The organism is Amycolatopsis sp. H20-H5 (assembly GCF_035828755.1).
Classification (GTDB): Bacteria; Actinomycetota; Actinomycetes; order Mycobacteriales; family Pseudonocardiaceae; genus Amycolatopsis.
This window is the reverse complement of sequence record NZ_JAYMZS010000067.1, coordinates 1-49154: the sequence shown is the minus strand read 5'-3', so window position 1 is coordinate 49154 and position 49154 is coordinate 1. Positions and strand designations below refer to the sequence as shown.

Sequence of the window (49154 nt, the reverse complement as noted above, 5' to 3'; positions counted from 1 at the left end):
GAAAGAAGCTGAAGGTCGCCCTTGGTGCGGTGAACGCAGTGAAGGTCGCCTTTGGTGCGGTGAACGCACCTAAGGCGACCTTCAGCGGTTGTAGAGGTCAGACCACTGTGAGGCGGTTTTCGAACGTCTCGACCAGCTTGCGCCAGGCGCCCTGCTCGGCGTCGAACGGCGCGCTCGGCTCGAGGCGCGTCGGGTCCGGGCGCAGGACGAACGAGACCAGCCAGCCGAGGCTTTCGTTGGCGGCCAGCGCGGACTCGACGCTGTCGTCCTCGGCCCAGTCGGCGGCGTCGGTGATCAGCTCGACGGCCAGCTCCAGCTGCGTCGGGTCGATCGACTCGGGACCGGCGGCGATGTCGTCGTCGAGGCCGCTGAGCACGTAGGTGTTCTCGGCGTCGACCTCGATCTCGAGCTCGCCCGCGGTGGCCTTCGTCAGGACCTCTTCCCAGGTGGACACCTCGGAGAGGTCCGTGTCGACGAGCTCCTTGCCGTCCGCGATCGCTTTGAGGAGCGCCTTCTCGGAGTTGAAGACGTCGATCTCGCCTTCGCTGCCGAGGAAGACGGCCTTGTCGTCGAGGTAGCAGCGCAGCGTGTAGTACTCGGCGCCGGCGGTGATGATCTTGATCGGGTCGATGCCGACCTCGCCCCAGAAACCGACCGGGACGTCTTCTTCCTCTTCTTCGTCGTCGTCTTCGTCCCCGGCCGTGCCGAGGGCTTCGGCCTGCGCCACCTCGGCCGCCGCGGACTCCTCGTGGAACGCCGCGAGCTCTTCGGCGGTCTGCTCCAGCAGGCCAGCGTCGACGTCGGGAACGGTCACCAGGCCGTCGATCGCGTCCAGCACGATGTCCCACTTCTCGGACACCGCCTTGGACAGGTCGTTCCAGAGCGCTTCGCCCTCGCGACCAGTGAACGGCAGGCGCCCCTGCTCAAGCAGCGAGAAGCCCTCGCACGCGTCGAGGACCTCGTGGACGTCGTCCAGCTCGCAGACGTCGGCCAGCGAGCGCACGATGCCGACGATCTCGGCCAGCTCGGCGATCGTCCAGGAGTCCGGCTCCTCGGCGACCAGCTCGGGCACCCCGACCAGGTCGTAAGAGTGATCGTCGTCCGGGATCAGCTCGGGCACGTTCAGCGCCGGGACCGAGTCCCACGCCGGGTGATCGAGCAGGTCGTGCTGCTCCGACGTGCGCACGAACGCGGCTAGGTGCGCCGCGTCCGGGAAGGCGTACAGGTCGTCCTCATCGCCGAGGAACGCTTCCCACTCCTCGCCGTCTTCCCGCCAGCGCGGGGCCCACAGGGTGACCACGTCGCCCTGCGGCAGCCCGAGTTCGATCGGGATGATGTCCTGTGCCATTCCTTGCCCTCCGGAATTACCGCCCGTGTGCACGCCCGCCCGAAGGTGCCTTCAGCCGGTGCGCGGTACGCGAAGCCTACGGGTTTCCGCTGAGTGATGCGATCGCCCCTCACGAACTCCAGACCAAGGTCTCTTCGGCCTGGTCCGAGCCTCGTAGGAACCGGCTCCGCCGCTTTGCGGGAGAGGGGATGGAAGGATGGTCCTCCTGATGACTCTCACAGACCTTCTGCCTGCGGTTCCTGACGCCGATTCCCTCTTCGAAGCCTTCTCCAGCTGGACGGCCGAGCAGGGGCTCGAGCTGTACCCGGCGCAGGAAGAGGCCGTGATCGAGGTCGTCTCCGGGGCCAACGTGATCCTCTCGACGCCGACCGGCTCCGGCAAGAGCCTGGTCGCCGTCGGCGCCCACTTCACCGCGCTCGCCCACGGCAAGCGGAGCTACTACACCGCGCCGATCAAGGCGCTGGTCTCGGAAAAATTCTTCCAGCTCGTGGAGATCTTCGGGCCGGAGAACGTCGGCATGACCACCGGGGACTCCAGCGTCAACGGGGACGCGCCGATCATCTGCTGCACGGCGGAAATCCTGGCGAACATCGCGTTGCGGTTCGGTGCCGAGGCCGACGTCGGCCAGGTCGTCGCCGACGAGTTCCACTTCTACTCCGAGCCCGACCGCGGCTGGGCCTGGCAGGTGCCGATCCTGGAGCTGCCGAACGCCCAGTTCGTGCTGATGTCGGCCACCCTGGGCGACGTGTCCTTCTTCGAGAAGGACCTCACCCGGCGCACCGGGCGGCCGACGGCCGTGGTGACCTCGGCGCAGCGGCCGGTCCCGCTGACCTTCAGCTACGTGCTGACCCCGCTGCACGAGACGATGTCCGAGCTGCTGAACGGCGGCCAGGCGCCGGTCTACGTCGTGCACTTCTCGCAGGCCGCCGCGATCGAGCGCGCGCAGGCGCTGATGAGCATCAACGTCACCTCGAAGGCCGAGAAGGAGGCGATCGCCGAGGTGATCGGCGAGTTCCGGTTCTCCGCGGGCTTCGGCAAGTCGCTCTCGCGCCTGGTGCGCCACGGCATCGGCGTGCACCACGCGGGCATGCTGCCGAAGTACCGGCGGCTCGTCGAGCAGCTCGCGCAGGCGGGGCTGCTCAAGGTGATCTGCGGGACGGACACGCTCGGCGTCGGCATCAACGTGCCCATCCGGACGGTCGTGTTCTCGGCGCTGACGAAGTACGACGGGATCCGCCAGCGCCACCTCAAGGCGCGCGAGTTCCACCAGATCGCGGGCCGGGCCGGGCGCGCGGGCTACGACACCGACGGCTACGTCGTCGTCGAGGCGCCCGATCACGTGATCGAGAACGCCAAGGCCCTCGAAAAGGCGGGCGACGACCCGAAGAAGAAGCGGAAGATCACCCGGAAGAAGGCGCCCGACGGGTTCGTCAACTGGACCGACAGCACGTTCGAGCGCCTTGTCGCGGCCGAGCCCGAGCCGCTGACGTCGAGTTTCCGGGTCAGCCACTCGATGCTGCTCAACGTGATCTCCCGGCCGGGCAACGCCTTCGACTCCATGCGGCACCTGCTGGAAGACAACCACGAGGACCGCGCGTCGCAGCGCAAGCTGATCCTGCGGGCCATCGCGATCTACCGCGCGCTGCTCGCCGCGGGCATCGTCGAGCGGCTGCCGGAGCCCGACGAGCAGGGCCGGATCGTCCGCCTGACCGTGGACCTGCAGTTCGACTTCGCTTTGAACCAGCCGCTTTCGCCGTTCGCGCTGGCCGCGATCGAGCTGCTCGACGTCGAGTCCCCGAGCTATCCGCTCGACATGGTGTCCATTGTGGAATCCACTGTGGAGAATCCGCGGCCGGTGCTTTCGCAGCAGCAGTTCAAGGCGCGCGGCGAGGCCGTGCAGTCGATGAAGGCCGACGGCATCGAGTACGACGAGCGGATGGCACTGCTGGACAACGTCACCTACCCGAAGCCGCTCGACGAGCTGCTGCAGGCGGCGTTCTCCAGCTACCGCCAGGGACATCCGTGGGTCGACGACTACGAGCTCTCCCCGAAGTCCGTCGTGCGGGACATGTACGAGCGGGCGATGAACTTCGTGGAGTACGTGGGGTTCTACGCGCTTTCCCGCTCCGAGGGGATCGTGCTCCGCTACCTCGGCGACACCTACAACGCGCTGCGGCACACCGTGCCCGACGAGGCCAAGACCGAGGGGTTGCAGGACCTGATCGAGTGGCTGGGCGAGCTCGTCCGGCAGGTGGACTCCAGCCTGCTCGACGAGTGGGAAGCGCTGCGGAACCCCGGGGACGAAGAGGACCCGCACGCCCCGCCGAAGCTGCCGGAGGGGCCGCCGCCGGTCACCGCGAACGAGCGCGCTTTCCGTGTCCTGGTGCGCAACCAGCTGTTCCGCCGGGTCGAGCTGGCGTCGCGACGCGCCTACTACGCGCTGGCCGAGCTCGACGGCTCGGACGGCTGGGACGCCGACGCGTGGGAAGACGCGCTGGAGGGCTACTTCGAGGAGCACGACACGCTCGGCATCGGCCCGGACGCGCGCGGTCCGGCGTTGCTGATGATCGACCAGGAGCCCGGCGTCTGGCACGTCCGCCAGATCTTCGACGACCCGGCGGGTGACCACGACTGGGGGATCAGTGCCGACGTCGACCTCGCCGCCTCCGACGAGGCGGGCGCCGCGGTGATGACCATCGCGCGCGTCGACCAGCTCTAGCGGTGGCCTTCAGGGGCACTAGCGAGCTTTTGGTGGGCGCTTCTCGGCCAGCGCCAGCGCCAGCCGTGCCGCGCCGGAGTCGGTGATCAGGGTCGAGACCGTGCCGGAGCGCAGGACCGCGTCGATCGCCTCCGCCTTGGGCTCGGTGTACCCCAGTGCGATCACCTCGGGCACGCGCTGCAGCTCCTCCGCGCTGATCGCCAGCACGTGGTGGGCCAGCCCGGTGGACAGCGCGTTGCCGTCGGCGTCGAACAGCCTCGCCGTCACCTCGGCCTTCGCGCCGCGGTTCGCGATCGCCTCCCGCTCCGCCGGGGCCAGCGCGTCGTACACCGTGGACTCGCCGGGCAGCCAGGCGCCGATGCTCACGACCGCCTTCGTCAGGTTGCGGAACTGCCCGAAAGTCTCCGCGATTCCTGGTTGTTTGCGCAGAATGTCCATGGTCCGCCGGTCGGGGAGCACCAGCGGGCCGAAAATCGGGTAAGAGTCACCCCCGGAGATCGCGGTCACCCGGCTCACCGTCTCGACGGACCGGTCGCGCATGTCCATCCCGGCCTGCACGCCGCACAGCTGCACGACCGGGACCTTCGGCAGGGTGCGGACGGCCTCGGTCATCGCGTTGACCGACCGGGCCCAGGACAGGCCGATGACGTCGTCCTTCGTGACGATCTCGGCCAGCAGGTCGGCGGCCAGCACGCCGATCCGGCGGCGCATCTCCGTCCGGGTCTCCTTCGCCGACGCTCTTTCGAGCACCAAGGCCCGGCGGATGCCGTACGCCGAACGGAGCTCGTCCGACAGCGCCAGGTCGATCGGCGCAGGCAGGTCGAACTCGACGCGGACCAAGCCGTTCTCCCTGGCCAGATCCACCATCCGGGCCACCTTGAACCGGCTGACGCCGATCGCCTCCGCGATGTCCAGCTTCGACTGGCCGAGGACGTAGAAGCGGCGTGCGACCGAAGCCAGCATGACCGCTTCGTCGGGGCCGAGGGTGCGATGTGCGACGCTCATTTGAGCACTATAGCGCGAAATCTCCACGAAAGGTTGACGTAACACCAGGGAAAAGCTTTCAATATTCAGCCATATACTGTGGTGCATGAATCCACGCCGCTCAAACGAGCGACGAGAGAAGGTGAGGCGGTATGCGCGCCGCGATCGTTGACCAGCCCGGCTCGATCAGGGTTGGTGAAGTACCCGATCCGAAGCCACTGGAGCGTCAGGTCGTCATCGAGGTCGGCGCCTGCGGGATCTGCGGGACGGACCTCCACATCGCCGACGGCCACTTCCCCCCGACCCCGTACCCGATCGTTCCCGGGCACGAGTTCGCCGGGAAGATCGTCGAGCTCGGCGCGGACGTGCCGGGCGAATGGAAGGTCGGCGACCGCGTCGCCGTCGACCCTTCGCTCTACTGCGGCTACTGCACCCCCTGCCGCTCCGGCCACGGCAACCTCTGCGCGAACTGGGGCGCGACCGGTGACACGGTCAACGGCGCCTTCGCCGAGTACGTCGCCGTGCCCGCCGTCAACTGCCACCGGATGCCCGACTCGATGACCTGGGAGCAAGGCGCGCTGGTCGAGCCCGTCTCCTGCGCGGTGCACGGGGTCCGCCGGATCGGGGTCGAGGCGGGAGAGCGCTTCCTCGTCGTCGGCGCCGGCACGATGGGCCTGATCATGCAGCAGCTGCTGCAGCGGGCGGGCGCGCTCGTCACGGTCGTCGACCGCAACACCTCGCGGCTCGGCCGGGCCACCGAGCTCGGCGCCGTCGCCGTCGCGAGCGACGTCAAGGAGCTGGACGACGAGAAGTTCGATGCCGCCGCGGACTGCACCGGCGCGGCACCCGCCATCGAAGCGGCTTTCGACGCGCTTCGCCGCGGAGGCCGTCTGCTGGTCTTCGGGGTCGCCCCGGCCGAAGCCCGTGTCTCGCTTTCGCCGTTCCGCATCTACAACGACGAGATCACCGTCGTCGGCTCCATGGCGGTGCTGAACAGTTTCGGCACCGCGCTCGACCTCGTCGCGGGTGGCGCCGTCGACACCGCGTCGCTGCTCACCGACACCCTGCCGCTCGAGCAGTACCCCGACGCTCTCGCCCTGATGCGCAGCGGCGCCGGTCTCAAGGTCCAGGTCCTACCGGGAGGCAGCCGTGCGTAAACTTCCCTACCTGCTGCTCACCGTCGCGCTGCTGGTCTCGGGATGCGCCGGCGCCGGGGCCCTCGGCTCCGGCGGCCGCACGCTCGTCATCGCGATCGTGTCGAATCCGCAGATGAAAGACGCCATCTCGCTGTCCGGCGAGTTCGAGAAGGAAAACCCCGGCGTCAAGCTCAAGTTCGTCTCGCTGCCGGAAAACCAGGCGCGAGCGAAGATCACCGCCTCGACGGCCACCGAGGGTGGCGAGTTCGACGTGGTGATGATCAGCAACTACGAGGCGCCCCAATGGGCGGCCAACGGCTGGCTCGAGAACCTCGACCCCCACATCGCCGCCACCCCCGGCTACGACGAGGCCGACTTCATCCCGAGTATCAAGGAGTCCTTGTCCTACAAGAACTCCCTGTACGCGGTGCCGTTCTACGGCGAGTCGTCCTTCCTGGCCTACCGCAAGGACCTGTTCGAAAAGGCGGGCCTCGTGATGCCCGCGAAGCCGACCTGGACACAGATCGCGGACTTCGCCGCGAAATTGGACGACAAGGCCAAGGGCGTCGCCGGGATCTGCCTGCGCGGCAAGCCAGGCTGGGGCGAGAGCCTCGCGCCGTTCACCACGGTCGCCAACACCTTCGGCGCCCCGTGGTTCGACAAGGACTGGAACGCCCAGCTCGAAAGCCCGGCGTTCAAGGCCGCGGCCAACTTCTACGTCAACCTCGTGCGTGACCACGGCGAGGTCGGCTCGTCCAGCGCCGGGTTCTCCGAGTGCGGCACGCGCTACACCCAGGGCAACGCCGCGATGTGGTACGACGCCACCGTCATGGCCGGCACCAACGAGGACCCGGCCAGCAGCAAGATCGTCGGCAAGTCCGGCTACGCCCCGGCCCCGGTCGAGAAGACGCAGTCCAGCGGCTGGCTCTACACCTGGTCGCTGGCGATTCCCAAGGTGGCCAAGGACAAGGACACCGCGTGGAAGTTCATGGCGTGGATGACCGACAAGGCCTACCAGCAGAAGGTCGGCGAGACCTACGGCTGGAACCGGGTGCCGCCGGGCACCCGGCAGTCCACCTACGCCAACCCCGCCTACCGTGACGCGGCGAAGGCCTACGCGCAGCCGACGCTTGACGGGATCGCGGACGCGAACCAGCAGAAGGGCATGGTCGGACCGGTGCCGTATCCGGGGATCCAGTTCGTCGGCATCCCCGAGTTCCAGGACCTCGGCACGCGCGTGAGTCAGCGGCTCTCGGCGGCGATCGCCGGGCAGGAGTCGGTCGACGAAGCGCTGAAACAGTCCCAGGAATACGCCGCCACCGTCGGCAAGTCCTACCAGGAGGCGAAGTGATGTCCACGCTCTCCGTCCCCACCAAGCAAACCGCGGCGGCGCACTCCCGCCCGGCCACGGAAAAGAAGCAGACGAGCTCGGCGTTCAAGCGGCGGCTCCCGCTGCTGCCCGCGCTGATCTTCGTCCTCGCGGTCACGCAGCTGCCGTTCCTGCTGACGGTGTTCTACTCGTTCCAGTCCTACAACCTGGTCCGTCCCGGCTCGCAGCACTTCGTCGGGCTGGACAACTACATCGACGTCTTCACCGACACGACCTTCCTCGGCGCGCTGCTCAACACCGTGGTGCTGACCGTGGTCTGCGTGTTGTTCTCACTGCTGATCGGACTCGGCCTGGCGATCCTGCTGGACCGCAAATTCCTCGGCCGCGGGATTGTGCGGACACTGCTCATCACGCCGTTCCTGATCCTGCCCGCGGCGGGCGCGCTGCTGTGGAAGACGACGATGTTCGACCCGACGTACGGGTTGCTGCACTTCGTCTTCGGCACGGACGTCGACTGGCTGTCGAAGTTCCCGCTGGCTTCGGTGATGGCACAGGTCATCTGGCAGTGGACGCCGTTCATGACGCTGCTGATCCTGGCCGGGCTGCAGAGCCAGTCCAAGGAGGTCCTGGAGGCCGCGTCGGTCGACGGCGCGAGCCGCTGGCGGACCTTCGCGTCGATCACGCTGCCGCACCTGAGCCGGTTCCTGCAGCTGGCGACGCTGCTGGGCGCGATCTACATCGTGAACAGCTTCGACGCGATCTTCCTGATGACGCAGGGCGGGCCGGGCACGGCCAGCACCAACCTGCCGTACTACATCTACCAGCGCGCGTTCGAAGGTTTCGACATCGGCCAGTCGTCCGCGATGGGCGTCGTCACGGTGATACTGACGATGATCGTCGCGACCTTCGCCCTGCGCTTGATGTTCCGCACCTTCTCGGTGGACGGAGGCGTGAAATGACCACCCTCGCGACACGGCCGGAAACGACCGAAACCCCGCAACGCCGCAAGCGTAAGCGCGGAGTGGGTCCGGGCGCGCTCACCTTCGTCACCTGGGTCATCGCGATCCTGTTCGTCTTCCCGCTGCTGTGGATGATCCTCACGTCGTTCAAGCAGGAAGCCGACGCCTACACCGACCCGCCCTCGCTGTTCTTCACCCCGACGCTCGACCAGTTCAAGGGTGTCTTCGACAGCGGTTTCCTGCCCTACCTGGGAAACTCCGCCTTCGTGACGGTGATCTCGACGATCTTCGTGCTGCTTCTCGGCGTCCCGGCGGCGTACGCCCTCTCGCTGGCGCCGGTGAAGAAGACGAGCAACGCGCTCGGTTTCTTCCTGTCGACGAAGATGCTGCCGATCGTCGCCGCGATCATCCCGCTTTACGTGATCTCGCAGAAGGTCCAGCTGCTGGACAACGTGTGGATGCTGGTCATCCTCTACACCTCGATGAACCTGCCGCTGGCGATCTGGATGATGCGGTCGTTCTTCCTGGAAGTGCCCACGGAGATGATCGAGGCCGGGCGCATCGACGGCGCGAACCTGCCGACGCTGCTGCGTAAGGTGATCATGCCGGTGGTCGCGCCGGGCATCGCCGCGACCGCGCTGATTTGCGTCATCTTCTCCTGGACCGAGTTCTTCTACTCGGTCAACCTGACCGCCGCCCGCGCCGGGACGGTGCCGGTGTTCCTGGTCGGGTTCATCACCAGTGAGGGCCTGTACTGGGCCCAGCTCTCCGCGGCCGCGCTGCTCGCGTCGCTGCCGGTGATGATCGTCGGCTGGATCGCCCAGAACCACCTCGTGCGCGGCCTGTCCATGGGCGCCGTCAAGTAAGGCTAGGAGTTGTCATGTCTGCAGAAGTTCTCTACGACGACGCTTCACGCGTCTACCCGGGCAACCCTGGCGTGCGCGCGGTCGACAAGCTCAGCCTGAGCGTGCCGGACGGCGAGTTCCTGGTGCTGGTCGGCCCGTCCGGTTCGGGCAAGTCGACGGCGTTGCGGATGCTCGCGGGCCTCGAAGACGTCAACGAAGGCGCGATCCACATCGGCAACCGGGACGTGTCGGACCTGCCGCCGAAGGACCGCGACATCGCGATGGTGTTCCAGTCCTACGCGCTGTACCCGCACATGACCGTGGCCGACAACATGGGCTTCGCGCTCAAGCTGCGCGGACTGTCCAAAGAGGATATCTCGGCCAAGGTCGGCGAGGCCGCCGCGTTGCTGGACTTGACGAAGTACCTCGACCGCAAGCCGAAGGCGCTCTCGGGCGGGCAGCGGCAGCGGGTGGCGATGGGCCGCGCGATCGTGCGTGAGCCCAGCGTGTTCCTGATGGACGAGCCACTGTCCAACCTGGACGCGAAGCTGCGGGTCGAGACCCGGGCGAACATCGCCGCGCTGCAGCGGCGGCTCGGCACGACGACCATCTACGTCACGCACGACCAGGTCGAGGCGATGACGATGGGCGACCGCGTGGCCGTGCTCAAGGACGGCGTGCTGCAGCAGTGCGACACACCGCGCGAGCTGTACGACCGGCCGGTGAACGCGTTCGTCGCCGGGTTCATCGGCTCGCCCGCGATGAACCTGGCCACGGCGCCGCTGGTCGACGGCGGCGTCAAGCTCGGCGGCGTCACCGTGCCGCTGGCGCGTTCCGTCGTCGACGCGGCGAGGGGGCTTTCGGAGGTCACGTTCGGCGTGCGGCCGGAGTCGCTGCGCCTGGTCGGCGAGTCCGAGGAGGGCTTCGACCTGGCGGTGGAGCTCGTCGAGGAACTCGGCGCGGACGCCTATCTGCACGGCCGCGTCGGCACTGACCGGTTCGTCGTGCGCGTCGACGGCCGGACCCCGCCGCGCATGGGCTCGACGGTCCGCGTCGCACTGCGCGGCGAGTCCGAGGTCCACGCGTTCCACCCCGAGACCACCCTGCGCCTCGGCTAGTTTTGCTTGCCTCTGAAGGCCACCATCACGGCGTTAGACGCCGTGATGGTGGCCTTCAGGGGCTTTCGGGGCCCGCTCAGCTCACTCGGCCAGCGAAAGTGCCTGGCTGGGACAGATGTGGACGGCCTGCCTGGCCTTCTCGACGAGTTCGCCCTCGGGCTCGGTGACCAGCACGATGACCGTGCCGTCGTCCTCGCTCTGGTCGAACACCTCGGGTTCGGTGAGCACGCACTGTCCGGCGCCGACGCACTTGCCGGTGTCCGCGATGATCTTCATGGTTATCTCCTACCAGGTGACCGGAAGCTCGTGCAGGCCGAAGATCGACGCGTCGTTCTTGAACGGCAGGTCGTCGACGGCCTTGGCGAGCCGGAGTCCGGGAATGCGACGGAACAGCGTGTCGTAGACGACCTGCAGTTCCATCCGTGCCAGGTTCTGGCCGAGGCACTGGTGTGCGCCGAAGCCGAAGGCGACATGGTGCCGCGCGCCGCGCTCGATGTCCAGCTCGTCCGGGTTCTCGAACGCTTCCGGGTCACGGTTCGCGGACGCGCCCAGCGCGAAGATCCCCTCGCCCGCCTTGATAGTCACGCCACCGATCTCGACGTCCTCCTTCGCCAGCCGCGCGGTCACGGTGTCGGTGATGGTGAAGTAGCGCAGCAGCTCCTCGACGGCTTCGAGGGTCTTGCCGGGATCGTTCGTGATCGTGGCGAGCTGGCCCGGGTTCTCCAGCAGCGCGAGGGTGCCGAGCGAGATCATGTTCGCGGTGGTCTCGTGCCCGGCGAGCAGTAGCAGGAACGCGAGGCCGACCAGCGCCTCGTGGTTGAACGTGCCGTCCTCGCGGGTCTTCACGATCTGACGGCCCAGCAGGTCGTCGGTCGATACGGCTTCTTTGGCGGTGACCAGGTCGTCGAGGTACTTGCGGAAGCTCTGGAACGACTCCTCCCGCTCAGCCGGGCCGACCGCCCTGCTGAGCATTTTCGACGTGCAGGACTGGAAGAAGTCATGGTCGGCGTAGGGCACTCCGAGCAGCTCGCAGATCACCAGTGACGGCACCGGCAGCGAGAACATCTCCACCAGGTCGACGGTGCCGCCGGCGGCCAGCATCGCGTCGATCCGCTCGTCGACGATCTCCTGGACGCGCGGGCGCAGCGCTTCCATCCGGCGCACGGTGAACTCGCCGACGACCGCGCGCCGGGCCGGGCCGTGCTCCGGCGCGTCCATGCCGAGCAGGGACGGAGTGAAGGGGTTGTCCTCCCTCCGCTGGATGCGTTCGACCAGCTGCGGGAAGACCGGGTTGGTGCGGTTGGCGCTGAACCGCTGGTCGTTGAGGACCGCGCGGACGTCCTCGTGCCGCGTCAGCACCCAGGCCTGTTCGCCGTTGGCGATGTCCACCTTGGCGGCCGGTGCGGTCTCGCGGAGCTGGGCGTACTCGGCTGGCGGCGCGAACGGGCACTTGCGGTCCATCGGCATCGTCAGTGCCGGTTGATCGAGCATTTCGGTCATGGGAGCTCCCCTTACCAGGTCACAGGCATGCGGTAGAGGCCGAAGATGGCCGAATCGTGCTTGAAGGGCAGGTCGTCGACGTCCACCGCGAGCTTGAGGCCGGGCAGCCTGCGGAACAGGGTGTCGAAGACGATCTGCAGTTCCATCCGGGCCAGGTTCTGGCCGAGGCACTGGTGCGCGCCGAAGCCGAAGGCGACGTGGTGGCGCGCGCCGCGGGCGATGTCGAACTCGTCCGGGTTGTCGAACGCTTCGGCGTCCCGGTTCGCCGCGTAGCCGAGGCCGAGGACCCCTTCACCGGCGCGGATCAGCTGGCCGCCGATCTCGGCGTCCTCGATCGCGACGCGGGAGGCCGCGAGGTCGGCGATGGTGAAGAAGCGCAGCAGCTCTTCGACGGCTTCGAGGGTCTTGCCGGGGTCGGCCTTGATCGCGGCGAGCTGCTCGGGGTTCTGGAGCAGGTTGAGCGTGCCGAGCGAGATCATGTTCGCGGTGGTCTCGTGCCCGGCGATGAGCAGCAGGAACGACAGCGAGACGAGCGATTCGTGGTCGTACGTGCCCTCTTCGCGGGTCTTGACGATCTGGCGGCCGATCAGGTCGTCGGTCGGCTCGGCCTCCTTGCCGGTGACCAGGTCGCTCAGGTACTGCTGCAGCTCGTCGACGGCGTGCAAGCGGTCTTCCGGGGCGGTGTCCCGGTTCAGCAACGCCGAGCTGTGGGCCTGGAAGAAGTCGTGGTCCGCGTAGGGCACCCCCAGCTGCTCGCAGATGACCAGCGACGGCACGGGCAGCGACAGCAGCTCGACCAGGTCGACAGTGCCACCGGCGGCGAGCATCGCGTCGATGCGCTCGTCGACGATCTCCTGGATGCGGGGCTGGAGCGCCTTCATCCGCTTGACCGTGAACTCACCGACCACCTCGCGACGGGCGGGACCGTGCTCGGGCGCGTCCATGCTGATCAGGGACGGCTTGAGCTTCCCGAACGGCCGTCCGCCCTTGACCAGCAATGGGAAACCCGGGTGCTGCCGGTCCGAGCTGAAGCGCGGGTCGGTGAGCATCTGGCGAATGTCGGCCAGCTTGGTGAGCACCCACGCGCTGGCGCCGGTGGGCAGCTCGACGCGGCTGATCGGGGTCTCTTCGCGGAGGGTCTTGTACTTCGGTGGTGGGGAGAACGGGCAGGTCCGCGTCATCGGGAAGGTGGTCACGCCAGGTTCGGCGACTTCAGTCATTTCGGGCCCCAATCCGGACAAAGCGTATGTGGACGATCAGATTCCGGTTCTCACTCCACCGTACTCAAGTGGAAGGTTTTCGTCCACGCGCGAAAGGGTGACGAACTGTGCAGGCCGGAGGTGGCCGGGTAACCATGCGAGAATCGGCGCGCCGGAGCTAGCGAGAGGCCAATGGCATGACAGCCGACCCTGAGACCACCCTGCGCGCCGACGCGCGTCGTAACAGGGAGCAGATCATCGCCGCGGCGCGTGTCATCTTCGTCGAGCAGGGCGCCGAGGTGCCCATGGAGGAGATCGCCCGCGCCGCCGGAGTCGGCGTCGGCACCCTCTACCGGCGGTTCCCGGACCGCGACGCGCTGATCCGCGCCGTCGCGGTGGACAATTTCGACCGTGTGCTGGTGGACGCGAAAGCGGCCGCCGACGAGGAGCCGACCTCGTGGGCCGCGCTGGTCCGGCTGATCCACCAGTCGGTCGAGCTGCAGCTGAGCGTCCAGTTGGCGATGGTGTCGGCCAGGGCGCTGACGATCCTCAAGGAGGACCCCGCCGTCGGCTCGTTGCGCGACGAGCTGCTTGAGGTGCTCGAGGTGCTCGTCCAGGGCGCGCAACGGGAGAAGATCCTGCGCGCCGACGTCGGCACCGGGGACGTCGCGATGCTCTTCGCCCTGCTGTTGCGTCAGCTGAGCGCGAAGACGCCGGAAGTGGCGAAGATGGCCACGGCGCGCTGCATCGGCATCATGATCGACGGCCTGCAGGCGCACCCCGGGACGCCGCTGCCGGGCAGGCCGATGCTGAACACCGACCTGAACCGCTGAGGCGGGCCGTTACCTGACCGGGTAACGGCCCACCTCAGCCAGGTTTTCAGACGCCGAGCGGATGCCAGACGGTCTTGGCCTCAAGGTAGCGCCGCAGCCGTGAGATGTCCGGGGCCTCGGTCCAGTCGGGTTCGGCTTCGGGCACGGTCAGGACGCGCTTGACCGTGCCTGCCGCGTCACGGGCCAGGTCGGCGCGGGCTTCGGGGTTCGCGCCGGTCGGGTCGATCGCGTTGACGTCACCGTGGGTGGCCAGCCAGCCGCCCAGCTCCCACGCCTGGCCGGTGAGGAGATTCGCCACCCCGCCCGGCAGGTCGGCGGTCGCGAGCACCTCGGACAGGGTGATCGCGGGCAGCGGCCGGTCGGCGCTGGACACGACGACGGCCGTCGAGCCCGTCGCGAGGACCGGCGCGAGCACGCTCACCAGGCCCAGCAGCGAGGACTGCTGGGGCGCGAGCACGCCGACGACCCCGGTCGGCTCCGGCACGGTGAACGAGAAGTACGGCCCGGACACCGGGTTCGTGCTGCCCAGCACGCTCGCGATCTTGTCCGTCCAGCCCGCGTACCAGACCCAGCGGTCGATCGAAGCGTCCACAAGGGACTGTGCCTTCCTGGCCGGCACGCCTTCGGAAGCGATTACCTCGGTGACGAACTGCTCGCGGCGGCCTTCGAGCATTTCGGCCACGCGGTACAGCACCTGCCCGCGGTTGTAGGCCGTCGCGGCCGACCAGCCGCCGAACGCCTTGCGTGCCGCGACGACCGCGTCCCGCACGTCCTTGCGGGACGCGTGGGAGGCGTTGGCCAGGAACTTGCCCTTGGCGTCGGTGACCGGGTAGACCCGGCCGGACTCGGAACGGGGGAACTTGCCGCCGAGGTAGAGCTTGTACGTCTTGGCGACGGCGATGCGGTTCTCAGACATTGAGGTAGGCCTCCAGCCCGGTGCGGCCGCCTTCGCGGCCGAAACCCGATTCCTGGTAGCCGCCGAACGGCGCGGCGGGGTCGAAGCGGTTGAACGTGTTGGCCCAGATGACGCCTGCCCGCAGCTGGTTCGCCAGCCAGAGGATGCGCGAGCCCTTCTCGGTCCAGATCCCGGCGGACAGGCCGTACGGGGTGTTGTTCGCCTTGGCGACGGCCTCGTCCGGGGTGCGGAAGGTCAGCACGGACAGCACCGGGCCGAAGATCTCCTCGCGGGCGATGCGCATCGACTGGTGCACGTCGGAGAACACCGTGGGGGCGAAGAAGAAACCCTTCTCCGGCACCGGGCACGGGCTGGTCCAGCGCTGCGCGCCCTCGGCGTCGCCGGTCTCGACGAGGCCCTTGATCTTCGCCAGCTGCTCGGCCGAGTTGATCGCGCCGATGTCGGTGTTCTTGTCCAGCGGGTCGCCGAGGCGCAGCGTGGAGACGCGGTACCGCAGCTTCTCCAGCACCTCTTCCGCGATGGACTCCTGGACCAGCAGCCGCGAACCCGCGCAGCAGACGTGACCCTGGTTGAAGAAGATGCCGTTGACGATGCCTTCGACGGCTTGGTCGAGCGGCGCGTCGTCGAACACGATGTTCGCGGCCTTGCCGCCGAGCTCCAGCGTCAGCTTCTTGGCCGTCCCGGCGACCTGGCGCTGGATCAGCTTGCCGACGTCGGTCGACCCGGTGAACGCGATCTTGTTGACGTCGCCGTGCCCGACCAGCGAAGCGCCGACGTCGCCCGCTCCTGGCAGGATGTTGACCACGCCCGGCGGCAGCTCCGCCTGCTGGCAGATCTCGGCGAAGACCAGCGCGGTGAGTGGGGTCGTCTCCGCGGGCTTGAGCACCACCGTGTTGCCGGTGGCCAGCGCGGGCGCGATTTTCCACGCCAGCATCAGCAGCGGGAAGTTCCACGGGATGATCTGGCCCGCGACGCCGAGGGGGCGGGGGTTCGGGCCGTACCCGGCGTAGTCGAGCTTGTCGGCCCAGCCCGCGTGATAGAAGAAATGCGCGGCGGCCGTCGGGATGTCGGAGTCGCGGGACTCCTTGATCGGCTTGCCGTTGTCGAGGCTTTCCAGCACCGCGAGCTCGCGGCCACGTTCCTGGATCAGCCGCGCGATGCGGAACAGGTACTTGGCGCGCTCGGCGCCGGGCATCTTCGACCAGACGGTGTCGTAGGCCTTGCGCGCGGCCTTGACCGCTGTGTCCACATCGGACACCGAGGCGGTGCCGACCTCGGCGAGCACCTCTTCGGTGGCCGGGTTCAGCGTCTTGAGCGGCTCACCGGACCCGTCGACGAACTTGCCGTTGATGAACGGCCGGTAGAACGGCTTGAGGTTCGCGATGGCGCGCGACTCCGGCGCCGGAGCGTATTCGAACAGAGGCATTTCTAGTCCGTATCTATCGGGTCAGTCGACTGTGACGTAGTCGGGGCCGCTGTAGTGGCCGTCGGCCTGAGTGCGGCGCTGCAGCACCAGGTCGTTGAGCAGGCTGGAGGCGCCGAACCGGAACAGGTGCGGCGTCAGCCACTGCCCGCCCGCGACCTCGTGCACCGCGACCAGGTACTTGATGGCGTCCTTCGTGGTCCGGATGCCGCCGGCGGGCTTGACCCCGCGCAGCTCGCCGGTCTGGTGGTGCCAGTCGTGGACGGCCTGCAGCATCACGTGGGTGACCGGCAGCGTCGCGGCGGGGGACACCTTGCCGGTGGACGTCTTGATGAAGTCGCCACCCGCCAGCAGTGCCAGCCAGGACGCGCGCCGCACGTTGTCGTACGTCGCGAGTTCGCCCGTCTCCAGGATGACCTTGAGGTGCGTTTCGCCACAGGCGGCCTTGATCGCCTGGATCTCCTCGAAGACCTGCGCGTAGCGCCCTTCGAGGAAGGCGCCGCGGTCGATCACCATGTCGATCTCGTCGGCTCCGGCGTCCACGGCGATCTTCACGTCGGCGAGCTTGATCTCGCGGCTGGTGCGCCCGGACGGGAAGCCGGTCGCCACGCTCGCCACGCTGATACCGGTGCCCTGGAGCGCTTCGACCGCCGTCGCCACCATGTCCGGATACACGCACACGGCCGCGACCTGGGGAGTGTCCGGGTGGTCGGGGTCGGGGCGCTTCGCCTTCGCGCAGAGCGCACGCACCTTCCCGTGGGTGTCGGCACCTTCGAGTGTGGTCAGGTCGACCATCGAGATGGCGGTGTCGATCGCCCAGAGCTTGGCGGCCTTCTTGATACTGCGGGTCCCGAGGCCCGCCGCGCGCTGCTCGACGCCGACCTGGTCGACGCCGGGCAGCCCGTGGAGGAACCGGCGCAGGCTCGCCTCGTCGCGAGTCACTTCTGTGATGGATGACGGGGTCGCCCTCGGCGGCGGGGTGGCCGTCACCTTCGGCGCGCTGGTCGTAGCTGTCATAGCGGTGAGTGTAGGCGGCGGTGCCGGATTAGCGAACGCACACGATCGGCGTCCACTGTCCGTGCGAGTCCGGTTTCAGCGGGTGGCAGCAAAGGTCCCTTGCTCACGCTCGGGGTAGCCGCCGGGGGCCAGGAACTCCAGGAGGTCGGCCGCCAGGGCGTCCTTCGTGGCGCCCGCCTCCAGCCAGGTGGTGACCGAGCCAGCTCCGTTCCCGAGACGAGGTTGGTCACGCCCTCCAGCCGCGCCTGTTGCGCGGGCGCCTGTGCCTGGACGAGGAAGAACATCCTGCCGTCCAGCGGGTCGACGGCGAGACGACGTTGCGCTCGCACCGGATGACGACCTCGAGCTCGTCGAGGCGGCTCGGCTCGGTCTCGGGTTCACTCATGGATGGTGAGCAGGCCGTCGGGGAGGCCCGCCAGCTGGACGTCGAGCCACATCGGGCGCCAGTCTTCGATCTCGTGGAAGCGCCGCAGCTCGACGAACCCGCTGAGCCAGCCCAGCCAAGAGTCGTACGAGGGGCGGCCGTCGTCGAAGCCGCTCTGGACGAAGGTGAGCCGGGTCTTGCCGTCCGACTCCGCCAGCTCCCAGGAGGCGGTCATCCCGTTGTCCCAGCCGAGCGACAGCTGGTGATCGGGTTCGAGTTCGAGGATCTTGGCCGGCGTCTCGTCCATGTCGAAGCCGCCCATGGCCCAGCGGCCGCCGACGTGCGGTTCCACCTCGATCCGCGCGCCGAACCACTGCGCGAACGCTTCGGGGTCGATGAGTGAGCTGTACACCGCTTCCGGGGTCGCGCCGATGATCAGCTGCTCGCGCGTCTCGGGTGTGGTGAAGTCGCATTTCAGGGTGGGTTCGCGGCCCTCGGCGTGCTCCGCCAGGTTCGCGATCGCCAGCGCCCAGAAGGTGTGCACCAAGCTGAGCGTGCCCACTCCGGCCACTGTTTCGGCGTAGCCGGGCAGTCCGGTTTGGGACAGGGTAAGGAAAGTGGCCGACGCCGACTCCTCGGCGAGGCGGATCTCGACGATCGTCTCCGTGTCGGCGAGGGTCCAGGCGAAGCGCAGCGTGTGGTCTTCGGCCTGGAGCAGGCGCTGCCGGGGCACGTCGCCCTCGGGCGTGTAGCGGCCCCAGAACTGATAGCGGGCGGGCAGGTCCACCTCGGCGTGCTCGGCCAGCCAGACCCGTAGCGCCGCGGGGTCGGTCAAGGCGTGCCAGACGTCGGCGATCGGTGCTCGCACGCGGACGCGGACGCTCATCGGCTCAGTCATCGGACTTCTCCTTCGGGTAGCAGGCGATGGCGAGCTTGAAGGCATCACCTTCGGCGCCGCCGTAACGGGTGAACAGGTCCTGCAACGTCTGCTTGAGGTCGGCCATGAACTCTTCGCGCAGCTCCGGCCGGACGTGGATCTCGCCGGAGACACCGAGCGACGGCAGCTCCGGTGCCGCCTTGTCGAGCACTGCCCTGTCCAGTGCCGCGACGTCCTGCTGGACCTCCTCCATCAGGTCCAGCAGGTAGCCGAGGCTCAGCTCGTCCCGGTGCTTGCGTGGGCCGATCCGGCCGACCAGGCGCGGGGACAGCCAGTACGAGCGGGCGCTGGCCTGGTAGACGCCTTCGTGGATGCCGCGCACCTTGCGCTCGGTCACCTGTGTCACGAAACCGGCGTCCGCCAGCCTTTTCACGTGGTAGTAGACCCGCTGGGGGGTCTGGTCGAGCCGGGCGGCGACCTCGGTGCAGGACCGGGGCTCGGCTAGCTGCCGCAGCACCTCGATGCGCTGCGGCTTGAGCAGGGTCTCGGCCAGTTCGATCTGGTCCAGGTACATGACGTCTCTCATCGCGAAAACCATCTTGAACATAAAAATAAGTTTTGTCAATGGGGCATGTTCGTGGCGGTCCGGCCTCGTGCTCGGATCAGGACTCGAGCTCGCCCTGGGCCCTCTTGCGCGGGCGGCGATAGACGGTGACGCCTGCCCAGAAGGCCAGGCCGGTGATCTTCACCGTGGGCGCGGTCGCCGGGGCGGGCGGCGCGCCGGAGCGGTCCTGGAGCTCGAACGCGCCCATGAACCCGATGCCGGTCACGTCGACGTTGATGTCGTCCGGCACGACGATGTCGATGCCGCCCATGATCGCGACGGCGGTGATCGTCGAGTTCTTCTCGGTGAACCGGGCCTGGCGGAGGTCGATCTCGACGCCGCCCCAGAAGGCGAAACTGTTGTGGTTGGGCGGAAGTACCCAGCTGCCCTTGCGAGTGGCGCCGGACATCACCGCGATCGACGAGGCCGAGCCGGGGTGCCCGCCGATCCGCTCGTCGGGAAATCCGAGCACCTGGCTGGACGCGGGCTGGAGCACGCCGGACGACGAGCCCGCGGGCAGCGGAAGGTCCGCGGTCACCGGCCTCAGCTCGCCGAGGGTCTTCGCCGCGTAGACGGTCGTGAGCCGCTCCTCGAGTTCGTCGACCGTGATGCGGCCTTCGGACAGGGCGGCGTGCAAGACCTGCGCGACCCGTTCGCGGTCACTGTCGGACGCGCGCATCTGGTCTGGACAGGGGAGGGTTGGCTCTTCGCTCACTCTGGCGAGCCTAGCCCTGCGGCGGTCCCTCGTGGTCCATCGTTCGGCGGACACGACGGCCTGGTTTTGTGATGATGTCGTGATGAAGTCATCGCTGGTGGGCGCGCTCGAGCTGCCGGACGGGGTCTCGCTGCGGGGCCGAGGCCTCGGTCGGCCCGCTCCGGGCGGCCCCAACCCGGAATTCGGGCTGTACCTGGGCGGCGCGAAGCTGCGCCGGAAGTACGACGGCGACCTCGCCTGGGAGCACGGGTGGGTCCGCTGGCCCGACTTCCTGCTCCCGCTGGACTGGGCGGGCGCGCACCGCGACATCGTGGCGCTGCACGCGCGGGCGCGGGACGGCCACGACGTCGAAGTCGCCTGCTACGGCGGAGTCGGCCGGACCGGCACCGTGCTTTCCTGCCTGGCGACGCTGTCCGGGCTCACCGCCGACGAAGCCATTGCCTGGACACGGGAACACCACCACGAGCGAGCCGTCGAGACCCCGTGGCAACGCCGCTGGGTCGCCTGGTTCGCGCGGCGGTCCCGCTGAGGAGGGCGTCTCCGGCCGGGCTTTTGGTTCTGGCGCTGGCTGGTCAGGTTTTGGTCCGTTGGAAGGTGATGCCGTGGTTGGGGGTCGGGTAGGCGGCGAGTGTGCGCAGGCTTCAGGGGGTGAAGGGCTGATCCAGTGTCTCCAACCCGGCCAACGTTCAAGGACACAGCACCAGTGCTGGAAAAAAAGGTCGCGGTTCTTGCCTGACTAGTGGCGATTCGAACATTTGTTCGGGTAAAATAGGGATATGACCCACACATCTCCTCGTGTCAATCACGTCGCCGCCGCCGGTGAGATCCAGGCCGCGATCTCACGACTGCAAGCCGACAAGGTCACCTCCATCGCCCTCGCCGCGGCCGGTGACGGATCCCGGCGATCCGTCACCGCCGACCTCGCCCTCGAGCTGTCCATCTCTCTCTATCAAGCCGGAGCCGAGATCTCCCAGGCCATCGCGCTGACCACCCGGTTGCCAGGCGCCTTCGCCGCTCTGCGACGCGGGGACATTGACCTCTACAAAGCGTCCAAAGTGGTGGATCCGACCTCGATCCTGTCCGACGATCTCGCTCGGCGCGTCGACGAGATCATGGCCACTCGCCTGGCAGGTAAAGACCCCAGCTCGATTCGCGCCGCGGTGAACCGGGTGATCCAGCAGCTCGATCCTGAGGGGTACCGGGAAAGATCGCGGGCTCGAAGACGGGAACGACACATCGCATTGACCCACCAGGACCACACGATGGCCACGCTCACCGCGGATCTGCCGGTGGAGAAGGCCAGTGCTGTCTACACTTCTGTGGATCGCGCCGCCCGCGCGTTGCGCCGGATCGACAAGACCCGCACCCTCGACCAGTTGCGCGCCGACGTGTTCGCTGACCGGCTCTTGTCCGATCGCGACGGTGACTCCTCGGTGAAGGCCGATATCCATGTCTACGTGGATCTGCTGACCCTTGCCGGGGTGAAGGAAGATCCCGCTGAGCTGGCCGGGTATGGTGCGATTCCCGCGTGGCTGGCCCGCGACATCGCCACCTCAACCGGCTCGACCTGGAATCGGTTGATCACTGATCCCGATACCGGGCAACTGTTGAGCGTCGGCCGTGACAAATACCGGCCTCCGGCAAACCTCGCCGCGTTCATCCGGGTCCGTGATCGAGAGTGCCGCACCAATGGCTGCCACCGCCCGTCGCACTTCTGCGACCTCGACCACGCGATCTCCCGCGCCGCGGGCGGAGAAACCGCAGACACCAACCTCACCGGCGAATGCCGGAGTCATAACCTCGTCAAGGAAGAACCCGGCTGGACCTATGACATGACCCCGGACGGCACGTTGACGATCACCACGCCCTCCGGCGGGGTCCACGTAAGCCCACCTCCGGTGCTCCACGAACCCCGGACGGAGCCGCCGCCCTTTTGAACACGCCTGCCAGCCAACACGAAACTCCGCTGTGCGGCCGTGTTCGCCGCCGGGAGTCGCCGCCGCCACCCCGGTACCGGCGCCGCGCTGTGGCCAGGCAACGGGCCCGATCGCCCGGCCCGATCCCGCCAAGCTGGGCGCAGGGTGGCGCGATGGTGCTGTTCGCGTTGCGGCAGGAGGTCGGCGCGCAGACGTTCGAGCGCGTGCGGGTCGCCGAGCACCACGATTCCCTCGGCGACACCGAACAGTACGTTGCCCCGGCGTCCCGGGCCGCGACCTCGCCGCGTTCTTCGGGGCACCCGGACGGGAAGCCAGCCCCGGCCGCCTGAGCTGGGGCATTTACAGTGGTGGGGTAGCAACGTAGGCATCGGCGATGGAATGGCAGTGGCATGACGGCGTGTGAAGGACCCCAGGTCGAGGAGCTCGTCGAAGTCGACGCGGCGGACATGGAGGTCTGCCTCCGGGTGCTGGCCCAGGTCGACAAGCTGCCCGTCGAGCATCCGTACGCCGTCCAGGTCCGCCGGGCGACGGCCAGGATCTTCAAGTCCGTGAAGCAGCGAAGGCGCGTCGAGAAGCGTGAGTCCGTCCTCGCGGCCGACAGGGCGGTGACGGCCGCCACCGCGACGGGCTCCCCGCAGCGGATCGACGACGAGACCCAGGGCATCCCGCTCGTTTCGAATGCCGAAGGCGCCACCGCGGGGACGTTGATCCAGTCCCGCGCCTGCTACATCTGCAAGCAGCGGTACCACCTGGTCGACGCCTTCTACCACCAGCTCTGCCCCGACTGCGCGAAGCTCAACCACGCGCGCCGCGACGCCAGGACCGACCTCACCGGCAAACGGGCGCTGCTCACCGGCGGCCGGGCGAAGATCGGCATGTACATCGCGCTGCGGCTGCTGCGGGACGGCGCGCACACGACGATCACCACCCGCTTCCCGAACGACGCGATCCGCCGGTTCGCCTCGATGCCGGACAGCGCGGAGTGGCTGGACAGGCTGCGCATCATCGGGATCGACCTGCGCGACCCGGCGCAGGTCGTCGGCCTCGCGGACACCGTGAGCGCGCAGGGCCACCTCGACATCCTGATCAACAACGCCGCCCAGACCGTCCGGCGCTCACCCGGCTCCTACGCGCTGCTTGCCGAGGCCGAGTCGGCGCCGCTGCCCGCCGGGCCGCTGCCGGAGATGATCACCTTCGACCACATCAGCGACGCGCATCCGGCGGCGTTGACCAGTTCGCTGTCCGAGCACCAGCTGCCGCACCAGGCGAGCGAGCTCACCGCGCTGGCGCTCACGGCCGGTTCGGCGACGCTGGAGCGGATCACCGCCGAGACCGCCATCGACGCCGGTGGCCTCGTGCCCGACCTGCACTCGTCGAACAGCTGGGTCCAGCGCGTCGAGGAGGTCGACGCGACCGAGCTGCTGGAAGTGCAGCTGTGCAACATGACCGCGCCGTTCATCCTGGTCAGCAGGCTGCGTCCGGCGATGGTCGCGTCGAAGGCGCGGCGGAAGTACATCGTCAACGTGTCGGCGATGGAGGGCCAGTTCGGCCGCGGCTACAAGGGCCCCGGCCACCCGCACACGAACATGGCGAAGGCCGCGCTGAACATGCTGACCCGCACCAGCGCGCAGGAGATGCTGGAGACCGACGGCATCCTGATGACCAGCGTCGACACCGGCTGGATCACCGACGAGCGCCCGCACCCGACCAAGATGCGGCTGGCGGACGAGGGTTTCCACGCGCCGCTCGACCTGGTCGACGGCGCGGCGCGCGTGTACGACCCCATCGTCCGCGGCGAGCTGGGCGAGGACATCCACGGGCGCTTCATGAAGGACTACGCGCCCGCCGACTGGTAGGACTCCACGAAAGCCGACCACGCGGGGCCGGACCACGCCAGGGTGCCCCCGTCGCGGTCCTTGGTGTCGCGGACGCCGACGACGGGTGCGGTGAGCGCGATCTCCACACAGTTCGCGTCGTCGGAGCTGTGACTGCTCTTGCGCCAGGCGCCTACCTCGACGCAGTTCGCGTCGCTGCTGCTGTAACTGCTCTTGCGCCAAGCGGCTTGGGAGAAGTCGTGGGCGATCATGGTTCGCGCTCCTCGCGTGTCGTCAGGTCGCCGAGCACGTCGGCAATCAGCCGGGCCGATTCGTCGGGTGACAGTGCAATGGCACGAATACCCAGCCAAGCGACCCTAACACGATCAATGTGGGCCTCTTCCTCAAGAAAACTGCTCGTACCTCGGCTGTCCATGTACGCGACAGGTGGTTCGGCAGCGAAGTCGAGGATTACAAACGGTCCTTCCAGTCCGGGGTTCGCAGCAGCTGTGAACGGCACGATCTGGACGACAACATTCGAGCGTTTGCCTACTGCCAGTAGCCGCCGAAGTTGGTCTTCCATGATGCGTGGATCGCACACTGGGCGGCGCAACACGCTCTCGTCGAGCATGAGATGCACGTTCGGAGCAGTTCGCCTGCCGAGGATCACCTGTCGCGTCATGCGCACGGTGACCAGTGACTCTACGTCCATTTCAGAAAGCTTCGGGTTCGCGCCTCGCATGATTGCGCGGGAGTACTCGGGGATCTGGGCCAGCCCAGGAATAAGCATCGGCTCGTAGTTGCGGATGGCCACGGCTTCCTTCTCGAACCGTATGAGCTCCTTCCAGTTCGTCGGGAGTTTGCCGTGGATCTCGTGCCAGTTTTTCTCCTCGCCCGCCCGGAGCAGCCCCAGCAACTCGTGCCGGTGCACGGCCGGGACCCGCAGGAAACCCAGCACCGCCGCGACGTCGTCCGCGTAGAGGCCGCGTTCGCCGGTCTCCATGCGGCTGATCTTCGTCTCCGAGCAGTCCAGGGCCTCTGCGACGTCCTTGCAGCTCATGCCCCTCGCGAGCCGCCAGGATCGCAGGTCCGCCGACACCCGTCGCTGGCGGACCGAGATCCCTTTGCGCTTCACCATTGCGCTCCCCTTTCACCTGCGCACACCCTCCGGTCGTGCCAGGTGGTCAGGAAAGGGCGCTCACCTGAAGGAAGGTTTGCGTGACCGCATGGCAGCCCCCGACGCTGACGCGATGATTCCTTGGTACCGAAGGAGAAAACGGATGAAGCAGAGCTGGACCGTCAGCGGAACCTATGCGAACTGGACCATGACGGTGGATATTTCACCCACCGGGGACCGCGGCGATTTCGCCGTGCCGGACTGGCCGGGGGAGAAGCTGGGCCCGGTCGTCGGGCACTTCTTCGAGGCGGTCAACTTCTACGAGGTCAGCCGCGACGCCCAGGAGGTCTACGGGTTAGGTTAGGCGGTATGGACGTGCACGTCGTTGATCATCCGCTGGCCAAGGCCCGGCTCTCCACCATGCGTGACGCGCGCACGGACAGCGCCGCCTTCCGCGCCGCGCTGCACGAGTTGACCGTCATGCTCGTGTACGAAGCCATGCGTGCGGCGCCCGTGCGCACCGAGCGGATCCACACGCCGGTCGCGCGCACCGAGGGTTACCGGCTGGCCAGTCCGCCGCTGCTGGTGCCGGTCCTGCGGGCCGGGCTCGGCATGGCCGACGAGGCGCACCGGCTGATCCCGGACGCGCAGATGGGCTTCGTCGGGCTCGCGCGCGACGAGGCGACGCTCAAGCCGACGCCGTACCTCGAATCGCTGCCCGAGTCGCTCGCCGACCGGCCGGTGCTGGTGCTCGACCCGATGCTCGCGACCGGCGGCTCGATGGAGTACACGATCCGGCTGCTGACCGATCGCGGCGCCACCGACGTGACGGCGATCTGCGCGCTGGCCGCGCCCGAGGGCATCGCGCACCTGGAGAAGACCGGGCTGCCGGTGCGGATCGTCACCGCGAGTATCGACGAGCGGCTCAACGATTCCGGGTTCATCGTGCCCGGTCTCGGCGACGCGGGTGACCGGCAGTACGGCGCCGTCTGAACCGGTCGAAATCACCACCGTTTCCGCTGACGATCTTCGCTAGGGTCTGGGGCATGCTGCTGCTGAAGGCGACCCCGGACGGTGCGGAATGACGGAAACTCCAGTGGTGAACCACGAGGTGCCCGGCGGCGGCGCCTGGTCCGTGCGGGTGCGGGCGGGCCGGGAGCTGCGGCTGACCGCGCTGGGGGACGGTGCGAACTGTTCGACGCTGATCTTCGCCGACCGCCACCCGGTGGACCGGCTGAACATCCCGGACACGCTCAAGGCACAGATGAGTGCCCGCGTGCACCCGCCGATGGTGCTGATGTCGGACCTCGGCGCGGCGCTGTGCTCGGTCACGGGCTCGTCGCTGGACTGGCACGACTGCCTGTGCGGCCATTCGGTCGACGCGCAGGTCGCGCGGTTCGGCCCGTCGAGCTACTCCAGCGACCGCAACGGCTGGCGGCACTCCGCGCGGTCCGGGCTGCTCAGCGAGCTGCGCAAGCACGGCCGGGGCGCGGCGGATCTGCACGGGTGCGTCAACTTTTTCGCCAAGGTAGCCACTTCCACCGACCAGGTGGGTTCGCTGACCTTCGTTCCGGAGTACGCGAAGACGGGTGACTGGGTGACGCTGCGAGCCGAACTGGACGTGCTGGTCGTGCTCTCGACCGCGCCACATCCGCTGGACACCCGCTGGGCGCCGCAGGGGGTGCGCGCCGAGGTCGGCCCGGCCGAGGCGCCCGGCCCGGACGACTCATCGTGGACTTTCCGGCCGGAGAGCGCGCGGGCGCTGCAGGCCGCGCGGGAGGTGCTCGCATGAGCGAGACGACTTCGCCCCTCGTGGCCGGGGTACTCGACCCGGCCAGCGCGGCACTGGACGTGACGGTCGCCGACGGCGACGGGTTCGTCGGCACGGTGCCCGCCGGTGGTTCGCTGCGCATCGTCGACCTGCACGGCAACCAGGCCGTGGACACGTTGTTCTTCGACGCCGCGGACCTGGACAACCGGTACAGCCCGATGGACACGGTCCGTGCACAGGGCGCCGCGTACTTGGGGACCGGCTCGCAGTTGCTTTCGGTGAACCTCGACGTGCTGGCCACCGTCACCGCCGACACCTGCGGACGGCACGACACCGTGGCCGGGGCGTGCGCGCAGGAGTCCAACGTGGTGCGGTACGGCGAGCACACGCGGCACCAGCACGCCTGCCGCGAGACCTTCCTGCGCTACGGCGCGCGGGCGGGCATCGACGCCCGGCGGCTCGGGCACAACATCAACTTCTTCATGAACGTGCCGCTGACCGCGGAGGGCGACCTGACCTTCGCCGACGGGCTTTCGGCGCCGGGCAAGCATGTCGAGGTCCGCGCCGAGCGGGACATCGTCGTGCTGATCAGCGTCTGCCCGCAGCTCAACAACCCTTGCAACGGCTGGAATCCCACGCCGATCCGGCTGCTGGGCTGGTGGCCGGTATGACCTCGGGCACCGCGCTGCTGGCTGGCACCGTCAGCGTGCTGAGACCGGGAATGCAGACCACCGTGCAGGATCTGGCCGGGCGTGGCGGGATGTGGGACGTCGGGGTGCCGCCGTCGGGCGCCTGGGACGACCTGTCCTTCGCGCTGGCCAACCTCGCGGTCGGCAACCCGCCGGGCGCGGCCGGGCTCGAAGCGGTGATGACCGGGCCGGTGCTGCGGTTCGCCCGGCGCACCACCGTTTGCCTGACCGGCGCGGCGAGCGCCGCCACGCTCGACGGGCGGCCGTTGCGCCTCGGCGTGGTGACGACGGTCGCCGCCGGGTCCACAGTGGACATAGGTCCGTGCGCGGGCCCCGGGATGCGCGCGTACCTCGCGGTCGGCGGGGGCGTCCGGGTGCCGGAGGTGTTCGGCAGCCGGGCCACGTTCCTGCTCGGCGGGTTCGGCGGCCTCGGCGGCCGCGCGCTGGCCGAGGGTGACGAGCTGCCGGTCGGGCGGGCGGAGAACCTGGCCGCGCCCCTCGACGTCGCCCCGTTGCTGCCGCCGCTGGGACCCGAGTGGACGGTGCGGGTGCTGGCCGGGCCGCACGGCGCGCCCGAGCACCTGACCGAGGCCGGGGTCGGGGAGCTGCTGGCCGCGGCCTGGACCGTCGACCACCGCGCCGATCGCACCGGCGTGCGGCTGACCGGGCCCGCGCCCCGATGGGCGAGGGTGGACGGCGGTGAGGCCGGGCTGCACCCGTCCAACATCCATGACAGCGCTTACCCGGTCGGCGGCATCATGCTGGCCGGGGACACCCCGGTGATCGTCGGGCCGGACGGGCCGAGCCTCGGCGGGTTCGTGGTGCCGTTCACCGTCGTCCGCGCGGACCGGTGGAAACTCGCGCAGGCGCGCCCCGGCGACCGGATGCGCCTGGAGCTGGTGAGCCCGGCGGAAGCGGGCGCGCTCAACGCCGCGCGGGCCGCGCTGCTGGCCGACCCGCGTGCCGCGGTGGCCGCCGAGTTCGAGCGCACGCTCGACGGCGAGCGTGCGCCGGTACTCGTGCCAGTGCCAGTGCCAGTGCCAGTGCCGGTGTCGCCGGACGGGCACGGCACCCTCGCGGAACTCCCGGCGACCGGGTATCGCCCCGCGCTGGCGTTGCGCCGGGCCGGTGATCACCACCTGCTGGCCGAGGCCGGGCCCGCGGTGCTCGACCTGCACGTGCGGCTGTGGATCCACCTGCTGGCCGAAGCGCTGCGCGGGTCCGGGACCGCCGGGGTCCGGGAGATCGTCGAAGGCGTCCGGTCGCTGCTGGTGCAGGTCGACGAGGAGCTGCTGCCGCTGAGCACGCTGGCCGGGTTGCTGGCGGAACTCGCCGAGTCCGTGCCGGACCCGGCGGCGGTCACCCTGGACGTGCGCGAGGTGACGCTACCGATCGCGTTCGACCACCCGGCCGCGCACGAGGCGATGGCGCGGTACGCGCGTTCGGTGCGCCCGGACGCGCCGTGGTGCCCGGACAACGTGGAGTTCATCCGGCGGATCAACGACCTGCCGGAGCGCGCGGACGTTTTCCGGATCGTGCGGGAGGCGACGTACCTGGTCGTCGGGCTCGGTGACGTCTACCTCGGCGCCCCGGTCGCGCTGCCGATCGACCCGCGCCACCGGCTGGTGACGACCAAGTACGACCCGGCGCGCACCTGGACGCCGCAGAACGCGGTCGGCATCGGCGGGGTCTACCTGTGCGTGTACGGAATGGAGGGTCCCGGCGGCTACCAGCTCGTCGGGCGGACCGTGCCGGTGTGGCGGCACGTGCCGGGGTCGGCGGAGCCGCCATGGCTGCTGCGTCACTTCGACCGGCTGCGGTTCCGGCCGGTCGACGCGGCCGAGCTCGCCGATCTGCGTGCTGACGTAAAGGCGGGCCGATCGGCCTTGGAAACCAGGGCGGCGAAGTTCAGCCTGTCCGAAGTGGACGATCTGGAAGCCCAGCACCGCGCCGAGATAGCCGAGTTCCGGGAGCGCAGGCAGGCCGCATTCGTCGCGGAGCGGCTGAGGTGGGAGACCTGACGAAAAGCGGGGATCGGCCGCCGCCGAGGCTACTGGTCGGTGACAATTTCGTGAACACCGCGGTCGGCTCGTGCCACGAGACCGGTCATGGCCAACGATCTTGGAGTAACGCGTGTACCGCTGACCGGTCTAACCGATCGTCACTCCTCCGAGCGTATTAGAGAGGGCGTTGTAGAGGTCTTGTGCTAGTCGCTAGGCTCTCGCGGGGAGGCAACGAGTGGCCCGGTATCCGCACAGGTTGTCAGGTTCACACGGTGTGGGGTGACCCCTTCGGTAAATCTCCTTCCGATGATCCTTGCAGGTGGCTGGGGGCGAGCAGTGATGACCGTGCGCGGTGCCGGTGACATCGCCCTCCTCTTGCCATCCGGTGATTTGTCTCCGCCGGGTAAGCACGCCTCGGTGGAACTCCTTCTCAGCTTCCCCTGGAGCGCGTTGTGACTTCCCGTCCCCCTTCCCGCTTGCTGACCGCCCTGCTGTGTGTGCTGACGCTCACCGGCGTCACCGCACTGGCGGGCTGCTCCGACAGCTCGTCCGCGTCCGGCGGCAAGATCACCCTCGGTTTCAGTGCGTGGCCGGGCTGGTTCCCCTGGCAGGTCGCCCAGGAGGAGGGCCTGTTCGCCAAGAACGGCGTCGACGTCGAGCTGAAGTGGTTCGGCAACTACACCGACAGCATCAACGCGCTGTCCAGCGGCGCGATCGACGCGAACAGCCAGACGCTCAACGACACGCTGGGTTCGCTCAGCGGTGGCGCGAAGCTCTCGGTCGTGCTGGTGAACGACAACTCGACCGGCAACGACAAGATCATCGCGCGGGAGGGAATCACCAGCGTCTCCGACCTGAAGGGCAAGACGGTCGCGGTCGAGCAGGGCCTGGTCGACCACTACCTGCTGCTGCTCGCGCTCCAGGAAGCCCACCTGACCGAGAAGGACATCCACCTCACCAACCTGCCGACCGACGCCGCCGCGGCCGCGTTCGTGGCGGGCAAGGTGGACGCCGTCGCCGCCTTCGCGCCGTTCACCTCGAAGGCGCTGGAGCGGCCGGGCAGCAAGGCGGTCTCGACCTCGGCGGAGTTCCCCGGCGCCATCCCCGACCACCTGACGACCTCGGCCAAGCTGACCAAGGACCGGCCGAAGGACGTCCAGGCGCTGGTGAACACCTGGTTCGACACGCTCAAGTGGATCAAGGACAACAAGGACAAGGCCATCGAGATCATGGCCAAGCGCGGTGACGTGACCCCGGCGGACTACAAGACCTACGACTCGGGCACCACGATCTTCACCCGCCAGCAGAACATCGACGCGTTCACCCCCGGTGTCACTTCGGCGCACCTGGACTTCTCGGCGAACAAGATCATCGACTTCATCGTGAACACCGGGCTGGCGCAGCAGCGCCCGTCGATCGACGGGCTCTTCGACGACCGGTTCGTCAAGGCCGTACCGCAGTGACCGGTGACCAGCGGACCACCCGGGCGGGCACCACCAGCCCGGTCGACGAGCGCGCGGCAGAGGAGCTGGAGGCCGAGCGTCGCCTCGCCGATGCCCAGGAAGCGCGGCGAGGCAAGGAAACGGCTCCGTCGGGGCGGGCGGCCTGGAAGCCGCTTCCCCGCCGGACAGGGCTGAAGCCCGCCCCGGCGCTGGTGTCCATCCGCACCCCGATCTCGACGCGTGCGCGGTGGACGCTGATGGTGCTGTCGTTCGTGATCCCGTTCGTCGCCTGGGCGGCGCTGAGCGCGAGTGCCGTGGTGGACCCGACCTTCCTGCCGTCGCCGGGCTCGGTGCTCGACGCCGGGCTGGGGATGGCGTCGTCCGGTGAGCTGTTCAGCGATCTGGGCGCGACCACCGGGCGGGTGCTGTACGGGTTCGGGCTCGCCGTACTCGTCTCGGTGCCGCTCGGCATCGTGATGGGCACGTTCGCCGCGGGACAGGCGTTGTTCGAGCCGGTGATCGGGCTGGTGCGCTACCTCCCGGTGCCCGCGCTGGTCCCGCTGCTGATCATCTGGCTCGGGATCGGCGAGGAGTCGAAGATCGCCCTGCTGTTCATCGGCTCGGTCTTCTTCAACACGCTGATGACCGCCGACGTCGTGCGCGGGGTGCCGCGGTTGCTCATCGACGCCTCGTACACCCTCGGCGCGCGCCGGGGCGAGGTGCTGCGCAAGATCGTGGTCCCGCACTCGCTGCCCGGCATGATCGACGCCGTCCGCGTCAACATGGCCGCCGCCTGGGGCTTCGTCGTGGTGGCCGAACTGGTCGCCGCCGAGTCCGGGCTCGGCTACCGGATCATCCGGCTTCAGCGGTTCCTGCAGACGGACAAGATCTTCGCGGTGCTCATCGTGATCGGCCTGGTCGGGCTGCTGATCGACGTCCTGCTGCGGCTGTTGCGGACCAAGGTCGGGAGGTGGGCGGCATGACGCTGCGGCTTCGGGGCGTGGCCAAGGACTACACCGTGCGGGACAAGACCACGCGCGCGCTCGACGGCGTCGACCTCGACATCGCGCGCGGCGACTTCGTCTGCGTCGTCGGCGCGAGCGGTTCCGGCAAGTCGACGCTGCTCTCGCTCGTCGCGGGGCTGCTCCTGCCGACCGAGGGCGAGGTCCTGCTGGACGGCGCGCCGGTGAGCGGGCCGGGGCCGGACCGCGGGCTGGTCTTCCAAGCCGGGGCGCTCTTCCCGTGGCGGACGGTCGAGCGCAATGTCGCGTTCGGACTCGAACTGCTGGGGCTGGGCGCCGCCGAGCGGGCCGCCCGTGTCGAGTGGTACCTGAAGGAGACCGGGCTCGCCGATGTCCGGCATTCGTTGCCACGGCAGCTTTCCGGCGGCCAGCGGCAGCGGGTGGCGATCGCCCGCGCGCTGGCCGGTGAGCCCGCCGTGCTGCTGCTCGACGAGCCGTTCGGCGCGCTCGACGTGCAGACCAAAGAGGACATGCAGGTGCTGATCCGCCAGATCTGGGCGGACACCGGCACCACGGTGCTGATGGTGACCCACGACGTCGAGGAAGCGGTGTTCCTCGGCGCGAGGGTGGTGGTGCTCGCCAGCGACCCCGGCCGGATCGCCGCGGACGTCGACGTGGCGCTGCCGCCGGGCCGGGGGCTGCCGGTGAAACGGGAGCCGGAGTTCCTGGCGCTGCGGGCGAGGATCGAGGACCTGGTCCGCGAGCAGCATCGCGGCCATCTGGACCGGCTCGCCGGGGTCGAGTGAGTGCCGGGCAAGCGAAGGACGAACGGGAAGGCAGCGGGGATGAGGCACGGCAGGAAACCGCCGGAGCGCAAGCCGGGCCGGCGCAATCGCGTCCTCGCCCGGCTCGGCATCCGCGGGAAGCTGAACCTGCTCCTGCTGCCGCCGCTGATCGCGGTGGTGCTGGTGTCGGTGCCGTTCGTGCTGACCCAGGTGACCAGCGCGACTTCGGCCGGGCAAACGGCGGAAGTCGCGCGGCAGGCCCAGAAACTCGGCGAGCTGGTCACGCAACTGCAGCGGGAGCGCCTGCTCACCGGCGCGTTCGTCGCGACGCCGTCGAAGGCCGACACCGACATGGTGACCCAGCGGCGTGCGGTCGACAACGCGGTCAGCGAGGTGCGCGCCTCGCTGGGCCCGGACGCGCCGGACGAGCTGGCCGCGGCGCTGGTGCGGACCGGTTCGCTGCAGGAGCTGCGGCTGAACGCGTTGACCCGTGGCGTTTCGCTGGACGGTGTCGCCAGGACCTACCACGCCGTCATCGGCGCGGTGATCGACGCGCTGCGGCTGGTGCCGCAGACGACCAGTGACGCCGAGGGCACCCGCCAGCTCACCGCGCTGGAAGCGCTGTTGCGCGCGAACGAGGAGAACTCGTTGCGCGGCATGGCCTTGATCGTCGCCGCCGTGTCGCCGGAGGCCGGTCAGTCCGCGCTCGCCGACGCGACGCAGACGGCGCCGATCTTCACCGAGCGGTTCGTCCAGCAGGCCGACCCCGACCAGGCCGCGCGCGTGGTCAGGGTCGACCAGGGCGACGCCGCCCGCAAGATCGACGAGCTCGCCGCCCAGGTGCCGGCACTGCGCCCTGGTTCGGCGCAGGCGACGGCGTTCGTCGCCGAGGTGCTGGCCACCGCGGATTCGCAGGCAGGGCAGCGTCGACTCGTCCAGGGCGAGGTCACCGGCCAGATCACCGAAGCCGCGTCGAGCCGGGCGAGTGGCGCCACCCAGCTGGCCTGGACGGTCGGCGCCGGCGCCGCGCTGATGTTCGCGCTGGTGCTGTTCCTCGCCATCGCGGTCAGCCGGTCGATCGTGGAACCGCTGCGGCGGCTGACCGCCGCGGCCACCTCCGTCGCCGACCTCGCGGGCACCGAACTGGTCCGCGTCACCGACACCGAGGCGGTCGAGGAGCAGGTGGCCAGGCTCGCCACCATCGAGGTGTCCTCCAGCGACGAGCTTGGCAGCCTGGCGACCGCGTTCAACCGCGTCCAGTCGACCGCGTCCGAGCTGGTGGAACGCCAAGCCGTCACCCGGCGCAACGTCAGCCTGATGTTCGCCAACGTCGCGAAGCGCACGCAGAACCTCGTCGGCCGCCAGCTCGCGCTGGTCGACGAACTCGAACGCAACGAGCAGGACACCCGGCTGCTGGCCAGCCTGTACCGGCTCGACCACCTCTCCACCCGCCTGCGGCGCAACGCGGACAACCTGCTGGTCGTTTCCGGCACCCGCGACGAAGCGCGGATCTCCGGGCCGATCGAGCTGTCCACCGCGCTGCGCTCGGCGCTCGCGGAGATCGAGGACTACCAACGGGTCCGGCTCGGCGTGATCGGCGACATCGTGCTCTCGTCCTCGCTCGGCGCCGACCTGGTGCTGGTGTTTGCCGAACTGATGGAGAACGCGACCTCGTTCTCCCCGCCCGGCGCCGGCGTCGAGGTCGACACGATGTTCCTGGCCGAGGGCGGTTGCCTGGTCAGCATCGTCGACCACGGCATCGGGATGAACGACACCCGGCTGGCCGAGGAGAACCGGCGGCTCGTCGAGCGCGAGCGGCTCGAGGTCGCGCCGACCAGTGTGCTCGGGCTCTTCGTGGTCGGCAGGCTCGCGCGGCGGCACTCGCTGGACGTCGAACTGCTCGCCACCCCGCGCACCGGCGGCGTGACCGCGCGGCTCACCATCCCGGCCGGGTTGTTCAGCCACCAGCCGGCGGAGTCCAGCGGGCACGAGCCGGAGATCCCCGCCCAGGCGACGGCCGTCGAACCGGCCGCCGCCCGCCCGTCCGGTGTCTCCCCGGAGCCCGCCGGACTGCCGATGCCCGCCATCCCGGCCCTGATCGATGTGCCGCGGGGCCCCAATTTCCGGTGGTTCCGCCAGCCGGGCAAAGCCGGGCAGCCTGGGCAGCATGCCCAGCCCGATCCGGTCTGGCCGGACACCGAGCCGGACGTGACGCCCGCCGATCCTTATGTGCCGTACGCGGCCCCGGCCGTCTCGGTCGTCGCCACGGAAGTCGCGGGTGACCGTGGCGGACTCCGGCGGCGGGTCAGGGGCGCACAGCTGCCCGGCACCGCCGCCGCGGCTCCCTTGCCCGCCGCCCCCACCTACGAGCCCGCGCTCGCCACGCTGGGGGTGCACTCCCTGCCCGCCGCCCGGCCACGGCAGGACCCGGCGGCGCTGCGGGACGCGCTGGACGGCTTCCAGTCGGCTTTCGAAAACGCGGCTGTGCCGCCGAGAGCCGAGGCGCCCGAGGTCGAGGTGCCCCGGACCGAAGCGTCCCGAACCGAGGTGCCCAGAACTGAAGCGCCCCGAACTGAAGCGCCCCGAACCGAGGTGCCCCGGACCGAAGCGCCCCGGCAGGCGGCACCGCCGGTGGAGGCACCGGTGGCGGCCCAGCCGCTTTCCCGCGACGGGATGGTCCGGCGGGTCCCTGGCGCGCAGCTCGCCCCCGGCCTGCGCAAGGAGTCGGCGGGCAGGCCACCCGCGCGGAGCGAGGCCCCCCGCCACCGGCGGGACCCGGCGTCGGAACGGGCGGCCTTCGACGCGTTCACCAGCGGCCTGGCCAAGGCGGGCGCGGCGACGGCGGATTCACCGGACATGATCGCCGGGCGTGACATCGATCGAGGAGAAGAGAGCAGGCAATGAGCACCCCCGCATCCGCAGTCAGCGTCAAAGCGCAGGACTTCAACTGGCTGGTGAGCAGGTTCGCCCAGCACACCGCCGGCGCCATGGCCGCGATCGCGGTTTCGGCAGACGGCCTGCTGATCGCGATGTCGTCGTCGATGGAACGGTCCAACGCGGACCGGCTCGCGGCGATCTCGTCGGCGATGCTCGGACTCGCCCACGGCGTCTCCGACAGCCAGTCACTCGGCGCACCGGACAAGGTGATCATCGAGCTGGAACGGGGTTATCTGCTCGTCTGTACGATCAGCGTCGGCTGTTCGCTCGGCGTGCTGGCCAACAAGCAGGCCAGCCTCGGCACGATCGCCTACGAGATGGCCATGTTCGCCAACCGGGCCACCGAGGTGCTCACCCCCGGGTTGATCGAGGAGCTCAAGAACACCGTCGGGATGTAGCCCACCGAAAGGAGTACGGCGATGACCGAGGAACCGGACATCTCTTTGCTGCGGCCGTATCTGCTGACCGCCGGTCGTGCGCAGCCGATCGACCAGACCCTGGAGATCGAAGCGCAGGTACTGACCAGCAGGCTCGGCGCGGCGTCGTACTCGAAACTCAGCTACGAACGGCTGCAAATCGTTTCCCTGTGCCGGAACACCATGTCGGTGGCCGAGATCGCGGCGATGCTCGGCCTGCACATCGGTGTCGCGCGGGTGCTGGTGGCGGATCTCGTGGCGCTCGGCTACGTCGTCGTCCGTCGCCCGGGGAACCACAACTCCCATGATCTGGACATGATCGAAAGGGTCATCCGTGGACTCGAAACCATACGCTGAACCCAGGCAGCCGGGGGCCCGGCCACCGGCCCCGGTGAAGATCGTCATCGCCGGCGGTTTCGGGGTCGGCAAGACGACGACCGTGGGCGCCATCTCGGAGATCAAGCCGTTGACCACCGAGGCGGCCATCACGTCGGTGGCCGCGGGCATCGACCGCACCGGGCACGTGCCGACGAAGACCACCACCACCGTCGCGCTGGACTTCGGCTGCATCACCATCGACGAGGACGTCAAGCTGTACCTGTTCGGCACGCCGGGGCAGGACCGGTTCGGCTTCATGTGGCGGGACCTGGTGATCGGCGCGCTCGGCGCGCTGGTCATCGTGGACACCCGGCGGATGGACGACTGCTACCCGGCCGTCGACTACTTCGAGAACGCCGGGCTGCCGTTCGTGGTCGGGGTGAACACCTTCGACGGGACGCTCGGGCACGAGCTGGAGGACATCCGCTGGGCGCTGGCGATCGGCGACGACGTCCCGCTGATCACCTTCGACGCGCGGCACAAGCTTTCGGTGCGCGACGCCCTGCTCACGGTCCTGCACCACACGTTCCAGCGAGCCCGTGCCTCGACAGCCTGACCCGGAAGGCCGGAGGTCACGCGAGCCAGCCACTCGCGTTGGCCCGCAGCGCGGCCTCGTACGCGGTGGCGACGTCGAACTCCGGTGGCAGGTTTCCGTTGAACTCCAGTGAGACCAGCCCGTGCGCCACGCCCCAGCACCCCACCGCGATCACCTCGGGCGCGACGTCGACGAACACACCCTCGGCGACCGCCGCCCGCACGATGTCCTCCAGCGGCTTGAGGGTGGCCCTGGACAGGTCGTTGGCCTCGTCGTTCGGCTCGAAACCCGGGACGGATCGGGTGAACATGATCGCGTACAGATGCGGGTCCGCGAGCGCGCTCACCCGATAGGCGAGACCCAGTCGAGTGAGATCCTCGACCGGCTCGCCGGTGAGCCCGACCGCGTCCATCCGGCCGCCGAACCGCCGGAAGCCCTCGACGTACAGGGCGCCGACCAGCTCCGGCTTGCCACCGAACAGCGAGTACACCGCGGTGGTCGAGGTCCCGACGTCGGCGGCGAGCTTGCGCAGGCTGAGCGCCTTGGCGCCGTCGGCGGTGATGAGTTCACCGGCCCGGTCCAGGAGCTTGAGCCGCAGCGCTTCGTCGTGCGTCCGTGGACGGGCCATGCGCCGATCCTACGCAACACTGTTATGAATCGCCGGAGATCAAACCCGAGCCCCTGAAGGCCACCATCACGGCGTAATACGCCGTGATGGTGGCCTTCAGGGGCAGTCAGCGAAAGGGATTTGACCTGGAGTGCACTCCAGGTCGTAGGGTCGAATGCATGAGCTACTCGATAGCGGAAGCCGCGCGACGTAGCGGGCTGTCGATCGACACCCTGCGGTACTACGAGCGCATCAAACTCGTCGACCCGCCGGCCAGGGACACCGCGGGCCGGCGCGACTACTCCGATCCCGACCTCGCCTGGCTGGAGTTCCTGACCAAGCTCCGCCTCACCGGCATGCCGATCAAGCGGATGCGCGAGTACGCCTCCCTGCGCAGGCACGGCGTCGTCAGCGCCGGGCGCCGGAAGGCGATCCTCGTCGAACAGCGGCAGTCGGTCGCCGAGCGGATCGCCGAGCTGCAGGCCTGTCTCGAGATCCTCGACTACAAGATCACCAATTACGCGCAGGTCGAGCGCAAGGTGCTCGACAACGAACCGACCGTGGAGGGAATCTCAGCGTGATCACCAGGAAGCTCGGCGCACTGGAAGTCAGCGCACAGGGCCTCGGCTGCATGGGGATGAGCCAGGCCTACGGCACGTTCGACAACGAACAGGAGTCCATCGCCACCGTCCACCGGGCGCTGGAGATCGGGGTCACCCTCCTCGACACCGCCAACGTCTACGGAGCCGGGGCCAACGAGGAGCTCGTCGGCCGGGCACTGGCTGGCAAGCGGGACCAGGTCGTGCTGGCGACCAAGTTCGGCATCGTCTGGACCGACGGCGCGATGAACGCGCGCGGCGACGCCGCGTACGTCAAGAAGTGCTGTGAGGAGTCGCTGAGCAGGCTCGGCGTCGACCACATCGACCTCTACTACCAGCACCGGGTCGACCAGAACACGCCGATCGAACAGACCTGGGGCGCGCTGGCCGAGCTGGTCGCCGAGGGCAAGATCCGGTACGCGGGCATCTCGGAGGCTGCCGCGGACACCATCCGCCGCGCGCACGCCGTGCACCCGGTGACCGCGTTGCAGAGCGAGTGGTCCCTGTGGACGCGGGGCATCGAGGACGAGATCCTGCCGACCGTGCGTGAGCTCGGCATCGGCGTGGTGCCGTTCTCGCCGCTGGGCCGCGGTTTCCTCACGGGGAACGTGACTTCGCTGAAGGACCTGCCCGAGGACGACATGCGCCGCCGAATGCCGCGCTTCGCCGACGAGAACATCGACCGCAACCTCGCGATCGTCGAGGCGCTGAAGGCGCTGGCCGCGGAGAAGGGCGTCACCGCGGGGCAGCTCGCGCTGGCTTGGGTGCAGCACCAGGGTGACGACGTGGTGCCGATCCCGGGCACCAAGCGGCGCAAGTACCTCGAGGAGAACGCGGCGTCCGTCGACATAGCACTGTCCGAAAAGGACATCAAGGCCATCGAGGACGCTTCGGCCGGTGTCGCCGGTGAGCGCTACCCCGAGCACCTCGCCCGCGCGGCGGGCAAGTGAGGACGAGCATGACCGAAGGCAAGGTCCCCACCCGCACACTCGGCGAGCTGACGGTCAGCGCCCAGGGCCTCGGCTGCATGGGCATGAGCGAGTTCTACGGCCAGGGCGACGACACCGAGTCGATCGCGGTGATCCACCGGGCGCTGGAGCTGGGCGTGACCCTGCTCGACACCGCCGACATGTACGGCTTCGGCCGCAACGAGGAGCTCGTCGGCCGGGCCATCGCGGACCGTCGCGACCAGGTGGTCCTGGCGACGAAGTTCGGCATCGTGCGTGACGAGAACGAGCCCGCGAAGCGCGGCATCCGCGGCGACGCGGCGTACGTGCGGCAGGCGGCCGAGGCGTCGCTGAAGCGGCTCGGGATCGACCACATCGATCTCTACTACCAGCACCGGGTCGACGGCGACGTGCCGATCGAGGAGACCGTCGGCGCGATGGCTTCCCTGGTCGAGCAGGGCAAGGTGCGCCACCTCGGGCTGTCCGAGGCCGGTGCCGGGACCATCCGGCGGGCGCACGCGGTGCACCCGATCACGGCGGTGCAGACCGAATGGTCGCTGTGGTCGCGCGATATCGAGGACGAGATCGTCCCGGCGTGTGCCGAGCTGGGCATCGGCGTCGTGCCGTACTCGCCGCTGGGTCGCGGTTTCCTCACCGGGCGGTTCACCTCCGCCGCGGACTTCGGCGACGGCGACTTCCGGCAGCAGGCGCAGCCGCGGCTGGCCGACGGCAACCTGGAGCGAAACCTCGCGCTCGTCGAGGCGTTGAAAGCGCTGGCCGCCGAGAAGGGCGTCACCGCCGGGCAGCTCGCGCTGGCCTGGGTGCAGAGCCGCGGTGCGCACGTGGTGCCGATCCCGGGCACCAAGCGGCTCAAGTACCTGGAGGAGAACGTCGCCGCCGCGACGCTGGAACTGTCCACGGAGGACATCGCGGCGATCGAGCTGGCCGTGCCCGCAGACGGTGTTGCCGGTGAGCGGTACCCCGCCGAGGCACTGAAGGCGCTCGGCAACTGAGCTGGGGGGACTTTTTCCGGGGTTTCGCCAGGAAAAAGTCCCCTTCGGCCGTGCGGTGGGCGGCTTTGAAGATTTTCTGAGAACTCCGGGCCAGGCTGACCCCGTCAAGGGCGGGCGATCTGGCGGAGGTTTGTCGTGACGGACGAGGTACTGGACTATCTGGTGGTCGGCGCCGGGCCAGCCGGGCTCCAGCTCGCGTACTTCCTGGAGCGCGCCGGGCACAGCTACCAGGTGCTCGAAGGGGGCGCGGGCCCCGGCACGTTCTTCACCACCAACCCCCGGCACCGCACGCTGATCTCGGTCAACAAGGTGCACACCGGCTGGGACGACCCCGAGCTCAACCTCCGGATGGACTGGAACTCGCTGCTCTCCGACGACCCGGAGCTGCTGTTCCCCCGCTACAGCGACGCGTTCTTCCCCGCCGCCGCGGACCTGCTGCGCTATCTCGCGGACTTCGCCGGGAAGCACGCCCTGCGCGTCCGTTACGACACCTGGGTCGAGCGGATCCACAAGGACGACGACGGCGTCTTCGTCGTGACGGACACCGCGGGTACCGAGTTCCGCGCGACGCGGCTCGTCGTCGCGACCGGCGTCAGCAAGCCCTACATCCCCGACATTCCCGGGATCGAGCTCGTCGACCAGTACAACGACGTCTCGGTCGATCCGGCGGAGTTCACCGACCAGCGGGTGCTGATCATCGGCAAGGCCAACTCCGCGTTCGAGACCGCCGACAACCTGATCGCCTCGGCCGCGGTCGTGCACGTCGGCGGGCCGAACTCGCTCAAGCTGGCCTGGCGCACCCACTTCGTCGGCCACCTGCGCGCGCTGAACAACAACCTGCTCGACGCCTACCAGCTCAAGCTCCAGCACGCCGTCCTCGACGGCCATGTCCGCGACATCCGCCGGGACGGCGACGGGTTCGTCGTCACCTTCGGGTTCATCCGCGCGGAGGAGGTCCGCAAGGAGATCCGCTACGACCGGGTCATCTCGTGCACCGGGTTCCGGTTCGACGCCTCGATCTTCGATGAGGCCATCCGCCCGGAGCTGACCATCAACGACCGGTTCCCGGCGCAGACCTCGGCCTGGGAGTCGGTGAACGTCCCCGGGCTGTACTTCGCCGGCACGATCACGCAGGTCCGCGACTTCAAGAAGTCGACAAGCGGGTTCATCCACGGCTTCCGCTACGGTGTCCGCGCGCTGCAACGGATCCTCGACGAGCGGCACCACGACCGGCCGTGGCCGCACCGGCGCCTCACCGCGGACCTCGACGAGCTCACCGGTTCGGTGATCACCCGGATCAACCGGACTTCCGCGCTGTACCAGCAGTTCGGCTTCCTCGCGGACGTCCTCGTCGTCGACGGTGAAGAGGGTCGATACTACGAGGAAGTGCCCGTCGACCACTTCGCCGAGGGCAGGCTTTCCGACGCCGAACACGCGTTCGTGATCACCCTCGACTACGGCCCGGACCACGACAAGGTGGACCCGTTCGACATCTCCGTCCGGCGGGCGTCCCAGGACGTCGCGAACGACGCGGGCGAGGGTCACTACCTGCACCCGATCGTCCGGCACTACCGCCGGGGCGAGCTCGTGGCGGCCCACCACATCACCGAGAATCTCGACAACGAGTGGGACAAGCCGCAGGTGCACGTCAAGCCGCTCAAGGACTTCCTCGCGCGGCGACTGGCCACAGTGGACGCCTGAGTCATGCGGACTCTCGCGGAGTTCGAGGCCGCGGCGCGCGAACGTCTCGACCCGGTCCACTTCGACTTCTTCGCCGGGGGCGCCCGCGACGAGCTGACCCTGCGCGCCAACGAAACGGCGTTCCGGCGGCTGTCGCTACTGCCGAAGGTGTTGCGGGGGAACAGCAAACGCGAACTCGGCATCGAGCTGCTCGGCACGCCCACGTCGATGCCGATCGTGCTCTCGCCCACGGCGTTCCACCGGCTCGCGCATCCCGAGGGCGAGCGGGCCACCGCGAGGGCGGCGGCCCGCGTGGGCGCGATCATGATCGTCAGCATGGGGGCGACCACGACTGTCGAGGACATCGCGGCGGCCGCGCCCGGTGGCTCGACGCGGTGGTTCCAGCTCTACCTGCAGCCGGATCCCCGGGTCACCGAGGCGCTGGTCCGCCGGGCGGAACGGGCCGGGATGGCCGCGCTGGTGGTCACGGTCGACTCGCCGGTGTTCGGCGGCCGGGAACGCGACGACCGCAACGGCTTCCACGACCTGCCGTCCGGCGTCGTCGCGGAGAACCTGCGCGAGCTGCCCGGCGGCGAGCCGGGGCGGGCGGCCGACATCGCGATGTCGGCGGAGTTCACTTGGGAGCACCTCGCCTGGTTGCGCGGGATCACCTCGCTTCCCTTGCTGCTCAAGGGGGTTCTGCATCCCGAGGACGCCAGGCTGGCGGTCGGGGCCGGGGTCGCCGGGCTGGTCGTGTCGAACCACGGCGGACGTCAGCTCGACACCGCGGCCGCCACGATCGACGCGCTGCCGGAAATCGCGGAAGCGGTCGGCGGGGCGATCCCGCTGATCCTCGACGGCGGGATCCGGCGGGGCACCGACGTCGTCAAGGCGCTCGCGCTCGGCGCGACCGCGGTCGGCGTCGGCAGGCCGGTGCTGTGGGGGCTGGCCGCGGCCGGGGAGGACGGCGTCACGCGGGTGCTGGAGCTGCTGCGCGAGGAATTCGACCTCGCGATGGCGCTGTGCGGCGCGGCTTCCCCGAGCGAGCTCACGCCCGATCTGGTGCGGACCTACTCGTGACCAGGCTACTGACACGCGCGGCCTTGGTGACACTCGTCGTGAGCCTGCCCGCGTGGCTCCCGGGCCGGGTTGTCGCACTGCGCAACAGGATCTTCGCGCGCGTCAACGGAGACGAAGGGCTCGCGATCCCCGGCGACGTCGTCGGGATCGAGGATTTCAAACGGGTCTACGCCGATCCGGCGGCGGGCGGGCGCAGCAAGGGCGCGGCGCTGTCCGACCTGTTCTGGTACTGGCTGGCACCCGGGCCCGAGGTGCACCAGGAACACCTGGAGGCCGGGCCGCGCTACGACCAGGTCGCCAGGACCACGCGGCAGATCCTGGTCAAGACCAAGAAGGAGTCCGAGGAGCTGACCGAGCGTGTCACCCGGCACGTCCTCGACGAGCTCGATGTCGGCGAGGGCGCGCTGGTGCGGCTGCGCGACACCGTGATGCCGATCTGGGCCGAGCTGTACTACGAGCTGGTGTTCGGCGAGCCGTGCCCGCGCGAGGCGCGTGAACTCATCGTGGGCAACGCCGACGATGTCGTGTCCGCGCTCAAATGCGTGCGCCCGCGCAACATGCGGCGGCGCGAGCGGCTCACGAACTACGTCCTGCGCCGCCTCGGCGACGTGCCGCACGAGCTGCCGAGCCTACTGTCCACAAAGGAGCAGGCATACTACCTGCAGGGTGCCTTCTTCAACACCGCCGTCGTGCAGATGTCCGAGGCGATGGCGCACCTGCTGATGGCCGTCGCCCAGCATCCCGAAGTGCAGCGGCGGCTGGCCGGGAATCCCGGGGACGACGGCTATCTCGACGCGGTGATCGACGAGTCGCTGCGGGTGTTCCCGCTCTTCGGCATCGCGCACCGGATCAGCACCGCCGACATCGAGCTCGGCGACACGACGATCGCGGCCGGGACCGTGCTCTGTTTTTCCTACCCCGGCTACCATCGCGCGGGCTACGAGCACACCGACACCTTCGATCCGGGCCGCTGGGCGCGCCGCGCGGCGAAGGACTCGAACTTCATCCCGTTCGGTGTCACGCAGAACCGGGCCTGCCCGGCGCGAGGTCTCGCGCCGCTGACGATGCGGGTGGTGACGCGGGAAGTGTTGCGGCGCTTCACACTCTCGTCCACGGCCGGGCACACCCGCTCGATCCCCAACCGTGGCCCTTGCCTGTTCGTGCCCCGCGAATCCGGGCGTTCGCGGCGAGGCGTGCTGGCCTGGCTCGCGGTGCGCGACCGCTGGGAGGACGTCTGGCGCAGTCTCGCCCAGCTCGTCTTCGGGACCTACATGGTGCTGGACGCCAGGAAGAAACGGCTGACCGAGACCTACTTCGAGACCGAAGAACCCCGCTGTCCGATGAGGAGTGAAGCGTGAGTCCGTCTGTCGCGGCGCCGGCGTTCTTTCTGGCGGTGGTGGTCATCCTGGTCGTGTGCCGGCTGGTCTGCCTCGTCGCGGTCCGGCTCGGCCAGCCGCCGGTGGTGGGGGAGATGATCGCCGGGGTCCTGCTCGGGCCGTCGCTGCTCGGCCTGGTGCTGCCGGGGGTGCAGGCCGCGGTGTTCCCCGAGGGCATCAAGTCGCTGCTCTACGTCGGCGGCCAGCTCGGTCTGGTGGTGTTCATGTTCGGCGCGGGGTACGAGTTCAACGTCCGTGGCGTCCGCGGCTCCGGCCGGGCGGTCGGCGCGATCTCGCTGGCCGGGACGGCGGTGCCGCTGGCGCTCGGCATCGCGGTCGCCGTGCTGGGCAACCGGTGGACGCACATCTTCCTGCCGACGGTCTCGCCGCTGGTCTCGGCCGCGTTCGTCGGCGTCGCGCTGGCGATCACCGCGTTCCCGATGCTCGCGCGGATCATCACCGAACGCGGGCTGGCCGGGACCCGGTTCGGCTCGCTCGCGCTGGCCTGCGGCGCGGTGGACGACGTCCTCGCGTGGCTCCTGCTGGCGATCGTGCTCAGCCTGCACGCCGGCTCGACCGGGCCGGTGGTGCTGGCGATCGGCGGGGCCGCGCTCTTCGCGGTGGTGCTCGCCACCGTCGGCAAGCGCTTACTCGCCCGCGTCACCACGAGTGAGCGACTGAGCGGGGATCAGCGACTCCTGGTCACCATGATGGCGTTGTTCGCCGCCGCGTGGTTCACCGACCTGATCGGCCTGTACGCGGTGTTCGGCGCGTTCTGCCTCGGCATCGCCTTTCCGCGCAACGACGCGGCCGCCGCGGTGCTCGCGAAGATCATGCCGATCGGGCGGATCGTGTTCCTTCCGCTGTTCTTCACCTATTCCGGCCTGAACACCCGATTCGCCCTGCTCGCCGATCCGAAGCTGCTGCTGTTCTCCGGCGTCTGCGTGGTGGCCGCGGTCGCCGGGAAGTTCGGCGCCTGCTGGGGCGCGGCCCGCCTCGCCGGCGAACCACAGCCGGTCGCGGTGCGGGTCGGCGCGCTGATCAACGCCCGTGGCCTGATGCAGCTGATCGCGCTGAACGTCGGGCTGCAGGCAGGGATCGTCTCCCCGGCGCTGTTCACCGTGCTGGTGGTCGTCGCGCTGGTGACCACGGTGATGACCGCGCCGCTGCTGTCGTGGCTGGACCGCCGAGACTCACGTCGTTACGCCGATCCAGTGAACCCAAGTGTAGTGATTCACCGGGATCTGTCCGCTCAGGGGCTGGATAGTTGAAGGTTCACTGACAGACTGGGAGCGTGCACGATGCCGCAGAAGCGCCAGCGCTCCCTAGGGTGCTCCTCGTCGAGGACGATCGGGAGCTCGCGGGGCTGCTCGCCGAAATGCTCGACGGCGAAGGTTACGAAACCGATCAGGCCCATGACGGTCAGCGAGGCCTGCACCTCGGCCTCACCGGCCACTACGCGGTGATGATCCTCGACCGCAGGCTCCCGGTGATGGACGGCCTCGGCCTGCTTTCCGGGCTGCGGCGCAAGGCCGTCACCACCCGCGTGCTGATGCTCAGCGCGCTGGGCGAGGTGAGCGACCGCGTCGCCGGGCTCGACGCCGGGGCCGACGACTACCTGGTCAAACCGTTCGAGATGGACGAGATGCTGGCTCGCGTGCGCGCGCTGTGCCGCCGTGACCTCGACGGTGCCGACTGCCTCCCACTGGGCGAAGCGGCGCTCGACCTCGTCCGCCGTGAGGTGATCCTGGAGCGGGGGCGGCGGGTGACGCTGTCCGGGCGCGAGTTCGAGCTGCTGCGCACCCTCGCGCAGCGGCCGAAGGTGATCCATCCGCGCTCCTCGCTGCAGACGGAGGTCTTCGCGGACACCAACGGCGAGTCCATTGTGGACACCTACGTCTACTACCTGCGGCGCAAGCTCGGCCGGGGCGTGGTGCGCACGGTGCACGGGCTGGGCTACCAGCTCGGCGCGGTGTGATCGGGTGGCGCGGGGCCCCGCCGGCCGCGGAGGACCCCGAGACCAGGGCGCTGCGCCACGCGCGCCGGACGATCACCGGCGAGATCGCGGTGGTGATCTCGCTGCTGGTGTTCCTCGTCGGGGCCATCGCGTACCTCGTGCTGATCACCGGGCAGCGCGCCGACGTCAACCGGAACCTCGACTGGACCATTCGCCAGGGCGTCACCGGGACGCCGCCGGGCTGCATCTGGCTGTTCGACGGCGTCCGGCACGCACCCGCGAGCACGCCGCCGTCCGGGATGCCGTTGACGGAGTCGATCCAGCGGGTCGAGGCGGATGGCGAAACGATCACCGAACGCTGGCAGCGCAACGACACGGTGTACACGGTTCGCACCGAGAAGTCCGGTGGCGGCGTGGTCCAGGTGTTCTTCGACGAGCGGTACCAGGCCGCCGACCGCGAGCTGCTGCTGATCGGGCTCGCCGCCGCGGAAGTGCTGGCGCTGCTCGGTTCCGTGGTCACCGGGCACGTGCTCGCCGGCCGGGCGATCCGGCCGCTCGGCGAGGCGCTGCGGCGGCAGCGCACGTTCGTCGCCGACGCCAGCCACGAGCTGCGGGCACCGCTCACCCGGCTGCACGCGCGGGCCCAGCTGATGTCCCGCTGGGCGAAAGCGCAGCCCGAGCGCGTTTCCGGCGACCTCGACCGCTTGGTGAGCGACACCCGCGAGCTCGGCGAAGTGATCGAGGACCTGTTGCTGTCGGCGCAGCTGCAGGCGTCGCCGCCGGTCCTGGAGCCGGTCGACCTCGGCGAGCTGGCCGCGGCGGCCGTCGCGGCGGAATCCGTGCGCGCGGGGGAGCGCGGACTGCGGATCCAGCTGCGCGCGCCGGGCCCGTTCATCGTGCGCGGGGTGCCGACGGCGTTGCGGCGCGTGCTTTCGGCGTTGCTGGACAACGCGATCGGCCACACCCTGCCCGGCGGGACGATCGTCGTCGAGCTGTCGGCGGCGGGAGAGCGTCAGGTCGAACTGAGCGTCCGCGACACCGGCGTCGGCTTCGACCCGGTCGACACCGACCGGATCTTCGACCGCTTCGCCCGCGGCGACCAGGGCGACGGCCGCCGCTTCGGCCTCGGCCTCGCCCTGGTCCGCGAGGTCGTCACCGGCCACGGCGGCACGATCTCCGCCCTCGGCGCCCCCGACGACGGCGCCACCTTCACCCTCCGCTTCGCCCGCGCCCGCTGACGCCATGAACGCGCGCCCGCTCCGTCGCCAGTGTCATGAAAGGGTCTTTCAGGGCAATTTTCGTCCGGAAAGACCCTTTCATGACACTCACGAGGCTTAGAGGAGGGCGGTCACCTTGGTGGCGGTCGTGGCGATCGGGACCTGCCGCTGCTCGCGCGTCGCGAGGCTGCGGACCGTCACGTTCCCGGCGTCCCAGTCCTCGCGGCCGACGATGACCACCGCGCGGGCCCCCGCTTTGTCCGCGCGGGTGAGCTCCTTGCCCAGTTTGCGCGGCTCCAGCGGGGTCGACGTGCGCAGCCCCGCCCGGCGCAGGTCCGCCGCGACCTGGCGGGCCGCGGCGGCGAGGTCCTCGGTCACCGGGATGACCACGACGTCGACCTCGCTGCGGGGTGGGGGCGTCAGCTCGTGGGTGTCGAGGAAGTCGATCAGCGTCACGTCGCCCATGCCGAACCCGATGCCCGGGATCTGCTGCGCCGTGAACAGCGACGCGAGGTCGCTGTAGCGGCCGCCGCCGAACAGGGCGCGGCGGTTCTTCGGCGAGGTGTCGAAGACCTCGAACACCGTCGACGTGTAGTACGCCAGCCCGCGGACGATCATCGGGTCGAACCGGACCAGGCCCGCGGAGTCGCCGGAGAGCACCTTCACCAGGTTCGAGTTCTCCTTGACCTGCTCGGGCAGCTTGTCGAGCAGCGCCTCGCCCGAGGCCAGCGTCTCGGCCAGCTTCTCGAACAGCTCGTCCGGCAGGCCGATCGCGGCGGCCGCTTCGGCGAGTTTCGGGCGGTCGGTCTTCTCCCAGCGGTCCACCAGCGTGAACACCTGCGGCAGCAGGCCGGGCGGCACGCCGACGACGTCCGTGAGCGCGGACGAAAGCAGGTTCCGGTCGTTCACCCGGACGGCGTACATGTCCGGCGTCGCACCGAGCGCGCCCATCAGGTCGTGGACGAGCTCGAAGATCTCGATCTCGCAGTTCGGGCTGTCCGAACCGAAGATGTCGGCGTTGACCTGCCAGTGTTCCCGCACCCGCCCGCGCTGCGGGTTCTCGTAGCGGTGACAGTTCGGGTGGCTGTACCAGCGCACGGGGAATTGCAGCGACTTCGCGCCGCCCGCGATCATCCGCGCGACCGACGGGGTCATCTCCGGCCGCAGCGCGAGCCGCCGCCCGCCCTTGTCGGTGAGCGTGTAGAGCTGTTGCTCGGCGATCTCCTGGCCGGACTTCGCCTCGTAAACCTCGGCAGGCTCGAGAACCGGCCCGTCGTACCGGAGAAACCCCCGGCTTTCGAGCACCGCGTAGAGCTGGCCGAAAACCTGCGTACGCACGGACATCTCAGCGGGCAGGAAGTCGCGAGTTCCCTTGGCGGGCGCGGTACTCAGGTATTCAGGCACAGCGGGAAGCTTAATCACCGCCGGTCACGACGCCCCCACCCGAGTGCTCGGTCCCTGAAGGCCACCTTCACGGCGTTTAACGCCGTGAAGGTGGCCTTCAGGGACCTCCGAAAAGTGCGTCAGGCGGCCGCGCGGCCGTGGATCATGACCAGCCGCACGTCCCGCAGCGCGCCGAGGTCCGCGAGCGGATCGCCCCCGACGACCAGGACGTCCGCCGAGAATCCCGCTTCGAGACGTCCGGTCACCGCGCCGAGCCCGACGCCACGCGCACTGTCCTCGGTCGCGATCTCCAGGATCCGGCGCCGCGGGAAGCCGAGCCATTCGTACAGCTCCAGCGCGCCGACGGCATCGTCGAACACCGAGCCGGGCAGCCCCGCGTCGGTCCCCGCGAGCAGGGGCACGCCGTGCTCCTCCAGCCACGGCAGCCTGCCGTAGACGCGGTTCGCCAGCTCGTCGCCCATGCGCTCGACCATCGCGCGCCAGTTGCGGCTGCTCGTCGAGCAGGCCGCGATGTCCATGGCCGCCATGCGGATCGCGACGTTGTCGCGCAGGTCCAGCTGTCCCGGCCCGGTCAGCCACGTGCAGTGCTCGATCGTGTCGA

Annotated in this window: 48 protein-coding genes; 32 read left to right on the top strand and 16 right to left on the bottom strand. The window is 69.2% G+C overall.

Annotated features, from left to right (window positions below; all coding sequences use genetic code 11):
- Positions 1 to 97: 97 nt before the first annotated feature.
- On the bottom strand, positions 98 to 1348 hold the full coding sequence (locus QMK34_RS29905; RefSeq protein WP_326417854.1) for a primosomal protein: 1251 nt from the start codon (positions 1346 to 1348) through the stop codon (positions 98 to 100).
- Positions 1349 to 1556: 208 nt separating this feature from the next.
- Between QMK34_RS29905 and QMK34_RS29900 the strand changes: the two genes are divergently transcribed.
- Positions 1557 to 4067 carry a DEAD/DEAH box helicase gene (locus QMK34_RS29900; protein ID WP_326417853.1) on the top strand — a complete coding sequence of 837 codons (2511 nt, stop codon included), beginning with the start codon at positions 1557 to 1559 and terminating at the stop codon, positions 4065 to 4067.
- A gap of 18 nt (positions 4068 to 4085) precedes the next feature.
- On the opposite strand, the gene QMK34_RS29895 is transcribed toward QMK34_RS29900, so the two are convergent.
- Entirely contained in the window at positions 4086 to 5072 is a 987-nt protein-coding gene (locus QMK34_RS29895; protein WP_326417852.1) for a sugar-binding transcriptional regulator, read from the bottom strand.
- 131 nt (positions 5073 to 5203) lie between these two features.
- Between QMK34_RS29895 and QMK34_RS29890 the strand changes: the two genes are divergently transcribed.
- Genes QMK34_RS29890 through QMK34_RS29870 form a run of 5 tightly spaced genes read left to right on the top strand, consistent with a single transcriptional unit; the run spans position 5204 to position 10439 of the window.
- Positions 5204 to 6208 (top strand): zinc-dependent alcohol dehydrogenase family protein, encoded by a 1005-nt coding sequence (locus tag QMK34_RS29890; protein ID WP_326417851.1) that lies wholly within the window; start codon positions 5204 to 5206, stop codon positions 6206 to 6208.
- The gene (locus QMK34_RS29885) at positions 6201 to 7538 is read left to right on the top strand and encodes an ABC transporter substrate-binding protein (protein ID WP_326417850.1); all 1338 of its coding nucleotides are present in this window, start codon (positions 6201 to 6203) and stop codon (positions 7536 to 7538) included. The genes QMK34_RS29890 and QMK34_RS29885 overlap by 8 nt, the downstream gene beginning before the upstream one ends.
- Positions 7538 to 8476, top strand: a complete 939-nt coding sequence (locus tag QMK34_RS29880) for a carbohydrate ABC transporter permease (RefSeq protein ID WP_326417849.1) — start codon at positions 7538 to 7540, stop codon at positions 8474 to 8476. Before QMK34_RS29885 ends, QMK34_RS29880 begins: the two co-directional genes overlap by 1 nt.
- Positions 8473 to 9342, top strand: coding sequence for a carbohydrate ABC transporter permease (locus tag QMK34_RS29875; protein WP_326417848.1), 870 nt, complete (start codon positions 8473 to 8475; stop codon positions 9340 to 9342). The genes QMK34_RS29880 and QMK34_RS29875 overlap by 4 nt, the downstream gene beginning before the upstream one ends.
- 14 nt (positions 9343 to 9356) lie before the next feature.
- On the top strand, positions 9357 to 10439 hold the full coding sequence (locus tag QMK34_RS29870) for an ABC transporter ATP-binding protein (protein WP_326417847.1): 1083 nt from the start codon (positions 9357 to 9359) through the stop codon (positions 10437 to 10439).
- An 81-nt stretch (positions 10440 to 10520) separates the two neighbouring features.
- Here the strand turns inward: QMK34_RS29870 and QMK34_RS29865 are convergent, their stop codons facing one another.
- From QMK34_RS29865 to QMK34_RS29855, 3 genes are read right to left on the bottom strand one after another with little or no spacing between them, the layout of a single operon-like run.
- Entirely contained in the window at positions 10521 to 10715 is a 195-nt protein-coding gene (locus QMK34_RS29865) for a ferredoxin (RefSeq protein ID WP_326417846.1), read from the bottom strand.
- Between the two features lie 9 nt (positions 10716 to 10724).
- On the bottom strand, positions 10725 to 11939 hold the full coding sequence (locus QMK34_RS29860; RefSeq protein WP_326417845.1) for a cytochrome P450: 1215 nt from the start codon (positions 11937 to 11939) through the stop codon (positions 10725 to 10727).
- An 11-nt stretch (positions 11940 to 11950) separates the two neighbouring features.
- Complete coding sequence (locus tag QMK34_RS29855; RefSeq protein ID WP_326417844.1) at positions 11951 to 13159, bottom strand: cytochrome P450; 1209 nt, start codon at positions 13157 to 13159, stop codon at positions 11951 to 11953.
- A gap of 176 nt (positions 13160 to 13335) precedes the next feature.
- Between QMK34_RS29855 and QMK34_RS29850 the strand changes: the two genes are divergently transcribed.
- Complete coding sequence (locus QMK34_RS29850) at positions 13336 to 13971, top strand: TetR/AcrR family transcriptional regulator (RefSeq protein WP_326417843.1); 636 nt, start codon at positions 13336 to 13338, stop codon at positions 13969 to 13971.
- Positions 13972 to 14017: 46 nt separating this feature from the next.
- Here the strand turns inward: QMK34_RS29850 and QMK34_RS29845 are convergent, their stop codons facing one another.
- The 6 genes from QMK34_RS29845 to QMK34_RS29820 all read right to left on the bottom strand — a co-directional run bounded on the left by QMK34_RS29845 (position 14018) and on the right by QMK34_RS29820 (position 19851).
- Positions 14018 to 14887 (bottom strand): aldehyde dehydrogenase family protein, encoded by an 870-nt coding sequence (locus tag QMK34_RS29845; RefSeq protein ID WP_326417841.1) that lies wholly within the window; start codon positions 14885 to 14887, stop codon positions 14018 to 14020.
- Positions 14880 to 16313 (bottom strand): aldehyde dehydrogenase family protein, encoded by a 1434-nt coding sequence (locus QMK34_RS29840; RefSeq protein ID WP_326417839.1) that lies wholly within the window; start codon positions 16311 to 16313, stop codon positions 14880 to 14882. The genes QMK34_RS29845 and QMK34_RS29840 overlap by 8 nt, the downstream gene beginning before the upstream one ends.
- Before the next feature lie 21 nt (positions 16314 to 16334).
- Entirely contained in the window at positions 16335 to 17327 is a 993-nt protein-coding gene (deoC, locus tag QMK34_RS29835; RefSeq protein WP_326417838.1) for a deoxyribose-phosphate aldolase, read from the bottom strand.
- Positions 17328 to 17704: 377 nt separating this feature from the next.
- Positions 17705 to 18589 carry an SRPBCC family protein gene (locus tag QMK34_RS29830; RefSeq protein ID WP_326417837.1) on the bottom strand — a complete coding sequence of 295 codons (885 nt, stop codon included), beginning with the start codon at positions 18587 to 18589 and terminating at the stop codon, positions 17705 to 17707.
- Positions 18582 to 19154, bottom strand: a complete 573-nt coding sequence (locus QMK34_RS29825; protein WP_326417836.1) for a helix-turn-helix domain-containing protein — start codon at positions 19152 to 19154, stop codon at positions 18582 to 18584. The genes QMK34_RS29830 and QMK34_RS29825 overlap by 8 nt, the downstream gene beginning before the upstream one ends.
- Before the next feature lie 76 nt (positions 19155 to 19230).
- Positions 19231 to 19851, bottom strand: a complete 621-nt coding sequence (locus tag QMK34_RS29820) for a DUF1707 SHOCT-like domain-containing protein (RefSeq protein WP_326417857.1) — start codon at positions 19849 to 19851, stop codon at positions 19231 to 19233.
- 118 nt (positions 19852 to 19969) lie between these two features.
- On the opposite strand from QMK34_RS29820, the gene QMK34_RS29815 reads away from it, so the two are divergent.
- The 4 genes from QMK34_RS29815 to QMK34_RS29800 all read left to right on the top strand — a co-directional run bounded on the left by QMK34_RS29815 (position 19970) and on the right by QMK34_RS29800 (position 23680).
- Positions 19970 to 20416 (top strand): protein-tyrosine phosphatase family protein, encoded by a 447-nt coding sequence (locus QMK34_RS29815; RefSeq protein WP_326417835.1) that lies wholly within the window; start codon positions 19970 to 19972, stop codon positions 20414 to 20416.
- A 247-nt stretch (positions 20417 to 20663) separates the two neighbouring features.
- Entirely contained in the window at positions 20664 to 21824 is a 1161-nt protein-coding gene (locus QMK34_RS29810) for an HNH endonuclease (protein ID WP_326417834.1), read from the top strand.
- Between the two features lie 152 nt (positions 21825 to 21976).
- Positions 21977 to 22153 (top strand): hypothetical protein, encoded by a 177-nt coding sequence (locus QMK34_RS29805; protein ID WP_326417833.1) that lies wholly within the window; start codon positions 21977 to 21979, stop codon positions 22151 to 22153.
- Between the two features lie 60 nt (positions 22154 to 22213).
- The gene (locus QMK34_RS29800) at positions 22214 to 23680 is read left to right on the top strand and encodes an SDR family NAD(P)-dependent oxidoreductase (protein WP_326417832.1); all 1467 of its coding nucleotides are present in this window, start codon (positions 22214 to 22216) and stop codon (positions 23678 to 23680) included.
- On the opposite strand, the gene QMK34_RS29795 is transcribed toward QMK34_RS29800, so the two are convergent.
- Both QMK34_RS29795 and QMK34_RS29790 read right to left on the bottom strand, forming a co-directional pair.
- Positions 23659 to 23910, bottom strand: a complete 252-nt coding sequence (locus tag QMK34_RS29795) for a DUF397 domain-containing protein (RefSeq protein WP_326417831.1) — start codon at positions 23908 to 23910, stop codon at positions 23659 to 23661. The two genes, QMK34_RS29800 and QMK34_RS29795, sit on opposite strands and share 22 nt — an antisense overlap.
- Positions 23907 to 24776 (bottom strand): helix-turn-helix domain-containing protein, encoded by an 870-nt coding sequence (locus QMK34_RS29790; protein ID WP_326417830.1) that lies wholly within the window; start codon positions 24774 to 24776, stop codon positions 23907 to 23909. The genes QMK34_RS29795 and QMK34_RS29790 overlap by 4 nt, the downstream gene beginning before the upstream one ends.
- Before the next feature lie 142 nt (positions 24777 to 24918).
- Between QMK34_RS29790 and QMK34_RS29785 the strand changes: the two genes are divergently transcribed.
- The 12 genes from QMK34_RS29785 to QMK34_RS29730 all read left to right on the top strand — a co-directional run bounded on the left by QMK34_RS29785 (position 24919) and on the right by QMK34_RS29730 (position 36694).
- Positions 24919 to 25119: a hypothetical protein gene (locus tag QMK34_RS29785; protein WP_326417829.1), complete on the top strand. Its 201-nt coding sequence runs from the start codon at positions 24919 to 24921 to the stop codon at positions 25117 to 25119.
- Positions 25120 to 25124: 5 nt separating this feature from the next.
- Positions 25125 to 25748, top strand: a complete 624-nt coding sequence (upp, locus tag QMK34_RS29780; RefSeq protein ID WP_326417827.1) for a uracil phosphoribosyltransferase — start codon at positions 25125 to 25127, stop codon at positions 25746 to 25748.
- 88 nt (positions 25749 to 25836) lie between these two features.
- The gene (locus QMK34_RS29775) at positions 25837 to 26547 is read left to right on the top strand and encodes an urea amidolyase associated protein UAAP1 (protein ID WP_326417826.1); all 711 of its coding nucleotides are present in this window, start codon (positions 25837 to 25839) and stop codon (positions 26545 to 26547) included.
- The gene (locus QMK34_RS29770; protein ID WP_326417825.1) at positions 26544 to 27197 is read left to right on the top strand and encodes a DUF1989 domain-containing protein; all 654 of its coding nucleotides are present in this window, start codon (positions 26544 to 26546) and stop codon (positions 27195 to 27197) included. Before QMK34_RS29775 ends, QMK34_RS29770 begins: the two co-directional genes overlap by 4 nt.
- Positions 27194 to 29236 (top strand): 5-oxoprolinase/urea amidolyase family protein, encoded by a 2043-nt coding sequence (locus QMK34_RS29765; protein ID WP_326417824.1) that lies wholly within the window; start codon positions 27194 to 27196, stop codon positions 29234 to 29236. The genes QMK34_RS29770 and QMK34_RS29765 overlap by 4 nt, the downstream gene beginning before the upstream one ends.
- Positions 29237 to 29670: 434 nt before the next feature.
- Positions 29671 to 30681, top strand: a complete 1011-nt coding sequence (locus QMK34_RS29760) for an ABC transporter substrate-binding protein (RefSeq protein WP_326417823.1) — start codon at positions 29671 to 29673, stop codon at positions 30679 to 30681.
- The gene (locus QMK34_RS29755; RefSeq protein WP_326417822.1) at positions 30678 to 31643 is read left to right on the top strand and encodes an ABC transporter permease; all 966 of its coding nucleotides are present in this window, start codon (positions 30678 to 30680) and stop codon (positions 31641 to 31643) included. Before QMK34_RS29760 ends, QMK34_RS29755 begins: the two co-directional genes overlap by 4 nt.
- Entirely contained in the window at positions 31640 to 32428 is a 789-nt protein-coding gene (locus QMK34_RS29750) for an ABC transporter ATP-binding protein (RefSeq protein ID WP_326417821.1), read from the top strand. The genes QMK34_RS29755 and QMK34_RS29750 overlap by 4 nt, the downstream gene beginning before the upstream one ends.
- A 39-nt stretch (positions 32429 to 32467) precedes the next feature.
- On the top strand, positions 32468 to 35311 hold the full coding sequence (locus QMK34_RS29745) for a sensor histidine kinase (protein ID WP_326417820.1): 2844 nt from the start codon (positions 32468 to 32470) through the stop codon (positions 35309 to 35311).
- Positions 35308 to 35742, top strand: coding sequence for a roadblock/LC7 domain-containing protein (locus tag QMK34_RS29740; protein ID WP_326417819.1), 435 nt, complete (start codon positions 35308 to 35310; stop codon positions 35740 to 35742). The genes QMK34_RS29745 and QMK34_RS29740 overlap by 4 nt, the downstream gene beginning before the upstream one ends.
- Positions 35743 to 35763: 21 nt before the next feature.
- Positions 35764 to 36117 carry a DUF742 domain-containing protein gene (locus tag QMK34_RS29735; RefSeq protein ID WP_326417818.1) on the top strand — a complete coding sequence of 118 codons (354 nt, stop codon included), beginning with the start codon at positions 35764 to 35766 and terminating at the stop codon, positions 36115 to 36117.
- Positions 36095 to 36694 carry a GTP-binding protein gene (locus QMK34_RS29730; protein WP_326417817.1) on the top strand — a complete coding sequence of 200 codons (600 nt, stop codon included), beginning with the start codon at positions 36095 to 36097 and terminating at the stop codon, positions 36692 to 36694. Before QMK34_RS29735 ends, QMK34_RS29730 begins: the two co-directional genes overlap by 23 nt.
- A gap of 16 nt (positions 36695 to 36710) precedes the next feature.
- On the opposite strand, the gene QMK34_RS29725 is transcribed toward QMK34_RS29730, so the two are convergent.
- Entirely contained in the window at positions 36711 to 37301 is a 591-nt protein-coding gene (locus tag QMK34_RS29725; protein ID WP_326417816.1) for a TetR/AcrR family transcriptional regulator, read from the bottom strand.
- Positions 37302 to 37459: 158 nt separating this feature from the next.
- Here QMK34_RS29725 and QMK34_RS29720 point away from each other — a divergent pair, with 158 nt between their 5' ends.
- The 9 genes from QMK34_RS29720 to QMK34_RS29680 all read left to right on the top strand — a co-directional run bounded on the left by QMK34_RS29720 (position 37460) and on the right by QMK34_RS29680 (position 47170).
- The gene (locus QMK34_RS29720; RefSeq protein ID WP_326417815.1) at positions 37460 to 37861 is read left to right on the top strand and encodes a MerR family transcriptional regulator; all 402 of its coding nucleotides are present in this window, start codon (positions 37460 to 37462) and stop codon (positions 37859 to 37861) included.
- 50 nt (positions 37862 to 37911) lie between these two features.
- Entirely contained in the window at positions 37912 to 38829 is a 918-nt protein-coding gene (locus QMK34_RS29715) for an aldo/keto reductase (protein WP_326417856.1), read from the top strand.
- Between the two features lie 8 nt (positions 38830 to 38837).
- Positions 38838 to 39839 carry an aldo/keto reductase gene (locus QMK34_RS29710; protein WP_326417814.1) on the top strand — a complete coding sequence of 334 codons (1002 nt, stop codon included), beginning with the start codon at positions 38838 to 38840 and terminating at the stop codon, positions 39837 to 39839.
- A gap of 135 nt (positions 39840 to 39974) precedes the next feature.
- Positions 39975 to 41540 carry an NAD(P)-binding domain-containing protein gene (locus tag QMK34_RS29705; RefSeq protein WP_326417813.1) on the top strand — a complete coding sequence of 522 codons (1566 nt, stop codon included), beginning with the start codon at positions 39975 to 39977 and terminating at the stop codon, positions 41538 to 41540.
- Positions 41541 to 41543: 3 nt separating this feature from the next.
- Positions 41544 to 42599, top strand: a complete 1056-nt coding sequence (locus QMK34_RS29700; RefSeq protein WP_326417812.1) for an alpha-hydroxy acid oxidase — start codon at positions 41544 to 41546, stop codon at positions 42597 to 42599.
- Positions 42596 to 43957 carry a cytochrome P450 gene (locus QMK34_RS29695; RefSeq protein WP_326417811.1) on the top strand — a complete coding sequence of 454 codons (1362 nt, stop codon included), beginning with the start codon at positions 42596 to 42598 and terminating at the stop codon, positions 43955 to 43957. The genes QMK34_RS29700 and QMK34_RS29695 overlap by 4 nt, the downstream gene beginning before the upstream one ends.
- Positions 43954 to 45246, top strand: coding sequence for a cation:proton antiporter (locus QMK34_RS29690; RefSeq protein WP_326417810.1), 1293 nt, complete (start codon positions 43954 to 43956; stop codon positions 45244 to 45246). Before QMK34_RS29695 ends, QMK34_RS29690 begins: the two co-directional genes overlap by 4 nt.
- A 59-nt stretch (positions 45247 to 45305) precedes the next feature.
- Entirely contained in the window at positions 45306 to 45953 is a 648-nt protein-coding gene (locus QMK34_RS29685; protein ID WP_326417855.1) for a response regulator transcription factor, read from the top strand.
- Positions 45950 to 47170, top strand: a complete 1221-nt coding sequence (locus QMK34_RS29680) for a sensor histidine kinase (RefSeq protein WP_326417809.1) — start codon at positions 45950 to 45952, stop codon at positions 47168 to 47170. The genes QMK34_RS29685 and QMK34_RS29680 overlap by 4 nt, the downstream gene beginning before the upstream one ends.
- Positions 47171 to 47266: 96 nt before the next feature.
- On the opposite strand, the gene hisS is transcribed toward QMK34_RS29680, so the two are convergent.
- Both hisS and QMK34_RS29670 read right to left on the bottom strand, forming a co-directional pair.
- Positions 47267 to 48553 (bottom strand): histidine--tRNA ligase, encoded by a 1287-nt coding sequence (gene hisS / locus QMK34_RS29675; protein ID WP_326417808.1) that lies wholly within the window; start codon positions 48551 to 48553, stop codon positions 47267 to 47269.
- Between the two features lie 119 nt (positions 48554 to 48672).
- Positions 48673 to 49154: amidohydrolase family protein (locus tag QMK34_RS29670; RefSeq protein ID WP_326417807.1), on the bottom strand; the 482-nt coding region annotated here is incomplete at its 5' end.

Bases quoted from the DNA above. Each gene is read 5' to 3' on its own strand.
- QMK34_RS29905 (WP_326417854.1), bottom strand. From the start codon at position 1,348: ATGGCACAGGACATCATCCCGATCGAACTCGGGCTGCCGCAGGGCGAC.
- QMK34_RS29900 (WP_326417853.1), top strand. From the start codon at position 1,557: ATGACTCTCACAGACCTTCTGCCTGCGGTTCCTGACGCCGATTCCCTC.
- QMK34_RS29895 (WP_326417852.1), bottom strand. From the start codon at position 5,072: ATGAGCGTCGCACATCGCACCCTCGGCCCCGACGAAGCGGTCATGCTG.
- QMK34_RS29890 (WP_326417851.1), top strand. From the start codon at position 5,204: ATGCGCGCCGCGATCGTTGACCAGCCCGGCTCGATCAGGGTTGGTGAA.
- QMK34_RS29880 (WP_326417849.1), top strand. From the start codon at position 7,538: ATGTCCACGCTCTCCGTCCCCACCAAGCAAACCGCGGCGGCGCACTCC.
- QMK34_RS29875 (WP_326417848.1), top strand. From the start codon at position 8,473: ATGACCACCCTCGCGACACGGCCGGAAACGACCGAAACCCCGCAACGC.
- QMK34_RS29870 (WP_326417847.1), top strand. From the start codon at position 9,357: ATGTCTGCAGAAGTTCTCTACGACGACGCTTCACGCGTCTACCCGGGC.
- QMK34_RS29865 (WP_326417846.1), bottom strand. From the start codon at position 10,715: ATGAAGATCATCGCGGACACCGGCAAGTGCGTCGGCGCCGGACAGTGC.
- QMK34_RS29860 (WP_326417845.1), bottom strand. From the start codon at position 11,939: ATGACCGAAATGCTCGATCAACCGGCACTGACGATGCCGATGGACCGC.
- QMK34_RS29855 (WP_326417844.1), bottom strand. From the start codon at position 13,159: ATGACTGAAGTCGCCGAACCTGGCGTGACCACCTTCCCGATGACGCGG.
- QMK34_RS29850 (WP_326417843.1), top strand. From the start codon at position 13,336: ATGACAGCCGACCCTGAGACCACCCTGCGCGCCGACGCGCGTCGTAAC.
- QMK34_RS29845 (WP_326417841.1), bottom strand. From the start codon at position 14,887: ATGTCTGAGAACCGCATCGCCGTCGCCAAGACGTACAAGCTCTACCTC.
- QMK34_RS29840 (WP_326417839.1), bottom strand. From the start codon at position 16,313: ATGCCTCTGTTCGAATACGCTCCGGCGCCGGAGTCGCGCGCCATCGCG.
- deoC (WP_326417838.1), bottom strand. From the start codon at position 17,327: ATGACAGCTACGACCAGCGCGCCGAAGGTGACGGCCACCCCGCCGCCG.
- QMK34_RS29830 (WP_326417837.1), bottom strand. From the start codon at position 18,589: ATGACTGAGCCGATGAGCGTCCGCGTCCGCGTGCGAGCACCGATCGCC.
- QMK34_RS29825 (WP_326417836.1), bottom strand. From the start codon at position 19,154: ATGAGAGACGTCATGTACCTGGACCAGATCGAACTGGCCGAGACCCTG.
- QMK34_RS29820 (WP_326417857.1), bottom strand. From the start codon at position 19,851: ATGCGCGCGTCCGACAGTGACCGCGAACGGGTCGCGCAGGTCTTGCAC.
- QMK34_RS29815 (WP_326417835.1), top strand. From the start codon at position 19,970: ATGAAGTCATCGCTGGTGGGCGCGCTCGAGCTGCCGGACGGGGTCTCG.
- QMK34_RS29810 (WP_326417834.1), top strand. From the start codon at position 20,664: ATGACCCACACATCTCCTCGTGTCAATCACGTCGCCGCCGCCGGTGAG.
- QMK34_RS29805 (WP_326417833.1), top strand. From the start codon at position 21,977: ATGGTGCTGTTCGCGTTGCGGCAGGAGGTCGGCGCGCAGACGTTCGAG.
- QMK34_RS29800 (WP_326417832.1), top strand. From the start codon at position 22,214: ATGACGGCGTGTGAAGGACCCCAGGTCGAGGAGCTCGTCGAAGTCGAC.
- QMK34_RS29795 (WP_326417831.1), bottom strand. From the start codon at position 23,910: ATGATCGCCCACGACTTCTCCCAAGCCGCTTGGCGCAAGAGCAGTTAC.
- QMK34_RS29790 (WP_326417830.1), bottom strand. From the start codon at position 24,776: ATGGTGAAGCGCAAAGGGATCTCGGTCCGCCAGCGACGGGTGTCGGCG.
- QMK34_RS29785 (WP_326417829.1), top strand. From the start codon at position 24,919: ATGAAGCAGAGCTGGACCGTCAGCGGAACCTATGCGAACTGGACCATG.
- upp (WP_326417827.1), top strand. From the start codon at position 25,125: ATGGACGTGCACGTCGTTGATCATCCGCTGGCCAAGGCCCGGCTCTCC.
- QMK34_RS29775 (WP_326417826.1), top strand. From the start codon at position 25,837: ATGACGGAAACTCCAGTGGTGAACCACGAGGTGCCCGGCGGCGGCGCC.
- QMK34_RS29770 (WP_326417825.1), top strand. From the start codon at position 26,544: ATGAGCGAGACGACTTCGCCCCTCGTGGCCGGGGTACTCGACCCGGCC.
- QMK34_RS29765 (WP_326417824.1), top strand. From the start codon at position 27,194: ATGACCTCGGGCACCGCGCTGCTGGCTGGCACCGTCAGCGTGCTGAGA.
- QMK34_RS29750 (WP_326417821.1), top strand. From the start codon at position 31,640: ATGACGCTGCGGCTTCGGGGCGTGGCCAAGGACTACACCGTGCGGGAC.
- QMK34_RS29745 (WP_326417820.1), top strand. From the start codon at position 32,468: ATGAGGCACGGCAGGAAACCGCCGGAGCGCAAGCCGGGCCGGCGCAAT.
- QMK34_RS29740 (WP_326417819.1), top strand. From the start codon at position 35,308: ATGAGCACCCCCGCATCCGCAGTCAGCGTCAAAGCGCAGGACTTCAAC.
- QMK34_RS29735 (WP_326417818.1), top strand. From the start codon at position 35,764: ATGACCGAGGAACCGGACATCTCTTTGCTGCGGCCGTATCTGCTGACC.
- QMK34_RS29725 (WP_326417816.1), bottom strand. From the start codon at position 37,301: ATGGCCCGTCCACGGACGCACGACGAAGCGCTGCGGCTCAAGCTCCTG.
- QMK34_RS29720 (WP_326417815.1), top strand. From the start codon at position 37,460: ATGAGCTACTCGATAGCGGAAGCCGCGCGACGTAGCGGGCTGTCGATC.
- QMK34_RS29715 (WP_326417856.1), top strand. From the start codon at position 37,912: ATGGGGATGAGCCAGGCCTACGGCACGTTCGACAACGAACAGGAGTCC.
- QMK34_RS29710 (WP_326417814.1), top strand. From the start codon at position 38,838: ATGACCGAAGGCAAGGTCCCCACCCGCACACTCGGCGAGCTGACGGTC.
- QMK34_RS29700 (WP_326417812.1), top strand. From the start codon at position 41,544: ATGCGGACTCTCGCGGAGTTCGAGGCCGCGGCGCGCGAACGTCTCGAC.